Annotated in this window: 49 protein-coding genes and 1 tRNA gene (1 of these 50 running past the window's edge); 20 read left to right on the top strand and 30 right to left on the bottom strand. The window is 58.4% G+C overall.

What is annotated here, in order from left to right:
* The 4 genes from ACEE09_RS08065 to ACEE09_RS08080 form a co-directional block, all read right to left on the bottom strand.
* Positions 1-462 (bottom strand): hypothetical protein (locus tag ACEE09_RS08065; RefSeq protein WP_449083682.1); only part of this gene is annotated, 462 nt, incomplete at its 3' end.
* A gap of 39 nt (positions 463-501) precedes the next feature.
* Entirely contained in the window at positions 502-864 is a 363-nt protein-coding gene (locus ACEE09_RS08070) for a MarR family transcriptional regulator (RefSeq protein WP_449083684.1), read from the bottom strand.
* Positions 865-1,077: 213 nt separating this feature from the next.
* A complete protein-coding gene (locus ACEE09_RS08075) occupies positions 1,078-1,275 on the bottom strand; it encodes a hypothetical protein (RefSeq protein WP_449083686.1) in 198 nt (65 codons plus the stop codon).
* A 902-nt stretch (positions 1,276-2,177) separates the two neighbouring features.
* Positions 2,178-2,408, bottom strand: a complete 231-nt coding sequence (locus ACEE09_RS08080) for a helix-turn-helix domain-containing protein (protein WP_237223456.1) — start codon at positions 2,406-2,408, stop codon at positions 2,178-2,180.
* A 113-nt stretch (positions 2,409-2,521) separates the two neighbouring features.
* Between ACEE09_RS08080 and ACEE09_RS08085 the strand changes: the two genes are divergently transcribed.
* The gene (locus ACEE09_RS08085; RefSeq protein WP_449083770.1) at positions 2,522-2,887 is read left to right on the top strand and encodes a helix-turn-helix domain-containing protein; all 366 of its coding nucleotides are present in this window, start codon (positions 2,522-2,524) and stop codon (positions 2,885-2,887) included.
* Here the strand turns inward: ACEE09_RS08085 and ACEE09_RS08090 are convergent.
* The 3 genes from ACEE09_RS08090 to ACEE09_RS08100 form a co-directional block, all read right to left on the bottom strand.
* Positions 2,844-2,920 (bottom strand) — tRNA-Met (locus ACEE09_RS08090). The genes ACEE09_RS08085 and ACEE09_RS08090 overlap by 44 nt on opposite strands.
* 157 nt (positions 2,921-3,077) lie before the next feature.
* Positions 3,078-6,113, bottom strand: a complete 3,036-nt coding sequence (locus ACEE09_RS08095) for a UPF0182 family membrane protein (protein WP_449083688.1) — start codon at positions 6,111-6,113, stop codon at positions 3,078-3,080.
* Between the two features lie 167 nt (positions 6,114-6,280).
* Positions 6,281-7,366, bottom strand: a complete 1,086-nt coding sequence (locus ACEE09_RS08100; RefSeq protein ID WP_449083690.1) for a YlbL family protein — start codon at positions 7,364-7,366, stop codon at positions 6,281-6,283.
* 162 nt (positions 7,367-7,528) lie between these two features.
* Here ACEE09_RS08100 and ACEE09_RS08105 point away from each other — a divergent pair, with 162 nt between their 5' ends.
* Entirely contained in the window at positions 7,529-8,917 is a 1,389-nt protein-coding gene (locus tag ACEE09_RS08105; protein ID WP_449083692.1) for a zinc-dependent metalloprotease, read from the top strand.
* Between the two features lie 159 nt (positions 8,918-9,076).
* Here the strand turns inward: ACEE09_RS08105 and ACEE09_RS08110 are convergent, their stop codons facing one another.
* On the bottom strand, positions 9,077-10,903 hold the full coding sequence (locus tag ACEE09_RS08110; protein WP_449083694.1) for an ATP-dependent helicase: 1,827 nt from the start codon (positions 10,901-10,903) through the stop codon (positions 9,077-9,079).
* Between the two features lie 207 nt (positions 10,904-11,110).
* Here ACEE09_RS08110 and ACEE09_RS08115 point away from each other — a divergent pair, with 207 nt between their 5' ends.
* Positions 11,111-12,094 carry a phosphotransferase gene (locus ACEE09_RS08115; protein ID WP_449083696.1) on the top strand — a complete coding sequence of 328 codons (984 nt, stop codon included), beginning with the start codon at positions 11,111-11,113 and terminating at the stop codon, positions 12,092-12,094.
* An 89-nt stretch (positions 12,095-12,183) separates the two neighbouring features.
* Here the strand turns inward: ACEE09_RS08115 and ACEE09_RS08120 are convergent, their stop codons facing one another.
* Both ACEE09_RS08120 and ACEE09_RS08125 read right to left on the bottom strand, forming a co-directional pair.
* The gene (locus ACEE09_RS08120; RefSeq protein WP_449083698.1) at positions 12,184-15,873 is read right to left on the bottom strand and encodes a UvrD-helicase domain-containing protein; all 3,690 of its coding nucleotides are present in this window, start codon (positions 15,871-15,873) and stop codon (positions 12,184-12,186) included.
* A gap of 9 nt (positions 15,874-15,882) precedes the next feature.
* Positions 15,883-19,308, bottom strand: coding sequence for an ATP-dependent helicase (locus tag ACEE09_RS08125; protein ID WP_449083700.1), 3,426 nt, complete (start codon positions 19,306-19,308; stop codon positions 15,883-15,885).
* Between the two features lie 138 nt (positions 19,309-19,446).
* Between ACEE09_RS08125 and ACEE09_RS08130 the strand changes: the two genes are divergently transcribed.
* Both ACEE09_RS08130 and ACEE09_RS08135 read left to right on the top strand, forming a co-directional pair.
* The gene (locus ACEE09_RS08130) at positions 19,447-20,133 is read left to right on the top strand and encodes an exonuclease domain-containing protein (protein ID WP_449083702.1); all 687 of its coding nucleotides are present in this window, start codon (positions 19,447-19,449) and stop codon (positions 20,131-20,133) included.
* Between the two features lie 79 nt (positions 20,134-20,212).
* Entirely contained in the window at positions 20,213-21,553 is a 1,341-nt protein-coding gene (locus ACEE09_RS08135) for a threonine/serine ThrE exporter family protein (RefSeq protein ID WP_449083704.1), read from the top strand.
* A gap of 118 nt (positions 21,554-21,671) precedes the next feature.
* Here the strand turns inward: ACEE09_RS08135 and hemL are convergent, their stop codons facing one another.
* The 8 genes from hemL to hemE all read right to left on the bottom strand — a co-directional run bounded on the left by hemL (position 21,672) and on the right by hemE (position 30,821).
* Positions 21,672-22,997 carry a glutamate-1-semialdehyde 2,1-aminomutase gene (gene hemL / locus ACEE09_RS08140; RefSeq protein WP_449083706.1) on the bottom strand — a complete coding sequence of 442 codons (1,326 nt, stop codon included), beginning with the start codon at positions 22,995-22,997 and terminating at the stop codon, positions 21,672-21,674.
* 4 nt (positions 22,998-23,001) lie between these two features.
* Positions 23,002-24,009, bottom strand: coding sequence for a porphobilinogen synthase (gene hemB / locus ACEE09_RS08145; protein ID WP_449083707.1), 1,008 nt, complete (start codon positions 24,007-24,009; stop codon positions 23,002-23,004).
* Positions 24,010-24,043: 34 nt separating this feature from the next.
* Positions 24,044-24,901 carry a uroporphyrinogen-III synthase gene (locus ACEE09_RS08150; RefSeq protein ID WP_449083709.1) on the bottom strand — a complete coding sequence of 286 codons (858 nt, stop codon included), beginning with the start codon at positions 24,899-24,901 and terminating at the stop codon, positions 24,044-24,046.
* Between the two features lie 5 nt (positions 24,902-24,906).
* Positions 24,907-25,914, bottom strand: coding sequence for a hydroxymethylbilane synthase (hemC, locus tag ACEE09_RS08155; RefSeq protein WP_449083711.1), 1,008 nt, complete (start codon positions 25,912-25,914; stop codon positions 24,907-24,909).
* A gap of 13 nt (positions 25,915-25,927) precedes the next feature.
* Positions 25,928-27,223, bottom strand: a complete 1,296-nt coding sequence (locus tag ACEE09_RS08160; protein WP_449083713.1) for a ferrochelatase — start codon at positions 27,221-27,223, stop codon at positions 25,928-25,930.
* Positions 27,223-27,957, bottom strand: a complete 735-nt coding sequence (hemQ, locus tag ACEE09_RS08165; protein WP_449083772.1) for a hydrogen peroxide-dependent heme synthase — start codon at positions 27,955-27,957, stop codon at positions 27,223-27,225. The genes ACEE09_RS08160 and hemQ overlap by 1 nt, the downstream gene beginning before the upstream one ends.
* A 213-nt stretch (positions 27,958-28,170) precedes the next feature.
* Positions 28,171-29,679, bottom strand: coding sequence for a protoporphyrinogen oxidase (hemG, locus tag ACEE09_RS08170; protein WP_449083715.1), 1,509 nt, complete (start codon positions 29,677-29,679; stop codon positions 28,171-28,173).
* 14 nt (positions 29,680-29,693) lie between these two features.
* Complete coding sequence (gene hemE, locus ACEE09_RS08175; RefSeq protein ID WP_449083717.1) at positions 29,694-30,821, bottom strand: uroporphyrinogen decarboxylase; 1,128 nt, start codon at positions 30,819-30,821, stop codon at positions 29,694-29,696.
* Between the two features lie 87 nt (positions 30,822-30,908).
* Between hemE and ACEE09_RS08180 the strand changes: the two genes are divergently transcribed.
* The 4 genes from ACEE09_RS08180 to ACEE09_RS08195 all read left to right on the top strand — a co-directional run bounded on the left by ACEE09_RS08180 (position 30,909) and on the right by ACEE09_RS08195 (position 35,127).
* Entirely contained in the window at positions 30,909-32,201 is a 1,293-nt protein-coding gene (locus ACEE09_RS08180) for a glutamyl-tRNA reductase (RefSeq protein WP_449083719.1), read from the top strand.
* A 61-nt stretch (positions 32,202-32,262) separates the two neighbouring features.
* On the top strand, positions 32,263-32,922 hold the full coding sequence (locus ACEE09_RS08185) for a TetR/AcrR family transcriptional regulator (RefSeq protein ID WP_449083721.1): 660 nt from the start codon (positions 32,263-32,265) through the stop codon (positions 32,920-32,922).
* 142 nt (positions 32,923-33,064) lie between these two features.
* Positions 33,065-33,292: a DUF3107 domain-containing protein gene (locus tag ACEE09_RS08190; protein ID WP_449083722.1), complete on the top strand. Its 228-nt coding sequence runs from the start codon at positions 33,065-33,067 to the stop codon at positions 33,290-33,292.
* Positions 33,293-33,495: 203 nt separating this feature from the next.
* A complete protein-coding gene (locus ACEE09_RS08195; protein WP_449083724.1) occupies positions 33,496-35,127 on the top strand; it encodes a DEAD/DEAH box helicase in 1,632 nt (543 codons plus the stop codon).
* A 74-nt stretch (positions 35,128-35,201) separates the two neighbouring features.
* Here the strand turns inward: ACEE09_RS08195 and ACEE09_RS08200 are convergent, their stop codons facing one another.
* Positions 35,202-36,635, bottom strand: coding sequence for a GuaB1 family IMP dehydrogenase-related protein (locus ACEE09_RS08200; RefSeq protein WP_449083726.1), 1,434 nt, complete (start codon positions 36,633-36,635; stop codon positions 35,202-35,204).
* 56 nt (positions 36,636-36,691) lie between these two features.
* On the bottom strand, positions 36,692-37,537 hold the full coding sequence (locus ACEE09_RS08205) for a PHP domain-containing protein (protein WP_449083728.1): 846 nt from the start codon (positions 37,535-37,537) through the stop codon (positions 36,692-36,694).
* Positions 37,538-37,642: 105 nt separating this feature from the next.
* Between ACEE09_RS08205 and ACEE09_RS08210 the strand changes: the two genes are divergently transcribed.
* The gene (locus ACEE09_RS08210; RefSeq protein ID WP_449083729.1) at positions 37,643-39,223 is read left to right on the top strand and encodes an aminopeptidase P family protein; all 1,581 of its coding nucleotides are present in this window, start codon (positions 37,643-37,645) and stop codon (positions 39,221-39,223) included.
* 41 nt (positions 39,224-39,264) lie between these two features.
* Here ACEE09_RS08210 and ACEE09_RS08215 read toward each other — a convergent pair whose 3' ends face one another.
* Entirely contained in the window at positions 39,265-40,125 is an 861-nt protein-coding gene (locus tag ACEE09_RS08215) for a general stress protein (protein WP_449083731.1), read from the bottom strand.
* A 141-nt stretch (positions 40,126-40,266) separates the two neighbouring features.
* Here ACEE09_RS08215 and ACEE09_RS08220 point away from each other — a divergent pair, with 141 nt between their 5' ends.
* The 3 genes from ACEE09_RS08220 to ACEE09_RS08230 are packed head-to-tail and all read left to right on the top strand — an operon-like array spanning position 40,267 to position 43,411.
* On the top strand, positions 40,267-41,574 hold the full coding sequence (locus ACEE09_RS08220) for a magnesium transporter MgtE N-terminal domain-containing protein (protein ID WP_449083732.1): 1,308 nt from the start codon (positions 40,267-40,269) through the stop codon (positions 41,572-41,574).
* Positions 41,567-42,265: a DUF1003 domain-containing protein gene (locus tag ACEE09_RS08225; RefSeq protein ID WP_449083734.1), complete on the top strand. Its 699-nt coding sequence runs from the start codon at positions 41,567-41,569 to the stop codon at positions 42,263-42,265. The genes ACEE09_RS08220 and ACEE09_RS08225 overlap by 8 nt, the downstream gene beginning before the upstream one ends.
* A gap of 12 nt (positions 42,266-42,277) precedes the next feature.
* A complete protein-coding gene (locus tag ACEE09_RS08230) occupies positions 42,278-43,411 on the top strand; it encodes a P-loop NTPase (protein WP_449083735.1) in 1,134 nt (377 codons plus the stop codon).
* A 101-nt stretch (positions 43,412-43,512) separates the two neighbouring features.
* On the opposite strand, the gene ACEE09_RS08235 is transcribed toward ACEE09_RS08230, so the two are convergent.
* On the bottom strand, positions 43,513-43,878 hold the full coding sequence (locus tag ACEE09_RS08235; protein ID WP_449083737.1) for a Sec-independent protein translocase TatB: 366 nt from the start codon (positions 43,876-43,878) through the stop codon (positions 43,513-43,515).
* A gap of 110 nt (positions 43,879-43,988) precedes the next feature.
* Between ACEE09_RS08235 and ACEE09_RS08240 the strand changes: the two genes are divergently transcribed.
* Positions 43,989-44,630 carry an O-methyltransferase gene (locus ACEE09_RS08240; protein WP_449083739.1) on the top strand — a complete coding sequence of 214 codons (642 nt, stop codon included), beginning with the start codon at positions 43,989-43,991 and terminating at the stop codon, positions 44,628-44,630.
* A 92-nt stretch (positions 44,631-44,722) separates the two neighbouring features.
* Here the strand turns inward: ACEE09_RS08240 and ACEE09_RS08245 are convergent, their stop codons facing one another.
* The 3 genes from ACEE09_RS08245 to ACEE09_RS08255 form a co-directional block, all read right to left on the bottom strand.
* On the bottom strand, positions 44,723-44,884 hold the full coding sequence (locus ACEE09_RS08245) for a DUF3117 domain-containing protein (protein WP_449083741.1): 162 nt from the start codon (positions 44,882-44,884) through the stop codon (positions 44,723-44,725).
* 120 nt (positions 44,885-45,004) lie between these two features.
* Positions 45,005-46,441 (bottom strand): hypothetical protein, encoded by a 1,437-nt coding sequence (locus ACEE09_RS08250; protein WP_449083743.1) that lies wholly within the window; start codon positions 46,439-46,441, stop codon positions 45,005-45,007.
* Positions 46,442-46,445: 4 nt separating this feature from the next.
* Positions 46,446-46,841, bottom strand: coding sequence for a DivIVA domain-containing protein (locus tag ACEE09_RS08255; RefSeq protein ID WP_449083745.1), 396 nt, complete (start codon positions 46,839-46,841; stop codon positions 46,446-46,448).
* 215 nt (positions 46,842-47,056) lie between these two features.
* Here ACEE09_RS08255 and ACEE09_RS08260 point away from each other — a divergent pair, with 215 nt between their 5' ends.
* From ACEE09_RS08260 to ACEE09_RS08275, 4 genes are read left to right on the top strand one after another with little or no spacing between them, the layout of a single operon-like run.
* The gene (locus ACEE09_RS08260; RefSeq protein WP_449083773.1) at positions 47,057-47,785 is read left to right on the top strand and encodes an amino acid ABC transporter ATP-binding protein; all 729 of its coding nucleotides are present in this window, start codon (positions 47,057-47,059) and stop codon (positions 47,783-47,785) included.
* Positions 47,786-47,800: 15 nt separating this feature from the next.
* A complete protein-coding gene (locus ACEE09_RS08265; RefSeq protein ID WP_449083747.1) occupies positions 47,801-48,649 on the top strand; it encodes a glutamate ABC transporter substrate-binding protein in 849 nt (282 codons plus the stop codon).
* A 59-nt stretch (positions 48,650-48,708) separates the two neighbouring features.
* On the top strand, positions 48,709-49,392 hold the full coding sequence (locus ACEE09_RS08270; RefSeq protein WP_449083748.1) for an amino acid ABC transporter permease: 684 nt from the start codon (positions 48,709-48,711) through the stop codon (positions 49,390-49,392).
* Positions 49,389-50,306 carry an amino acid ABC transporter permease gene (locus tag ACEE09_RS08275; protein WP_449083750.1) on the top strand — a complete coding sequence of 306 codons (918 nt, stop codon included), beginning with the start codon at positions 49,389-49,391 and terminating at the stop codon, positions 50,304-50,306. The genes ACEE09_RS08270 and ACEE09_RS08275 overlap by 4 nt, the downstream gene beginning before the upstream one ends.
* 136 nt (positions 50,307-50,442) lie before the next feature.
* Here ACEE09_RS08275 and dapE read toward each other — a convergent pair whose 3' ends face one another.
* The gene (dapE, locus tag ACEE09_RS08280; protein WP_449083752.1) at positions 50,443-51,591 is read right to left on the bottom strand and encodes a succinyl-diaminopimelate desuccinylase; all 1,149 of its coding nucleotides are present in this window, start codon (positions 51,589-51,591) and stop codon (positions 50,443-50,445) included.
* A gap of 62 nt (positions 51,592-51,653) precedes the next feature.
* Here dapE and dapD point away from each other — a divergent pair, with 62 nt between their 5' ends.
* Together dapD and galE are read left to right on the top strand one after the other, a co-directional pair.
* Entirely contained in the window at positions 51,654-52,613 is a 960-nt protein-coding gene (dapD, locus tag ACEE09_RS08285) for a 2,3,4,5-tetrahydropyridine-2,6-dicarboxylate N-succinyltransferase (protein ID WP_449083754.1), read from the top strand.
* A 129-nt stretch (positions 52,614-52,742) separates the two neighbouring features.
* A complete protein-coding gene (gene galE / locus ACEE09_RS08290) occupies positions 52,743-53,756 on the top strand; it encodes a UDP-glucose 4-epimerase GalE (RefSeq protein WP_449083755.1) in 1,014 nt (337 codons plus the stop codon).
* Between the two features lie 115 nt (positions 53,757-53,871).
* Here galE and ACEE09_RS08295 read toward each other — a convergent pair whose 3' ends face one another.
* The 4 genes from ACEE09_RS08295 to ACEE09_RS08310 form a co-directional block, all read right to left on the bottom strand.
* On the bottom strand, positions 53,872-55,152 hold the full coding sequence (locus ACEE09_RS08295; protein WP_449083757.1) for a citrate synthase: 1,281 nt from the start codon (positions 55,150-55,152) through the stop codon (positions 53,872-53,874).
* Positions 55,153-55,367: 215 nt separating this feature from the next.
* A complete protein-coding gene (gene dapC, locus ACEE09_RS08300; RefSeq protein ID WP_449083759.1) occupies positions 55,368-56,498 on the bottom strand; it encodes a succinyldiaminopimelate transaminase in 1,131 nt (376 codons plus the stop codon).
* 31 nt (positions 56,499-56,529) lie between these two features.
* Positions 56,530-56,853 (bottom strand): ferredoxin, encoded by a 324-nt coding sequence (gene fdxA / locus ACEE09_RS08305; RefSeq protein WP_135013646.1) that lies wholly within the window; start codon positions 56,851-56,853, stop codon positions 56,530-56,532.
* A gap of 121 nt (positions 56,854-56,974) precedes the next feature.
* Positions 56,975-57,671, bottom strand: the 3' portion of a protein-coding gene (locus ACEE09_RS08310) for a PIG-L family deacetylase (protein WP_449083761.1). Its footprint extends 602 nt past the window's final position; only the last 697 of its 1,299 coding nucleotides appear in the window; its start codon lies off the right edge, out of view; it ends in the stop codon at positions 56,975-56,977.

Raw genomic sequence — 57,671 nt, forward strand, 5'->3', positions numbered from 1 at the left:
AGCCTGACTAGGTGAAACGTTATTTTGCTGAAAGTTATCCACAGACCGACCCTCTCTACCGGCATTTTTTGCCGGTAGAGTCTGGCTAGGGGAGACTTCCCACTCGCCAGTGGTCTCATTGAGCTCTCTTGAAAGCCGCAAGAGCTCGATTTCTTCGGGTGACTCGATGTAATCAGGCAGGGTATAGGTGTCTACCTGTGGGTGCAAGATGATCAGGTCAGCTCCCCTGCCTAGCCCGAATTCACTGCGTTGGCGCTCTGTGTGTAGCAGGTCAAGTTCACGGAGTTTTTTGACTGCTTCGCGTACAGCACGTTCTTTGTAGCCGGTGGTTGCAGCGAGGACTTCTTGACCAGCGTCGTAGATGCCGTGGTGATTGCAACGGTTAGCCAGCTGAAGCAATACTTTGTATTCTGCGCCTTTGATGTCTTGCTTCATGGCCCAGGTGATGTGTTCTAGTGTCATGGGTAGCTTGATTTCTACTTGTTGAATCTGGTGAAGGTCTTAGCGGCTGAGCCTCTGTGCCGGGGCTTTATTCTGCTGCTTGTGTTTCATGAGATAGGGCGGCTTGGTTCCGGTGTTCTCCAGATGCAAGACGATGGTGTTAGTAGGGTGAGGCCCAAATTCGCCGGAGTAACGGCGTTCACGGTGCAGCAGGTTCGCTTCTTCAAACTCGCGTAGGCTTCTCATGATGGTGGATTTGCTCTGACCGGTCACGTAGGTGATGAAGTCGATGCCTTTGATTCCTTCGCGGTCTGAGAAATAGCCCTCATCGTCTGCTGTGATGCCGAGAAAGTGCAGCAGCTGGTATTGAGCTGGGCTTTTCAGCTCGTGTGTGAGTGACCATTCGTAGGCCTTGTATGACATGAGTGTAGCTTTCTATCAGGCGGTGTGATTATGCATGTAGAATTGATGGGCGTGATACTTTGTGCCTCAGCACAGCGGGTTAGCTCTCTGAGGTACAGGGTTTTACGTGGCTGAGTCTGGTTTCTTCGATAGGTAAGATCATCTGAGGTTCTCCAGATTTCAGTGAGCAGGCCGCTTGTTCCCTTGAAGCAGGTGGCCTGCTTTTTTGTGCCCTCATGGTTTCGTCCCGTTGAGGCCTGCTAGTGCTATCCAGATTTCTGCGTGGGTGATGTTGTGGGCCATTGTCTTGACCGCTAGTTCTTTTTCATCGTGCAGGAGGTTGTAGCGGATAACGCGGGCTGTGTTGCGGTGTTTGCCAGGGCGTAGTGCCGGTAGTTTTTCGCGTTTTTCGTAGGCCTTGATTTGGGCCATGAGTTCCCTGCTGGCGGTGCCTGCTTTGTAGGTGGCCAGTGTTTGGATGGGCCGTGTTTTTGGGGTACGGAGAGGTAGCACCTCCGCAGGTCTCTGATGAGGTTTTACCTCTTTTTCGTGTCCAATCATCGTTCTCTTCTCTCAGGAGTAAGATAAAAAATATTCAGCATTTCCGATTGTTTTAAGGCTGGCTATGGCTCTATCACCACCGCATTTGCGAAAGCCGGAGCGTATCCGCAGGATGGCTTCTGCATACCAGTACGCTTCTGCACACAAGCTGGAAATTATTCAGGTTCGAAGGGCTTACCAAGTTGCTAGAACAGGTCAAAAATGTTTTGTCACAGTTCTGGGAGGTAAACGGAAACAGGACACCTGGTTTCATCACCAGTGGCCACCAGCGGGAACGAGCATCTTGGTAGATGCATCTATTGCTTATGGCCCCCATCATCAGAGAAAAACTATGTACGTTTCCAAAATCCTGGACTCCTTTCCCCCTGAACACTTCAGTGCCTATTGGCGATGGAGAAGGGGAATGTCCATTATTTTCTGGTTAGCTTGTCTGTGTTTCCTCTTTGAGTGGCTACTGTTTCTTACTGTTCTGCTTTGTCAGAAACTGTTTTCATGGCTGGGTATTCTCGGTGTCTGGTTAGGCAACCTCGTAGGATCCAAATTCCCCATACGAGCCTCCGACCATAAGGAAGAGATGACGGCCTCTGACTACGAAGAGCCAATGGAGTCTTCTCTCGCCCCCACTGACGATTGCCATTACGGGGATTCAAATTTTTCAGATGGTGGCGTCACCATACGACCCCTTAGCGCGGAGCAGCTAAGACAGCTTTATGAGGATGATGGTTTTCGCCAACCGAACCCGTAAATGTCGCTGTGAGCTGGTCGGTTCCTGACTAAGCTGGTTGCGCTTGGCGCGCTTGAACTTTATAGAAGATTTCAACGTCAATGCCCAGGTGATTGGCAAGTAGCATAAGCTCATCTGGGTCAAAGCGTGTGCGGTTGTTGAAGCGGTCGCTGGTTGATGCGGTTGAAAGACCGAGTAGACTAGCGACCGCTTTTTGCGTAAGGCCTGCGCGGGCTACTTCGGCGCGGACGTTGGCGGCAATCTGTTCAGAATAAGTCATGGCTTAAATCTATTCGGATTTTTCGTATCACGCAAGCAGTAAGATTCGGATTTTTCATATTTTTTCTGCATATCCTGTTGGAATCACGGGATTATCTGAGTATAGTTGGGGATATGACCAACATAATCACCAGCAATCAACTGATCTCCCGCGAAGTTAAGGCAGCCATCGGTCGACAGGATATGAACCAGCGAAAGCTAGCTTTCGCAATGGGCATTAGCCCTGCCGCCCTTTCAGACAAACTCAACGGCCGTAGCAACTTCTCTGTCGATGATTTACTAATAGTTGCCGGCACTCTTGGGCTATCACTTGACGAACTTCTAGGATCAGCCCTGGTTAATTCACGAGTGCCTTCGCCTTCTTACTTTGAAGACGAAAAGGGCAAGAAAAAAGTCGCCCCGATCGGATTCATACCGAACGGGACGACTTATCAAATGGTTGCGGGGGCAGGATTTGAACCTGCGGCCTCCGGGTTATGAGCCCGGCGAGCTACCGAACTGCTCCACCCCGCGGCGACTCATATAACTATACGCACTTATATTGCTACACGCAAGTCAATATAGGCTTTTGTGATTCACTCTACATTTACCTAGGCAAAAGGACGCCGTCTGCCCGCTCAGTGCGGGAGGCGGCGTCCTTACCATCACCAGGCCACTAAAGCCCTACCCCCTAGTTGGAAGGTGAAGGGGTGGGGCTAGCCTGGGTACTTGCGGTACCTTCAAGCCCCTCGGCCTCGATAGCGCGTTGCAAAGCCTCATTCAGGCGGGTCTGAGCCTCACCATAGGCGGCCCAGTCACCAGCCTTCATAGCGGCGTCCGCATCCTGCATAGCCTTGCGAGCCTCCTGCAAGGCACCGGTCAAGCTGGCACTATCAGTACCAGGAGCAGTACCATCGGCAGCCTGAGCGGCCTCAGCATCACTCACACCGGCATCAGCAGCAGTTTCAGCGCCAGAAGAACCGCTAAAGAGTTCATCCAGGGCCTCATCCAGGGTGGGGGCAAAGCCTACCTGCTCACCAAAGCCCACCAGCACGCGGCGCAGTGAGGGGTAAGCAGCATCGCCCGAAGACTGCACGTAGACCGGCTGCACGTAGAGAATACCGCCACCCACAGGCAGAGTCAGCAAGTTACCGTTGATAACGTCCGAAGCGCCCTGACGTAGCAGGTTCAACTCAGTTGATACAGCCGTATCTGAGTTAAAGACATTCTGCGCCTGACCGGGTCCAGGAACAACCGAAGAGCGAGGCAACTCAAGCAAGGTTAGCTTGCCATAGTCCTCAGCCTTCTGCCCGTCCTTACCAGTACCGGCATCACCATTGGCTGAAAGGAAACCGTACATGACGTTACGGGTGTTGCTATCTGCCTGCTGAGGGATAAAGCTGGTGGTCAAAGAGAAGTTAGCCTCTGATTCCCCAGGCATCTGCAAGGACATGTAATAAGGCGGCAAAGGCTGACCACTATTATTAGTCGGATCGTTAGGGATAGACCAGAGGTCATCACCAGTGTAGAGGCTGTGGGCGTTATCCACATGGTAGGCGTTCAAGATTTCACGCTGCACCTTGAAAAGATCCTGAGGGTAGCGCACATGCTCAATCAGCGAGGCGCTCATCTCACTGTAAGGGCGTACCGTATCAGGGTAGACCTTCTGCCAGGTCTTCAGAACTGGGTCCTGGTCATCCCAGGCATAAAGAGTCACTGAACCGTCATAGGCGTTGACAGTAGCCTTCACCGAGTTACGAATATAGTTGACCTGCTGGTTAGGCAGAGCCTGTGAAATACCGGTAGCAGTCTCAGAATCAGAAGTCGCATTATCAAGCTGAGCAGCCTGCGCGTAGGGGTACTGATTACTGGTGGTGTAGGCATCCACAATCCAGAGCACCTGGCCATCAATAATCGCCGGGTAAGGGTTACCATCAACAGTCAAGTAAGGGGCAACCTTCTTCACACGCTCAGAAGGGTCACGATCATACAAAATCTGCGATTCAGGGCGCACAGCATCCGAGAGCAGAATATCTGAAGACTGGAACTTAATAGCGTACGCCAAACGGTTAAAGGCATGACCAATGACCGGGCCGCCATTACCGCTAAAGGTGTACTTAGCGTCCGCACCGCTTTCATCATCAGCAGTCTGGGGGCGGTCAAGCTCTAGCGGCTCATCATCTGAGGTGCCACCAACAATAGAATATTCCGGTGAACTCTGGCCAAAGTAGATACGCGGCTCATAATCACTACTAATCGCGCCAGTTGCCTGAATACCTGACTGAATGAACTTAGGCTTACCATCAGCCTCAACCTGGTTACCATAGGCGGCGATAACACCATAGCCGTGGGTATACACTACGTGCTGGTTAACCCAGGAAGAACCGGCATTCTGGTCAGGGTTAAGCTCGCGGGCGGCGATAACAGTATCAGTCTCCGTGCCCTTGATGGAATAGCGGTCAACAGAAAGGTTCTGCCCAAACTGGTAGTAGGGGCGGAACTGCTGCAACTGAGCAAAAGCGCCAGATACTACATTAGGGTCCAGCAGGCGGATGTTAGAGATAGTCTCACTCTCACCGCGCAGGGCACCTGCGGCGGTAGAGGTAGTAGCGTCATAGTTCTGAACATCAAGCTGATCAAGACCGTAAGCGGTGCGGGTAGCGTCAATATTGCGCTGAATATAAGGGGCCTCAACAGCCTGCTCGTTAGGCACTACCTGGAAACGCTGCACAACCCAAGGGTAGATTCCCCCGGCGACCAGCGAAGCAATGACCAGCACAGCAGTACCAATCAGAGGTAAACGGAAATTACCGCGAACAGCTGCAAGCACAAAGAGCGCAGCCACCAGCAAGGAGGCTACCGCCAAGATAGCGTTAACCGGAATAATGGCATTGACATCCCGGTACATGGCACCAGCCCAAGAACCTGACTGGTCCTGGGTGGCAGTGTAGCGAGAAAGCCACAGGTTCACGGCACGCAAGAGAATAAAGAGGGCACCGAGCACAGCAAAATGACGGCGGAAATGCACGGTCGTTGTAATACCGCGCTCCCCCACCACAATGCCACCGTAGAAATAGTGCATGACCAGGGCTGCCATGGCAGAGAAAATAATGGCGGTACTCAGCAGGCCCGTGACCATATTCAGGAAGGGCAGGGTAAACATGAAGTAACTCACATCAAGACCGAACTCGGGGTCTACGCTGCCAAAGCTCTCACCCTGGAAGAAGAGCAGAACGGTCTCCCACTGGGTCATAGCCCCAGCGCCGACAAAAGCACCCAGCAAGGCTGGCACAGCAATCAGCAGCACCTTACGCATGCGCTCAATACCCTGACGGTAGCGCTCCATATTCTGGTTAAAGAGGTCCTGCACATCGCCATAGGGGTTAGGCAGAGGGTTGCCATCGGCATCACGTCGAGGGCCTGTAGCAGATCGGGGGCGGGGAGCCTGTAATTTCCCATGCTTATAGGCGTAGAAGAGGCTGGCCCAAACAGCGATACCTACAACGAGAGCTGCAACCAAAAAGACGGCACCGCGGGTCAGGTTTTGGGTAATGAAAACCTTCAGGTAGCCCAACTGGTCATACCAGAGGACGTCGGTGTACACCTGGGTTGCAAAAACGAAAGCTACGACCAAGGCGGCAATAATTGCCACGGTGGCGGTCAGCGGCCGGTTTCTACGTTGAGGAGCGCGTGATGGTGAACGGGGAGGAGTGCTTCCGGTACTCACGGGTATCCTTCAGTTGTGTTTTGTGTCTGCCGCACGAATGCGGCCTGTATAAGGGGTGCCACCGCACAGTGGGCGACACTACATATAAGACACTATTTTGCCAAAGAAAACCACGAGTTACGAGAGCAGGCTTAGTATTTCAGCTCTAGGGTAAGTTCCCCGCCGCACTAGGAGCAGGTGGGGAAGGCAGCAGGGTCCTCCCCCTGACCAATACGGGTCACAGCATCCACAGCCTCATCGAGTGTTGAGACCTTAACAACCTTAAGACCACGTGGCACCCTGCCAACCACATCATCACAGTTATCTGCCGGGGCCAAGAAAACTGTGGCACCAGCGTCCGCAGCACCCCGCATCTTCTGCTCAATGCCGCCGATACTACCGACTGTGCCGTCCGAATCAATGGTTCCGGTGCCAGCAAAATGCACGCCCCCGGTCATCTGCCCCTCAGTCAGCTCATCAATAATGCCCAAAGCAAACATCATGCCAGCAGAAGGGCCGCCAACCTCTTGCAGACCATAAGTGACAGTCATAGGGAACTCAAAAGAGCGGGCAATATACAAACCCAGCACATAACGCTGCCGCTGCTCATTATAAGAAGGAGTGAGAGTGACCTCCTGCTCCTGCCCATCACGCACCACAGTAACAGTAACCGGGTTCCCAGCGGACGCATTCACCCGCTGAGTCAATTCAGCGTAGCCCTCAAGCACCTGACCATCGAGGGCAGTCACAACGTCCCCCTCACGCAGGATCCCTTGGCTAGGGCCGCCCTCACTAGTACCCGAGACCGTCAAAATTTCGGTGTAATCAATACCCAACTGAGTCAGAGCAGCAGCCTGCGCCACCTCCTGAGAGTTGGTCATATCAGCGCTATTTTGCGCACTCACTTGCTCCCTCGTAACCGAAGGATCATAAATCAAATCACTGGGTAAGACAGCCGTAGAGTCCTCTAACCAAGTAGCAAGAGCCTCAACTGCAAAGAGAGAAGAATTAGGGCCACCAGCAACAGACACCGTGGTCATATCAAGATTGCCACCCACAGGGTAAGTCTGGGCACCCTCAATCTCAATCAGCGGCTTACTATTGAACTCACCAATGGTATTGAAGGTAGGGCCGGGCGATTCGGCCACAAAATTAACCGGAACCACCAAAGAAAACGTCGACAGGCCCAAAGCACCCAAGGCACTCACCGTCCGCAAATCAGCCTTACGCTTACCAGGCCGGACACCTGCATCTTTCCTCTGAGAAAAAACCATAGAACTAGCCTACTAGCAAAACCACCCCCTCAGGACCCTCCCCTCAGCAAATTCTCACTCGGCTCAGGGCTAAAAGAGCCCCAGGGCACACACCAGGGTAGGTAGGCTAGGGAGAAATAGTAGCGGCGGGCGCCGCAGCCCCCTATTGAAACGAGGCAGAACGTGACCAACAACCCCTACGACTCAGCTGGCCGTGACCCCCTTGAAGAATTCCTCAAAAAGCTACAAGAACAGGGCTTTGACCCCACAGCCATGAACGGGGCCGCAGGCTTCGATGCCGACGCCCTTAAAAATATGGGATTGGTCATCGACCCAGCCATGCTCTCAGGCATCTTCGCCCAAGTAAACTCCATGATGAGCGCCCAACCCAGCAACGGCCCCGTCAACTGGGACATGGCCAAGCAGCACGCCCGCCAAGTACTAGCCCTGGGCAAGGACCCCTCCGTCACCTCCACCCAAGCCGGTGCAGTACGAGATGCCGCCGCCCTCGCAGACCTCTGGCTAGACCCCGTCACCATCTTCGAACGTCCTGCCTTCACCGTTGAAGCCTGGGCAAAAGCAGAATGGGTGGAGAACTCCTTTGACACCTGGAAAGAAATCGCTAGCCCCGTTGCCGAAGAAGTCTCATCAGCTATGAACTCCTCCATCCAGCAACAAATGCCCCAAGACATGGCCGGCATGCTCGGCGGCGGCAACATCTTCGCTGGCCTAGGCGGAATGATGTTCGGCATGCAAATGGGCCAAGCTATCGGCAAACTCGCCGAAGAAGTCGTCTCCTCCACAGACATCGGAATCCCCCTGGCCCAAGGCCGCTCAGCCCTGATCCCCTCAGGCGTTGCTGCCTTCGGCCAAGGCCTAGAAATCCCTGCCCAGGAAGTCATGCTCTACCTAGCCGTGCGAGAAGCTGCCCTAGTGCGCCTGCACAAGACCAACCCCTGGCTACGCGAAGACATCATCGCCCTCATCACCCGTTTCTCCCGCGGAATCCACGTTGATATTGAGCGCATGCAAGAAGCAGCCCACACCATCGACTTCGACCCCTCAAACCCCGAAGCCATGATGGAAGCCTTCGCCGGGGACATGTTCAAACCCCAACTCACCGAAGACCAGCAACTCGCCCTAGACCGGCTCGAAACCCTCCTTGCCCTGATCGAAGGCTGGGTCAGCCTCATCACCGAACAAGCCAGCAAAAACCTGCCCACAGCCCCACAACTGGCTGAAACCATGGCCCGCCGCCGCGCCACCGGCGGACCAGCAGAACACGCCTTTGCCCAGCTCGTCGGCCTTGAACTGCGCCCCCGCAAGATGCGCGAAGCCCTAGCCTTCTGGCGCCACTACGAAGAAAACCACGGCTTTGAAGCCCGCGACCAGCTCTGGGAAGGCCCCGAAACTCTACCCACCAGCGAAGACCTGGACGACCCCACAGGCTTCACCTCCCGCCGCGCCCTGCTCAACGCCAGCGAAGACGAATTCGACGCTGCCCTCGAAAAGCTCCTAGCAGGCGGCTACGACCAGCCCACCGAAGAGACTGACAGCAAGGACAAAGAATAAGCGCTTCCCAGAAAAAGGAAGAAACCCCTAAGACCGCTCAGCCGGGATAGCCGCCCCGCTGCGGCACCAACTGCACAGTGCGAGTACGGCAGGTAGAGCGCACCACCTCAACCTCCGGGCGGGAGGCGGGAGCCGGCAAAATTTCACGGGAGCTAGCCACTAGAGACCCCGAGGAGCAATGTCATTAATAAAACGCGACCGCTTACGCCCAGCCCTCCCGCCAGGGGTACGCGACCGCGACCAGCTCAGGGTCAAATAAGAACGAGCGCGGGTGATACCCACATAGAAGAGGCGGCGTTCTTCATCTACTTCATCACTAGTTTGGGCGAAAGAAATCGGCATGAGCCCCTCATTGAGGCCGCAGAGAAAAACCGCCTCCCATTCAAGGCCCTTAGCTGCGTGCAAGGAGGCGAGAGTGACCCCATTGAGAGAGGGCGCATCCCGATGCTGGGAGCGCTGGATGAGCACAGCAACCAGCTCGTAGAGAGAGAACTCCGGCGGCAGGTCGGTAGCACCATTAGCGGACGCCTGCTCCCGCGCCTGGGCGCGTTCATCAGCAAGGCGATCAGCCAGGGAGACGAGGGTTTCTAGGGATTCCCAGCGGGCCCGCTCCTGGCCTGAGCGTTGGGGAGCCTTAGCAGACCAACCCAAGTTCTTAAGGTTATCTCGCACCAGCTGGGTGACGCTATCAGTGGGTTCAGCCCCCTTAGCTGCGCCCTGGAGCATGCTCAGGGCTGCGCGCACCTCAGGGCGGTCAAAGAACTGTTCTGCACCGCGTAGCTGATAGTTAATTCCGGCATCAGTCAGGGCTTGTTCTAGGGCAGCAGACTGGGAGTTGGTGCGGTAGAGCACAGCAATATCGGCTGCCGGTATGCCTTCTTTATCGATGAGGTCTTTGATATCTTCAGCGATACCCATCGCTTCTTGTTCATCATCTGCGTATTCAAACCATTCCGGCTTAGCCCCAGGCTCCCGCTGGGAGACCAGTTCTAGGGGCGGCGCCCAAGAATAGCGGGTGGAATCTGGCATCTGACGGCGGGCAGCTAGCAGGCGATTAGCCACATCAACTACCTGCGGGGTAGAACGGTAGTCACGCACCAGCTTCACCACGGTAGCGCCCTCAAAACGGGTGCGGAACTCAAGGAGATGACGGCTAGTTGCCCCAGCAAAAGAGTAGATGGTCTGGGAGGCATCGCCCACCACGCACAAATCATCGCGCCGCCCCAGCCAGGCCTCCAGTAGGCGCTGTTGCAGGGGCGAGACGTCCTGATATTCATCGACCACAAAGTGGCGGTACTGCTGGTGAATCTGGGCGGCAATATCGGGGTTTTCTTCAATAACTGCAACAGTCAGCAGCAAGATATCTTCAAAGTCAATGACGTTGCGCTCATCCTTAAGCTCCTCGTAGGTGCGGAGCAGGCGCACCATGTCAATGGGGCTAATATCTGCCGGTAGCTCCCGGTCAGCCAGATGAGGCATGAGAGAATCAGCCGTGAGCATAGAGACCTTAGCCCACTCAATTTCGCTGGCAAGATCACGCACAATAGCCCGGTCAGTAGCTAACCCCAGGCGGCGAGCCGACTCAATAATAAACTGGGACTTATTCTTAATAATCTCCGGCAGAGCACCACCAATAGCCTGAGGCCAAAAATAGCGTAACTGGGCCAGAGCAGCTGAGTGAAAGGTTCGAGCCACTACCCCAGCAGCCCCCAGCTGGCGCAGGCGCACCTTCATCTCTTCAGCCGCCCGGTTAGTGAAAGTAAGAGCCAGCACAGCCCGCGGGTTATAGCGGCCAATGGCAATACCGTAGGCGATACGGTGGGTGATAGCACGAGTTTTACCGGTACCAGCACCAGCCATCACACACATAGGCCCAGCAAGCTCAGTAGCAACACGGCGCTGCTCAGGGTCAAGACCCTCAAGGATAGCCTCAGCATTGGGGGCTGACAGAGTAATAGGCTGGGCCCTGAGCTTATCGTGATTCATGGTGCATCTCCCCTACCCTCGCAGTTATCACTGGCCATACGCGCTCACGCCAGCTTACTAGTCTACCGCCCACCAGCGCCCACCTGCTGGGGGTAGCGGAGCTGGGGGCTGCGTCCTGACCCTGTGCCGGACGTTCTTGGGGCCAATGAATCAATTTTTCTCCCCTTCATTTCGGGTTCAGTCCAACTTCTCTTGTACCCTTAAAATGTGACCTCAACACCTCTTCAACTTGCCGCCATCGTATCAGCGGGGGTGCCCGGGCTCTACCCGGTAGCCGCCCTGCCCTCAGCCGACGACGCCCTAGACTTCGACTCGGCCATTATCATCGACTCCACCAACAAACGCTGGAGGGTACGCGCCCCCAAGCACCCAGAAGCTAGCGTGCGCCTAGAAGCAGAGCACGTCATCCTGCAATCCTTCACTCCCGCCCTGCGCGCCCGCCTACCCTTCCTGGTGCCTACCATCGTTGGCACCGTCCCCTTAGACGGGCGGCAGGCTTTCATCTACACCCACATCCCCGGTACCCCCCACGATATCGATGACCTAGCCGCCATCTCGTGCGCCACCGGCAGCGGGCAGGCCAATATTGCCGATGACATCGCCAAAAATATTGCCTCCATCCATGTTTTTCCCACCACTATCGTGGAGGACGCTGACCTGCCGGTCTATACCGGCCAGCAGGTACGCGAGCGCCGCCTTGCAGAACTAGACCTGGCTGTAGCTACCGGCAAGGTACCGTCGGGGCTGCTGACCCGCTGGGAGCAGCAGCTCAACAATTCGGCTATGTGGGACTTCCGCCCCCGCACCATTCATGGGGATTTGAACGAAGATAACCTTGTGCTTGAGCAGAAGAAGATTGTTGAGATTACCGGCTGGTCTGAGGTGTGTGTGGGTGACCCTGCTGCTGATTTCGCCTGGCTCTATGCCTGTGAAGATCCTCTTTTTAGGGAGAGGGTTTTTGCGACCTACCGTCAAGAGATGCCTCAGGAGCCTGACCGTAATCTTGAGGCCCGGGCTAATCTCTACGCAGAGTTTGGTCTGGCCCAGTGGCTGGTGCGTGGAGTTGAGTTAGAAGATCGGGTCATGATTTCAGAGGCTGTCTCCATGCTTGACCATCTGGAGGCAGAGCTGCGGGCTGTTGGTGCCCTTGAGCCGACCTTTGATGAGGAGAAGCCCCAGCCTTTGGACTAGAACCAAGGGCTAGAACTAGGGCTAGGGGGCTAGAGTGCTAGGGGGCTAGGGCCTCTCACTGCTCTGGTGTCCGTAGCTACTGTGGTGTTTTAGCTTTTCTGGTGCCCTAACTGGCCTGCTCCTTGCAGGGCTTTCTCTAACTCCTCGCGCGTGGAGAAGTGAGTCACCTCGATGCTCTGGCCGGTAGAAGCATAGAAGAAATGAGCTTCTATATTTTCTTCGGCTACACCGTGCAGGCGGGCAAAACCCAGCCGGTAGAGAGACAGCTGCACTGACCGCTCTTTGAGCTCCTTTTTGGTGCGCGGTGGGCGGCCGGTCTTCCAGTCCACCAGCTCCCAGATAGTCGCACCGTCCCCGTCTGTACGGGTAAAGATAGCGTCAATTCGGCCACGGACCGTTACCCCCGCAAGCGGTGTTTCAAGGGGGTACTCTAGGGCCCAGGGGGTGCGATGAGCCCAGGGGCTTTCTAAGAAGTTCTCACGCAGGGCCGGGATATTCAGCTCTTCTTCGGTGCCCTCATCATCGAAGTCTTCGTCCATATCCAGCATGCCAGTGGTGCCAAAGTGCTCTTCTACCCAGCTGTGGAAGATAGTTCCCTGGCGGGCTGCAATCCCTGGTTTTTGGGGCATGGGCCGGCGCATATTGTCGATAACAGCTTGCCGGTCCTTGACCAGGTTGACCAGCAGTGAAGCTGAGATATGCCCCGGCAGTTCAAAGGTGCTGTTTTCTGCTGGGGCTGCCAGCAGGCTCAACAAGAGGTCAGTTTCTTCTTGCCAGTCCTCAATGGTGCCTTGGGTTTCGTGAACCTGGTCGGGGGTTAGCTCAGGTAGAGCCTCATAGGCTTGGGCTAGTTCAGCAGGGGCCAGCCCGCCCCGTAGCACGTTATGGGCTGCACGCTCAACCACCTGGCGAGGGCTAAGCCCGGTGAGCTCTCCCTGCCTGGGAGTGTTCGGGTGAGGTGTTGGCCCTGCCGCTTCAAGTTCCTCTAGCGATGCCCAGGTCATCTGGTGGGGCCCCTCCAAGGGGTCAAAGGGCCACAGGGCGGTAGTGATAGTAGCAGATTGGGGGTTGACCGCACCGACCTGGTCGGGGTCAAGCTCACTGATTATCTGTGCAAGGTCAGCAGCAGAGTCAAGCAGCTCATCAACAAAGGTAGACATCAGCCGGGGCTTAGCGGTGGTCCCCTTCCAGGCTGAGGTGGTTAGCACCAGCAAGGAGCGGGCGCGCGTGTAGCCCACATAGGCAAGGCGGCGCTCTTCCAGGGTGCGGTGTTCTACCGCCTGATCTGAGAGCTGGCCCATGAAGTCACCTAGGTCTTGCAGGTGTTCGAAGTCTGACCGCCAGCCGGGGAGGTAGGCGGCGTCCCCGCGTAAGGGCCAGGGCAGGGTGTCTGCCTTCTTGCTCCAGCGTTCGTCCTTAGAATCGGGGAATTCGCCCTCTGCCATGCCCGGTATGTAGACCTGGTCCCATTCCAGGCCCTTTGAGGCGTGCACGGTCAGAATCTGCACCGCATCATGGCGGGGGGCTTCTGCCGCCATTTCAAGCCCAGCTTCTTGTTGGGCGGCAGCATCAAGCCAGGCCAGAAACCCACTAATGCCCGATGCCGATGCGCCAGTGGCGCTCAGGGCAAAGCGGACGCCGCTCTCCCCCTCTTCTAGAGGCTGACCATTAGCAGCAGCCAGCAAGAGGGCGTTCACGCGCGGGGCGGTGGACTCGTAGCTGGCAGCCACATCGTAAAAGGCATCAAGATTTCTACGGGCTGAAGAAGAGTGGGCACCAGGGCGGGCCGCTAACTCTATATCCAACAGCAAGGTCCGCTCAATTTCGCTGATAAGGGTGGTCAGATCATCGGCGGTGAACTGACGCAGGTAGGTCAGCTCCCTTGACACAGCCTGTAGACGGCGTAGACCCTCGGCAGTTATTGACCGGCCGCTGCGCGCTGAGGCCCAGCCTTCCGGGGGCAGGTTTTCAAGTGCTTCTACCAGGGAGGCCCCGTCCGTCACATCAGGGGCAGCGGCCTCTAGCAGGCGCCGGTAGTCCTCAGCGGACGCCGGTAGCTGCTGGTCTGCGTCCTTAAGCTCTTGGGCGCTGGTGGCGCCACGTTCAGCAGCATCTGCCAGGGCATGGGCTTCATCAAGGATTTCTTGTTCGGCACGAAGGGCAGCGGCCTGGGCTGTGATACCGAACCTAATTTCAAGTTCGCGTTGGCGTTTGAGGGTTTCTGCCCATTCGCCAAAGGCCAGCAGGTCAGAGAGGCCCAGTCTCCAGCGGGCACCGGAGAGTATGCGCATGAGGGCATCGGAGCGGCCAGGGTCACTGAGCACCCGGAGCACCGCAACCAGATCCACAATTTCTGGGGTATCAAGTAGGCCACCGAGCCCTACCACCTGGTAGGGAACACCTAGCTCATCGAAGGCTTCTTGGAGCGGTTCCATCATGGCCCGTTTCTTACACAGCACAGCCATAGTGGGCATCTCGTGTAAGGGCCGGCCCGTAAAGGCCGAGCGCTGCTGGGCAATTATTTGCCCTAGCGAACGGGCCTCGTGCAGGTCTGTTAGATACTCCCCGACCAGCACACGCCCCTTGTCTGCCTGGGGGCGGGCCACCAGCGGCGGGACATCAATAGAATGGGTGCGCTGCACCCAGTCAGGGGTGGTGGACAGGGGCTCTGCTACCCGGTTAGCAGCAGCCAAAATAGCGGTGTCGTTCCTCCAGGCCACGGTCAGGTAGCTGGCGGTGCGGTCCTCTGCCGGGAAGTAATCATAGAAACTAAAAAGCTGACCGTCTGAAGCCCCACGGAAACCATAGATAGACTGCTTAGGGTCACCCACCGCCATAACAGGGTGGGCTGGGGCCTCAGCTCTTGCCCCGAAGAGGTCAGAGAAAAGCTGCATCTGGGCATGAGAGGTATCTTGGAACTCATCTAGCAGCACCACCTTGAAGCGTTCTCGCTCAGTATGGGCAGCCTGCGGCACTGACCGGGCAATCTGAGCCGCCTTGGCAATCAAATCACCGTAGTCCATCACCTGCATCTGCTCTTTAATAGCTGAATAGCGTTTGACCAGTTCAGCATAAAAAATCCGCAACTGTAGGCCCTGAACTAGGGCCCGCTGCTCAGTGGTCGCCCCCTTAACCGTGGGCTTCCCCAGATGCTCCACCTGCTGTAAGGTCTTGGCGCACCAGGTCATGACCTCATCAGGGCTCACCAGATGTTCGGCACATTCAGAAGAAAGTTTGATGATGGACTCCACCATCGTTGACTTGGCAACGTCCTTTTCAGGTAGCTTACCCTCATAATGCTCCACAATCTGGGCCACCAGCTGCCAGGTCTGGGCACCGCCTAGCATCTGGGCGTCATCTTCTACACCAATACGCAAACCGTACTGCTGTACCAGGGTATTAGCGTAAGAGTGGTAGGTAGAGATAGTAGGGTCGCTGGTGACCTCCTCAGCCCCCTGGCCGGGGGTTTCTTTCACCAGCCCCTGGCGGCGTAGCTCTTCGAGGCGGGAGCGCATGCGCTCGCGTAACTCCCCGGCAGCCTTGCGGGTGAAGGTCACACCGAGCACCTGGTCAGCCCGTACCAGCCCGTTAGCAACTAGCCAGACCACCCTATCGACCATGGTAGCTGTCTTACCGGACCCGGCTCCTGCCACAACCAGGCGGGGTAGCAGAGGGGAGCTAATAATAGCGGATTGTTCTGGGGTGGGTAGGGGGCGGCCCAGAGCCCGTGCAATATCTTCAGGGCTCAGCAGGGCATCTTGTGGCGTATTCTCAGTCATGGTTCTCCCTTACTGGGCGGGGCGGACGGTGATAGCTCGGCCTCGTGAGCAGATGGGGCAAATATCGGGCAGAGCACACCCGACCCCAAAGGCACCACCTGCCGTATGCCGAGCTTGCAGGTGCTCCCCCGCAATGAGTTCAGCAGCCCGGTTAATCAGCTCAACAGCCCAGGTGCTCTCAGCACTCAGGGGGGCCTGTTCCTGCTCTGAATAGCTCTTGGTGGATCCACCCACCTGTAGGAGCAGGGCACCACCGGAGAGTTCATGAAGCCCATCAAGTACCGGCACCTGGGGCGGGTGAGGCTTCTTCACTTCCCCTTGGCCCTCTTGGTGAAGGGCCTCATAGTCTAGGGCTTGTTTCATAAGGGCCCCGGCCCCAGCTTCCAGGGCAACCTGGTAGGCAGCGAGCTGGGGATGCTGTTCAAGGTCGGCTTGAGTGGGCTTACTCTTACCGGTTTTGAGGTCAATGATGATGAACCGCCCCACCTGGTCTACCTCAATTCGGTCTACTCGACCTGAGAGGAGGGCGTCCTTGGCTGGGCCTGGCACCAGCACACTAAAGGACCCTTCAACCCCGACCAAGGACCGCCCTTTACCTTTGAGGTCACGCACATAGTCGGCAAACTTTTGAATCATTTTCTCGGCCCGCTCGATAGTCTTCTGGGTCTCCCAGGTATCGGGTAGGCCAAGTTGCGGTAGGCGGCGGTGCAGTTCATCGCGCAGGTCGGTGCCCTTGCCTTCAGGCATATCTTCACAAATAGCGTGAATCAGTGTACCCAGTGACCGGGAGGCATCAGTTGCAGCTTCGGCGCGAGAAGCTGCAACGAACCAGTCCAAGGGTGAGCGGTGAATCTTTTCGATCTGAGAGGGCGAGACCGGGATAGGCCCTTGCCCCTCAAAGGCCGGAGCCTGAGACGAGAGCGGCAACAGACCCCACCAGGAGCTGGGGTGAGCACCAGGCAGGCTCAGATGTGAGGTTTGGCCCGGGTCGGCAAGGCGCCCCAGTAGGCGGGCGGCGGCGTCCGCCTTCTGCGGTGAAAGATGTTGAGCTTCTGCCCACTGTCGCAGCTCAGCGATCAGCGAGCGCAGGGTCATGGGGCGGCGTACTTCTGTGAGGGGGCGCTCCCCGCCGGGGGCAGGGGCGAAGATGTCAAGGAGTTCGCTGGGGGCCTGGTCGGTAGATGAAACAGCGGTGCAGACTACTCGGGTGCGGGCGCGGGAGGTGGCGGTGGCGAACATGCGGAACTCATCGAAGCGGTTAGCGCGTAGGCGTTCTAGCAGAGAGTAGCCGGTGGCGCTGCGAGTATTTTGGCTGTTGCTTGGTAGGCGCCCGGTGATAGCGTCCACCAAGTCTAGGGTGCCGAGCAGGGAGCCGCGGACGGTGGTGTTAGGCCAGGTGCCATCTTGTAGGCCGGCGATGTAGACGGTGTCCCATTCTCTGCCTGCGGCTAGGGCGGGGGTCATGATTTCTACGGCGTCCCGGTAGTTGGTGCGTTCTGCCAGGGTGTCCATGGGTAGGTCTTGGGCGTCGATGTAGGCCAAGAATTGTTCGGCGGTGGCTCCTGGCATTTGGTCGGTGTAGCGCTCTGCTGCTTCAAATAGGCCGATCATGGCGTCGATGTCTCGCCCGGCGCGGTCAGCTCCTGCACCCCCTGAGAGGGATTGGGATTTCCAGAGGGGGGCTAGTTCTGAGGCTTCCCAGAGGGCCCAGAGCACGGTTTCTGCGGTGGCTCCGGGCTGGTCGAGTGCTTTGTCTCCGGCGGTGAGTACTCGGCCTAGGCGGCGGGCGGCGGCGCTGCTTTCTCCGGTGGGCAGTAGTTGGGGGGTGATGAGGGCTTCAACGAGCAGGGCGTCGCTGTCTCGGGTTCCTCCGGCTCGGAGTTCTTCAGCGCGCAGGCGCTGGCGTAGGCGGCGTACATCCATGGTGGAGGCCCCGCCCAAGCGGGAGGTGAGTAGGGAAACTGCGGTCTCAGCGCCCAGCCCCCAGGTGCTTGTCTCCTGGTCGCTGGCTCGTAGGCGGCGGGTGTGCAGGATCAGCCCTAGGGCGTCGAGGAAGGGGCGCACGGCGGGCTCGTCACGGACAGGGGTGATAGAGGCTGCTGTTTGTACGGGTAGGCCCAGGTTGATGAGGGCTCGTTTGAGCCGGGTGACGTCTGAGCCGTTGCGCACGATAATGGCGTTGCGGCGGTAGGCCCTGCCCCGGTAGAGGTGGTCTTCCAGGATCATTTGAGCTAGTAGCTGGTTCTCCTGTTGGGGGGTTTCTACGAGCAGGCCCAGCACCTCTGCCTCTGCGCCTTCTGCTTTGTGGGGGTTGAGCAGGGCGCCGTCGTCTCCCAGGGGCAGTAGGGCTTCTTCGCTGGGTTCGTGCGGGGCGGGGGTCAGGAGGCGGTGGTGGGCTGCCCGGGGCACAGCGGGCAGGCGGGAGGCTAGTTCTGCCCAGCGGGCGGCGATAACCGGTGCCATGCGCCAACTGGTGGTTAGGTTCTTGGTGATGAGAGTGGGGAAGATATCGGGCAGGCTGGTAGCAAGGTGGGGGCTAGCGCCACGGAAGCCCTGCACGACGGTGTCTGTGCAGCAGGTGATAATGCTGGCTGGGCCTTGTGAGAGAAGGCCCTCTAGGTTTGAGGTTTCTTCTGCGCTCTGGAGGGTGAGGGAGTTGCTGGCTGTGGTTTTTAGGTATTCTGCTGACCTGCCGATGAGAACGGCCAGTAGCCGGTAGATGGAGGGGGTAAGTTCTTGGACGTCGTCGATGAGTACCAGATCGAAGCGGGCCCGTTCGGCTCTGAGTAAATCTGGGTGGGCTAGTAGGGTTTTGGTGGCCTCGTGGATGAGGGCGGCGGGGTCAAAGGCGTGGGGTGCGCGTAGGGCTCGCACTTGACGGTATTCGGTGTAGAGCCTAGCTAGGGCCTGCCATTCGGGGCGGTTATGGGCTTGGGCTAGGTCGGCAACTGCTGAGGCGGTGAGGTCGTATTCGGCTATGCGGTCGAAGAAGTCTCGCACTTCATGGCGAAAGCCGCGGGTTTCTATGGCTTGGTCTAGGTCGTTGGGCCAGAGGATGCTAGAGCCGTGGCCCTTGTGGTGCCCATCGAGTAGTTCTTTGATCAGGACGTCCTGCTCAGGGCCAGAGAGCAGTTTGGGGGTGAAATCTAGGTGGGGTAGGTAGCCTTCTAGGTGGGCTCGTCTGAGCAGGTCAAAGGCGTAGGCTTGCCAGGCGCGCACCGGGGCGGTTGAGACGGTTGCGGTGATGCGGGCTGAGAGTGCTTGGCGGAAACGGGTTGCGCTGATGCGAGATGGGGTCAGGACCAGGAGCCGGGCGGGGTCGCTACCCTGTTCGATAAAGTGGGTGGCTGCTGTGAGTAGGGCCTGGGTTTTACCGCTGCCGGGTGCGCCTAAGAGCAAGGTGTGGCTCTGGGTGTCTGTCTGCTCCTGTGCCATGGTGCACTCCCCATCGTGTGTGTTCAAGGTTCTGCCTGTGTTTCATAGTCCATCATAGGTGGCTGACATTTTAAGAGCCTGAGCGCCACTTGTCTCAAATATTATTGTGCCGCCGGTTCTATGGCTACTATCGAAGGTATGACTTCATGGACCGAGCTTCCCCGTGCTACTTTCGACCTCGAAACCACCGGCATAGACCCTAAAACTGCCCGCATCGTCACAGCCTCCTTGGTCTTGGTTTCTCCGGACGGTGAGGTCTTGCGTGCCGGTGAGTGGTTAGCTGACCCTGGGGTTGAGATCCCGGAGCAGGCCTCCGCTATTCACGGTATCACCACCGAGTACGCCCGGGAGCACGGTAAGCCTGCCCAGCAGGTAGCCTACGAACTTGCCATGGCTCTAGGTGGGCTCTTTGCTGATGGTGTGCCGGTGATTGCTTTTAACGCTGCCTACGATTTTTCGGTGCTGCATTTTGAGTTGGCTCGCCATGGTTTCCCGCCTCTGAGCTGCTACCCGGTGCTTGACCCCTTGGTCATTAATAAGCATGTGCATAAGTTTAAGAAGGGTAAGCGCACCCTTGAGGTGCTTTCTAGCGAATACGGTGTGGAGCTAGAGAACGCCCACACATCTAAGGACGATGCTCTGGCCGCTGAGCGTCTACTGACGGCTATGAGCTTGGAGTACGAAGAGATCGAGCAGCCTGCTACTGCCTTGCACCAGCAGCAGATAAGATGGGCGGCTGAGCAGGCCGCTGAGTTGCAGGACTACTTCAATCGCATTGGCAAGCAGGCAGATATCAGTGGGGAATGGCCGGTTCGCACCAGCTAGAGTAGCTGCTAGTTCCTTTTTCTGCCCCACCTCTATTAGATTAGAGAACGGCAGATACATTTCAAGCACAAGGACGATCGTGAACGAGCCCGCCCCGCCCACTAATAGCATCTATCTTGGCTCTACTCGTGCCCAGCACCAACAGCTGGTGGACCAGTCAGCAGTTGTGCTGAAGTTGGGGCTGCTTCTGATGAAATCTGGTGCTAGCGCCTACCGTGTGAAGGTTTCTATGGCCCGGTTGGCTAAGGCAGTGGGCCTTGATGAGCACCATGCTCAGGTGCATTTTACGGAAGTTTCGACTACTGCTTATACGCAGGGAAATTTTCGTACTGAGATCGCGGAGACCCGTATTAAGGGTATTTCTGCCTACAAGATTGATTTGCTCTCTGATTTTGTCTCGTCTTTGCCTGAGCGGATTGACCCAGCCCAGGCTTCTGCCGCTTTGACGCAGATTGAGAAAGCCAAGCCCCTCTACGCTCCGTGGCTTTTGGCTCTGGCTGCTGCCTGCGCTTGTGCGGCCTTTGCCTTTTTGAATCGTGGGGGCGTTATTGAATGTTCTGTGGTTTTGTTGGCTGCTTTTGCGGGCCAGTTCTTGCGTTCTACGCTGGCTCACCGGGGCCTGAACCACATGGTGGTGTGGATGCTGTGTGGCTTCTTATCAGCAGGTATCTATGTTGGTGTTATTAATTCTTTGGTAGCGGCTGAGCTTGTTGCTGATAACCACTTGGTGGGTTTCATTTCGTCGGTCTTGTACCTGGTGCCGGGGTTCCCGCTGGTGACGGGTATGTTAGAGATTTCCCGTATGGATTTCGGGTCGGGTATTGCCCGGCTGGCCTATGTGGCGGTGCTCTTAGCTAGTGCGTCTTTTGCTGTCTGGCTCACGTCTTTTGTTTTTTCTCTTCCTCTGGAACAGGCCCCGGTGCCGCAGATAGCCTCTGGCCTTTTGCTGGGTTTGTGGGTGCTGTCCTCTTTTACCGCCGCTTTTGGTTTTGCCATGCTCTTTTCGGCTACCCCTGCCTCTTGCATGTGGGCTGGTGCTATTGCGGCTGTGGTGAACCCTGGGCGTTTGCTGCTGGTGGAGCACGGTTGGGCCCCGCACCTGGCGATTGCTCTTGCTGCCTTGAGTGCCGGGGTGGGTGCGGAGCTGGTGGCCATGGCGTTGAAGCACCGTATCTCTCGGGTGTCTTTGGCGGTTCCTGCCACGGTGACGATGATTCCCGGTGTCATGTTTTATATGTCCATGGCGCATTTTTCGAATGGGAATGTTGCAGAGGCTTTGGCTATTTTTGTTCAGGTTCTGCTGATTTTTGCGGCCCTGGGCATGGGCTTGGCTCTTTCTCGTTTGCTGATGGATAAAGATTGGCTCTATGACCGTGATACTCAGGTTCTTTCCTCCCTCTCTCAGGGCCGGTTGAGGTAAGGACGCCGCCTAAAAGCTAGGTGCCCCACCCTCCTTCACGGGAGGGTGGGGCACCTTTTTGTTAGGGCCTTAGGCTTATCTGCTAGCTGGTGGACAACCGGGATAGGCTAGGTGGGCCTTAGGCTTCTGCCTGGGCTGCTGCGCTAGCGGCATCGGGTAGGGCTGAGATAATGCGGTCCATGGCTGCGTCATCGTGGGCTGCTGAGAGGAACCAGGCCTCAAAGGCGCTAGGGGGCAGGTAGATGCCGGAGTTCAGCATGGAGTGGAAGAAGGCATTGTAGCGGTAGGTTTCTGATGCCTTAATATCGTCATAGTTGTGCACGCCCTTCTCTGCGGTGCCAAAGGCCAGGGAGAAGAGGTTACCTGCTCTTTGGATGGAGTGGTTGACCCCGGCTGCGGTCAGGGCTTCGGTCAGGGCAGCCTGTAGCTGGTTTGAGCGGGCATCGATGCTCTGGTAGACGGTGGCATCTGCGGCCTTGAGGGTGGCTAGGCCAGCAGCCATAGCGATGGGGTTACCAGAGAGAGTTCCTGCCTGGTAGACCGGGCCCAGCGGAGCAAGGTACTCCATAATCTCGCGCTTACCGCCCAGGGCCGCCATGGGCATCCCCCCGCCAATGACCTTGCCGAAGGTGAAAATGTCCGGGGCCCAGTTGCCTTCTGCCGGGGCGCTGTAGCCCCAGTAGCCTGCCGGTGAGACGCGGAAGCCGGTCAGCACTTCATCAAAAATCATGAGGGCACCTTCTGCCCGGGTAATCTCGCGTAAGAAGGCGTTGAAGCCTTCTGCCGGGGTCACAACACCCATGTTGCAGGGGGCGGCTTCGGTGATGATGGCGGCAATGTCGCCGGGGTTGGCGGCAAAAGCTGCGCGGACGGCGTCCTCATCGTTATAGGGCAGCACGATAGTTTCAGCGGCAGTAGCTGCGGTGACGCCCGCAGAGCCGGGTAAGGCCAGGGTGGCAACACCGGAGCCAGCTTCTGAGAGCAGGGCATCAACGTGGCCGTGGTAGCAGCCAGCAAATTTAATGATTTTGTCGCGGCCAGTGTAGCCGCGGGCTAGACGGATGGCGGTCATGGTCGCCTCAGTGCCCGTAGAAACCATACGAATCTGGTCAATGGTTCCAGGGAAGACGGCATTGATACGGTCAACCACAAGTTCAGCTAGCTCAGTTTCCGCGGCAGTCGAAGCGCCAAAGGACAGGCCGTGCTCCACCGCCGCATGTACGGCTTCAATGACGCCGGTGTGCTTGTGCCCCAGCAGGGCAGGGCCCCAAGAGCAGACCAAATCGACGTAGTTGTGGCCATCGGCGTCCGTCAGGTAGGGGCCGGAGGCTTCTACCATGAAGGCAGGAGTGCCGCCAACGGAGTTGAAGGCACGCACCGGCGAGTTAACACCGCCAGGGATGACGCGGGTAGAGCGGGCAAAGAGGTCTTCTGAGACAGTCACAGGGTTACCTTTCGTTCAGCCAGGTGGCAGCTTCGGTAGCGTAGTAGGTCAAGATGATGGAGGCACCTGCCCGGCGGATACCCATGAGCGCTTCGAGGGCTACCGCCTTACGGTCAATCCAACCGGCGGCAGCAGCAGCCTCAATCATGGCGTACTCGCCTGAGACATGGTAGGCGGCCACGGGGACAGGCGAGAAATCGGCGACTTCACGCACAATATCAAGGTAGGCGGTGGCAGGCTTGACCATGACCATATCGGCGCCCTGCTCAATATCGAGCTGCACCTCGTAGAGGGATTCACGGCGGTTGGCCGGGTCCTGCTGGTAGGTTTTGCGGTCGCCGGTGAAGGTGGAACCAACCGCATCACGGAAGGGCCCGAAGAAGGCTGAGGCGTACTTGGCGGAGTAGGCCATGATAGAAACATCAGTGAAACCTGCCTGGTCAAGGGCCGCACGCAGGGCCCCGATTTGGCCATCCATCATACCGGAGGGGCTAATGGTGTGGGCACCGGCCCTAGCCTGGGAGAGAGCCATCTTGCAGTAGGACTCCACGGCGGCGTCATTATCGACGATGGTGGTGCCGAAGGCGTCCTCGGTCAGGGGGCCGCAGTGGCCGTGGTCGGTAAATTCATCCAGGCAGGTATCGGCCATGATAACCACCGAGTTACCAAAACGCTCTCGCACAGCCCGGATAGCCCGGTTGAGAATGCCCTTATCGTCCCAGGCTGCTGAGCCGGTAGCGTCCTTATCTTCATCGCATGGCACCCCGAAAAGGTCGATACAGCGCACGCCAGCGTCCACGGCTTTCTGCACTTGCTCAAGGACGGTCTCCAGGGTGTGCTGGTACTGGCCGGGCATGGATTCAATGGCCACAGGCTCATCAATCCCATCACGGACGAAGAGCACCTGCACCAGGTTAGCTGGAGTCAGGGAGGTTTCAGCGGTCAGGGCGCGCATGGGGCCGGTGGTGCGCAGCCGGCGGGGCCGCACAGGCAGGGCAGAAGGTTCAAACATGGTCTTCCTTGGGCAGGTAGGGGATCTTTACAGCTTAGAGGGCTAAGGCGGCAGCGGCTAGGTCTGCCGGGGCGGGGCTGGCAGCTAGGCTGATGGTGGCAGGGCGCTGCGCCTCAGGGAGGCTACGGGCGGCAGCTTCGGTACTGGCCCCAATGACAACCGTTGGGGGCAAAGGCCGTTCGGCGTCTTCTGCCAGGGTTCTGAGCAGCAGGGGCGAGGTGGCAATCAGGACGTCAGTGCTAGCCAGAGCGGTTACAGCCTCCCCCAGGGTGAGGGTAGAGGCGGTAGAGGTGTTCGCGGCGGTAGAGATTTTCGGGCCGGTTGAGGTTTTCGGATCAGCGGGTAGGTGGGTACTGAGAGGATTTTCTGCCGGGTAGGGCACCATGTCATAGACCGGCAAGGTAGCTACGGTATAACCGTAGTCGGTGAGCCCCTCTTCCAGGGTAGATGAGGCAGTGGTTCCCTGAACAGCCAGAATAGTTTCGCTCATGGGGTCATCCCATTCTTCATCAATGAGCCACTCTTCGACCATACCGGCTGCCGACTGGTTACTGGGCACAAAATCGACCATAAGGCCCCTTTCCATCAGAGCCGCTTCAGTAGCCTGGCCGACAGCAGCAATCTGGGCAGCCCCCAGCAACTCCACCAGGCTTTGCCCTAGCCCCTGAGCCAGGGCTTCAAGCCCTAACACCCCGTTCACCGAAGTGAACGTAACCCAAGAAAATTCTCCACGGATCAGAGCGAAGGCCACTTCCTCCCAGTCATCTGGTGCGCTACCCACAGCCTCAAGGACGGGGGCATAAAGGAAGCGGGCGGTGGCGTCCTTCTCTGCGATGGCGCAGGTGAGGGCAGCAGCCTTAGCCGGGGTGCGAGTTATCAGATAGGTGCTCATAGCTTTTAGGCACCGCCTTTCACATCGGCCAAGGCAGCAGCACCCATAGCCAGTAGGTCATCGGCGGCCTGGGTGCCCAAGAAGGCAGCAGACTCTACCGACAGGGTTTCAGTTTGCACAGTATGCCGCAAGAGCCCAGTACCATCAGGGTGCGCCACAGCAACAGTCAGAACCAGCTGACCGGCCTGCACCTGGGCGTAGGCACCAATGGGGGCGGCGCAGCCTGCTTCAAGACGACGCAGCAAGGCCCGTTCTGCGGTCACAGTAAGCAGGGTTTCGGTGTGGTTGATAGCAGCTACAGCCTGCCCCAGCTCTGAGTCTTCAGCGGCGTCCTCCGAACGGATTTCAAGAGCAAGAGCCCCCTGGCCAGGAGCCGGAACAACCCTCTCAACACTCACATACTCGGTAATGGTTTCGCCAAGCCCCAGGCGGTGTAACCCAGCAGCAGCTAGCACCACAGCATCACAGTCGCCGGTGATAGCACCCAGTTTCTTCTCCCCGTGCAGACCGTGTGCCCCCACCCCGTAGTGTTCGTTGCCGGCCACCCGGGCCAGGCGGGTACCCACGTTGCCGCGAATATCAACCAGGGTAAGATCTGGGCGCAGAGCCAACAGCTGAGCTGCCCGGCGCGGAGAGCCCGTCCCCACCCTAGCCCCAGTAGGCAGAGTATCGAGGGTCAGACCATCACGGGCGCAAAGGGCATCCCTCGGGTCCTCCCGCTGCGGGGTTGCAGCCACCGTCAGGCCAGGGCAGGGTGCGCTGGGTAAATCTTTGAGCGAGTGCACAGCCACATCCACTCCCCCATCTAGCAGGCGCGCCCGCAAGGTCGCAGCAAACACACCGGTGCCGCCCAACTGAGACAGGGGGCCAGCGAGCACATCCCCCTCAGTTTTGACGGTAAGAATCTCTAACCCAATCCCGGTGGCCTCACGTATACGCTGCACAGCCCAGTTCGTCTGGGTGGTTGCAAGGGCCGACCCGCGCGTACCTACGGTAAATGTTCGAGCTGCCAAGGGGCGTCCTTTCCTAGAATTCGGCAATCACTGGCTTATCAGTGCCAGGGCGGCGGGGCTTACAACAGTCAGGGTCGCAGGCATCGAACCACCCCGGCCCACCGCAGAGAGACTGGCGGGCTGCTTGCACGCCCTCAAGATCCTGGGCAGGAGCAGTGGAGACCACACGTTCAGCAATGAGCTGGCGCAAGCCCTCAACATAGGCAGGGTGCGTACCAGGGGTGGGAGTGCGTCGTGCGGCTAAGCCCAGGCGCTTGCAGGTATTTAGGGCTTCGGTATCTAAATCCCACACAACTTCCATGTGGTCTGAGACAAAACCCAGGGGCACAAGCACCACACCATCAACAGCGCCTTGAAGTGCTTCCAGGGCATCGTTAACATCTGGTTCCAGCCAGGGCATACTCGGCGGGCCAGAGCGGGACTGGTAGACCAGCTCCCAATCGACCCCATCCAGCACGGTAGGGTCTATAGCCTCTACCCCGGCCAGGACGGCACGGGCTGCCTCCAGGTGCTTTTCCACATAGGCAGAGCCCCCCTCATAGTCAACACCGCCGGGCCCTGCCTCATTGGCGGCACTGGTAGGTATCGAGTGGGTGCAGAACATGATGCGAATTTTTCCCTCCCCCGCAGCCTGCTGCTGAGAGGCGGCAAGCTGGGCGCGCACCTCCGCCAGGCCCTGCACCAGGCCCTCAACAAAGGGAGTGATAAAGCCAGGAGTATCCCAGTAGGGGCGGATCTTATCAATCTGCAGTTTGCCCTCTAACCCCAGCTCGGCCAGGGCCAGACCATAATCTTCACGGTACTGGCGGCAGGACGAATAGCCGGGGTAGGCGCTAGTAGCCAGCACCAGAATCTTCCGCTTGCCCTCATCGTAGGCCTGCTTGACTACATCATTAACGTAGGGCGCCCAGTTGCGATTAGCCCAGGTTATATCAACTGCCGGGCCTTTCTCGGCCATAGCCTGGCGCAAGGCAGTAAGCAGGGCACGGTTTTGGGCGTTGATGGGTGAAACACCACCATTGGCCCGGTAGTGGGTGGCAACTTCTTCCAGGCGCTCATCGGGTATGCCGCGCCCGGCAGTGACGTTGCGTAAGAAGGGGATAACGTCCTCCTGCCCTTCGGGCCCACCAAAGGAGGAGAGAATCACCAGGTCGTAGTCCTGCGGGGCGGAGGCCCGGGGGCGGGTGAGGGTGCGCTCGCTGGTGTAGGTGCCGATGGTGGTCTCATCGAGGGTGGCCGGGCCGTTGGTGGCGGTGTTGGCCGGGTCGGTTTGGTTGGGGATGATGTTCCGGGGCAGGGGTTCTGGCATTAGGCAATCACCTGGGCGACCTGTTCTGCGGGGATGCGGCGGCCGGTGTAGAAGGGAATTTCTTCGCGCACGAAGTGGCGGGCTTCGGTGTTGCGGAAGGAGCGCATGATATCTACTATCAGCACCAGTTCGGGGGCTTCGAGGGCAATGAGCCACTCATAGTCGTTGAGACCGAAGGCGGCAATGGTGTTGGGTAGCACCTGGGGGAAGTCAATGCCCTTGATGCCGTGGTTCTTCATGATTTCGCGGCGCTTTTCGGGGTTGATGGTGTACCAGTCGTAGGAGCGCACGAAGGGGTAGACGCAGACCCATTGTTCAGGGTCGATGCCCTTGGCGAAGCTGGGGGTGTGACCGGCGGAGAATTCGGCGTCGCGGTGTACGCCCATGGTAGACCAGACAATCTTGGTGCCGGAGAGGGCTGTGGTGCGGCGGAAGCTGCGGATAGCGGACTGGAGGTCTTCGGGGACGGCACCGTGGACCCAGACCATCACGTCTGCGTCGTTGCGCATGGCTGAGACGTCGTAGAAGCCGCGGGTGGTGACGCCCTTAGCCTTGAGGTCAGCAACCAGGGTTTCAAGTTCTGCGGTGGCTTCGGCGCTGGTGGCTGCGGGGTCGGCTGCCCCTTGGCGGGCGAAGACGGTGTAGAGGGCGTAGTGGAACTGGCTGTCGCCTTCGGCTACTTCGCCGGGGCGCTGGCCTTGGATACGGCCGGTGGCATCTTTGGCAGTGGGCATGGAGGGGCGGCCACCATGACCATGTGCACTGTGGCTAGCTGCACCGTGGGGGTAGGCGCCGGGGGCAGGCGCTGCGTGGTCAGCTGCGCCGTGGCCTGCGCTGCCGTGGGTGTTGAGGTTGTGGGCCTGTTCTTCGGGGTTACCGTGGTGTGACATGGGGGATACCTTTCGTGGAGGGTGGGGGCGGGTAGTGAATCTGCTGAGTGTGCCTGCTTAGTGAGCTGGAGAGGAGCTGGGCTCCCCGCTGTTTTCCTGTGCCTCACTGTTTTCCTGTGCCTCACTGTTTTTCTGCAGGAAGTCGCCGATGTGCTTCTGGGTATCTACGGTGACAGCGGCTAGGCCGGTCCCGGCGATCCAGGCGCCAACCGCAGTGGCTGCAGGCAGTTGGGTAAGAGCTGCCCGGAAGGCGGTGACGCGGCTCTTGTGCCCTGGGGTGGTGGAGGGCATGGCGCTTTGCCAGCGCACTACATCCGCTGCCACCAGGTGCTCTTCGCTAATGGGTACACCCAGCAGGTGGGCTGCATCATGCAGGGCCAGGGTGACTAGTTGATCATCGTGCAGGGCCAGCTCTGACAGGGGTGAGGTGTCGTGTTCCTTGCCGCGCCCGTAGGAGAGGCGCACCACGTGGCGTCCTTCTCCTGCTTCGTCGGCGACCCAGGCCCATTTGGCGGTGGCGTGGGTCAGGGCCTTGGCGCGGACGCCGGTGGCAGCTTCACTCACAAGCAGGCCGGTGCCGCGCGGGGCGGCATCGAGTGCCGGCTGGTCAAGCACCAGGGATACGAGGGCAACTTCGGGGCCGGGGGCGACAGCGGGCAGGGCGGAGGCCGGTAGGTGGGGGCCTAGCAGGCGGATGGAGGTCTGGGCGTCGGTGGCAATGACCAGCAGTTCGCCGCGGATAATGGCTGATTTTTCGCCGTATTCGGGCTGGCGTTGGATGGCGGTCCAGCCGCCTGAGACGGGGTCCCGGTCAACGGCGATGGTGTCGAATCCGCTGACGATGCGCACCCGCTGGCGCAGTAGGTCATCGACCAGGGCCTTGGAGAGCTGGTTCATGCCGCCTTCGATTCCGGCGACCTGGGAACCGGCCGGTGAGGCTGCCCGCATGCGGGCGCTCGCTGCGGTGAGGGAGCCGAGTTCTTGTAGGCCGGTGAGCAGGCCGGGGGCGATGGTAGCTACTTCTAGCTGGTCGGGGTGAACAGAGTGCACCCCGGAGACCACGGGAGCAACGAGCTGGTCTAGGACCTGCTGCCCTAGTCGGACCCGCACCAGTTCGCCGAGGGTGGTGGCGTTGGCCCCTACTGAGCGGGGTAGCATGGCGTCAAGCTTGGCCCGGTGGTAGCCTGCCCGGCCGAGGATTTGTTTGAGGGTTGGGTCTTCAAGATTACCGGGAATGCCCATCACACCGGTGGAGGGTGAGGGGAAGGGGCCGGTGGGTAGGTAGAGCCAGGAGCCTAGCGGTTGGGGGGTGACGATGCGTTCTGCTAGTCCTAGGTCGGTCAGGAGGTTGCGCACCGCATCGGTGCGGGTGGCGAAGGATTCAGCGCCGGAGTCCAGAACTAGCCCAGCTAGCTGGTGGGCGCCTACGGCACCTCCTAGGTGGTCTTCTCGCTCAACTAGGGTAACTTTTTTCCCGGCGCGGGCCAGTTCGCGGGCTGCGAGTAGGCCTGAGATACCGCCGCCAATGACCAGGGCGGTGTTTCGTAGGTGCTGGTTTGGTGCCATGGGCTTCTTTCTACCTAGCCTTTGCGGGTTGATGAGTGGATGTAGTCGACCAGGCGGGTCAGGACGGTGGGGTCGGTGGTGGGGGGCACCCCGTGCCCTAGGTTTACCACGTGAGCTGGGGCGCTGCGTCCTTCGTCGATGACGGCGTCGGTGTGGGCGGTGAGGGCTTCCCAGCCAGAGGCCAGGAGGGCCGGGTCGATATTGCCTTGGAGCACGATGCCGCCGCCTAGGCGTTCTTGGGCTTGGGAGAGAGGCAGGCGGTAGTCGACACCGATGACGTCGGCCCCGGCTTCTAGCATGGCAGGCAGTAGTTCGGCGGTGCCGGTACCAAAGTGGATGCGGGGCACACCGTAGTGTTCAACGGCTGCCAGGGTGGCTGCCGAGTGGGGCATGACAAAGCGGCGGTAGTCGGCCTCCCCTAGGGAGCCGGCCCAGGAGTCAAAAAGTTGCACGGCTGATGCCCCTGCCTCGATTTGGGCGGCAAGGAATTGGGCTGAGGTTCTTGCTGCCCAGGCACCTAGGGCTTCCCAGGCGTGGGGGTCTGCGTGCATCATGGTGCGCGGACGCAGGTGGTCGCGTGAGGGGCCGCCTTCTACCATGTAGGCCGCTACGGTGAAGGGGGCACCGGCAAAACCAATTAGCGGGGTGGAGCCCAGCTTTTCGACGGTCAAAGCTACGGCTTCTCGGATCGGGTCAAGGGCGCAGTCTTCAAGTTCGGGCAGGTTCTTGATGTCTTCTAGGGTGCGGACTGGAGCCTCCAGCACGGGGCCGCGACCGGGCACAATATCTACCCCTACCCCTGCTAGCTTCATGGGGATGACGATGTCTGAGAAGAAGATAGCGGCATCTACCTTGTGGCGGCGTACCGGTTGGAGGGTGATTTCTGCGGCCAGTTGGGGGTTCAGGCAGGAGTCCAGCATGGGGATACCTTCACGCACCTGGCGGTATTCGGGCAGGGAGCGCCCTGCCTGACGCATGAACCAGACCGGGGCGTGCTCGGCCTGGCGCCCGGTGAGGGTGCGGATCATGGCTGATTCACCGGTTCCGGCTGTTTTGAGGGGGTGGGATGCGGGCAGATGGGCAAGTTGCTCGTCGGTGAGCAAGGGGCGCTGACGTAGCGCTGATGGCACGGTCTGACTCATATACACCATTCTGCCAAGTTTAAGGCACAACTTTGGAGACACCTTGTCACTAGCTGCGGTGAGGGAGCTGTCTATAATAGTGTCGTCGTGACTATTTTTAGCCTTGTTGCATCGCATCGCTCTGTCGACCTCACCACTGTGGCCCATCTCAGCGAAGGCGTTGAGAAGATTCACCGGGACCTTGAGCGCACCGGTATCCGTGGTGAGGTGATTTTGTCTACCTGCAACCGGCTAGAACTTTACGCAGAAATTCCCAGCAGACCCGGAGCTACCGACCAGAATATCGCCAACGATGTTGCCACCGCCGCAGAACACATTTTTGACTCTATTTCTCTTGGCTCCGGGCTCTCCTACGACCTGGTAGAAAACAGCTTCGATGTGCTTGTTAATACCGACGCCGCCCACCATCTTTTTACCGTAGCTTCAGGCCTGGAGTCAGCCGTTGTGGGCGAGCGCGAAATTACCGGCCAGGTGCGCCGGGCTCTAGCTCTCTCCCAGCAGCGGGGGCGGGCTACTGGCAATCTGGTGCGCCTTTTTGAGTATGGGGCGCAAACGGCTCGCAGAGTTGGTCAGCGGACCATGCTTGGTTCGCGGGGTCGTTCTATTGTGTCTGTGGCCCTTGATATGGCTGATGATATTGCAGAGAAGAGCTGGGAGGAGCGCCGGGTTCTTGTCTTTGGTACTGGGGCCTATGCTGGTGCGGCTGTAGCTGCCTTGCATGGGCGCGGTACGACCGATATTTGGATTTATTCTCGTTCAAATCGTGCAGCCTTTTTTGCCGACAAACGCGGGGTGCAGGCCGTCCCCCATGGGGACCTTCATAAGTACATGGCCTCCGCGGACATTATTATCGGCTGTTCTGGCGGGGCCTCTCCCATGTTGCCTATCGAAATCCCTGAGGGGAAGCGCGTCATTCTTGATTTGGCACTCTCCCGTGACTTCGCTCCTGAGGTAGCAGACTTACCAGAGGTAGAACTGATCACCCTCGAATCGGTGCGTCTTGCGGCCCCTCAAGAGACTGTGGAATCTGTCCACACTGCCCGCACAATTGTGGACGAGGCCGCCGCAGAGTTCTCCATCAAGGAGAAAGCTCGGAGCGTGGACGCTGCTATTGTTGCTCTGAGACAACACACCATGAGCGTGCTCGATGCCGAGCTAGCTAAGGTGCATAACCAGTACGGGTGCACCGCAGCAACTGAACAGCTTGAACTGGCAATGCGCCGCATGGTCAAGTCCCTCTTGCACACCCCGACCGTCCGCGCCCGTGATATGGCGCGTCAAGGGCGGGTGGATGATTATGTAGCGGCCCTCAAGGCCCTCTATGGTATCGAGGTGCAAGAGACCTCCGAAGAGGCTGAACCCCAAACTGACGCCTCCTAGGTAAGCGGCACCCAAACTGCCGTGCCCCCGTCCGCTCACCGTCCCAAAGGTCCGGCCGTAAATGACTACTACGCTAGGTGCACCCCACCCCGCCAGTAATGATGACTCCATCGACCCCTCAGGTGCTAGCCGTCTACCCAAAGAGCTACGCCGCCAACAACTCATCGGAAACGCCGTGCGTGTTTTCGCAGCCCAGGGCTATCACGCCACCACCATGGACCATATTGCCGCAGCCTCGCAGGTGACTAAACCGGTGCTCTACCAGCACTTCACCGGCAAACGCGACCTCTACCTGGCTGTGCTTGATGAACAAATCAAGACCCTCATGAACCAGTTGTTGCACCCTCTCTATGCCACTGAGGTTAACCGTGAACGGGTGCAGGGGGTCATCGGTGCTTTCTTCAGTTTTGCCCGCAAGAATGTGGCTGGCTACCGGCTCATCTTTGAATCCGATATTCGTAACGATTATGCGGTACAAGAACGCACTGATGAGATGCTCAATACCCTGGCCCAGCGCATTGCTGAGGTGCTGGCACCTGAGGCGGGTATGCCCACAGAAGAGGCTCTAATGACGGCCCGCATGCTCACAGGAATGACGCAGTCTGCCGCCCGTATGGTCATTGGCACCGGAGCCTCAGCTCAGCAGCTCAAAACAGCTGAGCGTTCGGTCTTCCGTCTAGCGTGGGGCGGTATATCAGTGATTGACCAAGACTGGCGCTAGGGGCCCTGCTGCTGGTTGGGCTTTAGCCTTCTGTCTCTGTCAGCTCAGACCGAAACCCTGCCCCCTTTCTGGTCTCGCTCACGTAGACTGGTGGGCAGAGACCCCCTGCCGCCGGGTAAGGGACTGATAGGAAGGAATCCTCATGGAAATTAAGATTGGCGTGCTCAATGTACCCAGCCAGGTCGTCATCGACACCGATGAAACCGCCTCAGAGGTACGCGCTAAGGTTGCCGCAGCTCTTGAGCAGGGCGGCATCTTGGAACTGACCGATGCGAAGGGTTCCACTACTCTCGTGCCGGCAGCCAATATTGGTTATGTAGAGCTGGGTGCTGAAACCAAGCACCGCATTGGCTTTGGTATCGGCCAGTAGATGTAGGTTTGATGTAGAGGGTAGGCCCTGGGAGTTTGACACAAAACTCCCAGGGCCGCCTTACTTTTACGGCTCTTGCCGGTAGAATAGAGGAGTTATTTGGTTGCCCGGTCGTACCATCCGTATAGACTCACCTGCCTTTAGCTCTCCTGCCCAACGCCCTGTATGCGTCCTGATGGTGGTTGATAGAGCTTCTTTGTTGCATGAAAACCCACGATCGGCTTCCTCCTTTGCCCCGCGGTGGGGCCTCACTTGAAGGAACATGTTTCGTGACAGACTCTACTACCAGTAAAACTTTCGCCGACTACGGTGTACGCCAAGACATTGCCGATGCCCTAGCAGAAAAGGGCATTACCTCCCCCTTCCCCATCCAGGCGCTAACCCTGCCGGTGGCTCTTTCTGGCCAGGACATTATCGGCCAGGCTAAGACCGGTACCGGTAAGACCCTGGGCTTTGGTCTACCTGCCCTACAGAGCGTAGCGGTCCCGGGTACGCAGGCTTTTGAGCAGCTCCCTACCCCCGGTGCGCCCCAGGCTCTGATTATTGTTCCTACCCGCGAACTGGCGATCCAGGTGGGCGATGATTTGTCGGTTGCCGCCTCAAAATCTGGTGTGCGTGTGAGCACCCTCTACGGTGGCCGACCCTACGACAGCCAGGTTAAGGAACTAGAAAAGGGTGTTGAGCTGATTGTGGGCACCCCGGGCCGACTCATTGACCTGCACCGTCAGAAGTACCTCAACCTCGCCCAGATTAAGATTGTGGTTCTTGATGAGGCCGATGAGATGCTTGATTTAGGCTTCTTACCCGATGTGGAGCGTCTTCTTTCTGCTGTGCCTGAGGTCCGCCAGACCATGCTCTTCTCAGCAACCATGCCCGGGCCGGTGCTCACCATGGCCCGCCGTTATATGAGCCGCCCCATGCATATTCGCGCCGAATCTGGTGAAGAAGAGACCATGACTAAGGCCTCGATTCGCCAGGTTATTTACCGGGCCCACCCCCTGGATAAGGACGAACTCGTTGGCCGTATCCTGCGTGCTGAGGGCCGGGGCCGCACCGTCATTTTCACAAAGACTAAGCGCTCAGCCGCTAAGCTTTCTGATGAGCTGATGGCTCGCGGTTTTGCCGCTGGCGCTATCCACGGTGATTTGAACCAGGGTGCCCGTGAGCAGGCTCTGCGGGCTTTCCGCAACGGCAAGGTCGATATTTTGGTGGCGACCGATGTGGCTGCCCGTGGTATTGACGTTGAGGATGTCACCCACGTCATTAACTACCAGTGCCCTGAGGATGAGAAGACCTACTTGCACCGTGTGGGCCGCACCGGCCGCGCCGAAAAAGAAGGTACCGCTGTGACCTTGGTGGATTGGGAGGACGTCCCCCGCTGGAAGCTCATTAACAAGGCCCTGGAGCTGGGTGTTGATGAGCCTGTTGAGACCTATTCTTCGTCCCCCCACCTCTATTCTGATTTGGGGATTGCTAAGGGAACTAAGGGGCGTCTGCCTAAGGAAGAGCGCACCGCAGCCGGTTTGCAGGCTGAAGAGACTGAGGATTTTGGTGGTGCTCCTTCGCGTCAGAAGCGGCAGGACCGTGGCGGGCGCGGTGAGCGAGGCGAACGCGGTGAGCGCCGCGGACGTTCTGGCTCACGTTCTTCGCGCCGTGATGGTGCCCGTTCAGGCGGCGAGGCCCGTAAGGAGAAGCCTGCTGCCCATAAGGGTGAAGCCGGTGAGGGCGGGGCTCAGCCGCGCCGCCGCCGTACCCGCCAGGGTGAAGGCCAGGTTGCTGGGCAGAACCGTCCGCGCCGCCGCCGTACCCGCCGGGTAGAAGGCGGCGAGAGCTAGGCTCTTTCCCCCTCCCCTAGTAAGGGGCACAGGCCTGGGCCACCGTAACAGGTGGCCCAGGTTTCTTCTTTCTCTTAGCGGGTGGCGCGGGCCTGGCCTTCAGCGTAACCTGCACCTGACTGGATACCCACCACGGCCCGCTGGGCAAACTCTTCAAGACTGGCGGCACCAGCATAGGTGAAGGATGAGCGCACGCCAGAGATAATCGAGTCAATCTGATCTTCCACGCCTCCGCGCCCCTCAGGCAGGTAGATGCGGGCTGAAGAGATGCCCTCTTCAAACATTTCCCGGCGGGCCTTCTCAAAGGCCTCGGTCTTAGAGTTGCGGTTAATCACGGCACGGCGGGAGGCCATGCCGAAGGACTCCTTATAAAGGCGCCCGTCGACGTCCTGTATGACATCGCCAGGTGATTCGTAGGTGCCAGCGAACCAGGAGCCCACCATGACGTTAGAGGCCCCTGCGGCCAGGGCTAGGGCAACATCGCGGGGGTCCTTGATGCCGCCGTCCGCCCACACGTGCACGCCCAGTTTCTTCGCTTCAAGAGCACATTCTAGGACGGCAGAGAACTGGGGGCGCCCCACACCGGTCTGCATGCGGGTGGTGCACATGGCACCGGGGCCCACACCAACCTTGATGATATCTGCCCCAGCTTCTGCCAAATCGCGCACGCCCGCTGCGGTCACCACGTTACCGGCAGCAACCGGGACCGCCGGGTTAAGGGCCTTGACCTTTTTCAGGGCCTCAATCATGGTTTCTTGGTGGCCGTGGGCGGTATCAACTACCAGCACATCGGCACCGGCCTCTATCAGGGCAGCAGCGCGGCCAGCAACATCACCGTTAATGCCGATAGCCACACCAATACGGAGCCTGCCCTGGGCGTCTGTGGCCGGTGTGTAGAGGCTGGCGCGCAGGGCAGCTGCGCGGGTGAGCACACCCACCAGCTTGCCCTCGGCATCTACAACGGGGGCGACCTTGCGAGATTTTTCGTGCAGAATATCGAAGGCTTGGCGCGGGGTGACTGTATCAGGCAGGGTGAGCAGCTCGGTGCTCATCAAATCTTCAACCTGGTCAAAGTTATCTGCCCCGCGCAGATCCTTGGGGGTAATCACGCCAATAGGGCTCTGGCCATCAACAACGATAGCGGCCCCGTGGGCGCGTTTAGGTAGCAGGTGGCGCACATAGCCTGCGGTGTGGTGGGGCTTGACGGTAATAGGGGTGTCAAAGACCAGGTGGGAGTTCTTCACTTCCTGTATGGTGTGGGCGACGATCTCAGCGGGGACGTCCTGGGGGATGATTGCGATGCCACCGCGCCGGGCAACGGTTTCAGCCATGCGACGGCCAGATACGGCGGTCATATTGGCAATGACCAGGGGGATGGTGGTGCCGGTTCCGTCTGCGGTGGAGAGGTCTACGCTCATGCGGGAACCTACCGCAGATCGAGAGGGAACCATAAACACGTCGTTGTAGGTCAGATCGGTGGCCGGAGTCATACCGTTGAGAAACTTCATACCCTCAAGTCTAGGTGGTGCACTCCCCCACAAGCTGTTTGTTTGCTTTGAGCATGTTACTGGGCCGATTTCTGCCGCAGCTGCTGGGAGAGTTCTCTGATACGGTCCACCGTCTCTTGGGGGGTGGTGTTTTCACCCAGACGATTAGGCTTACCTGCCCCGTGATAGTCAGAGGAGCCAGTAACCAGCAGCTGGTGTTCGGCCGCGGTCTTCAAAAGCCAGGCGCGCCCTTCAGGGGGGTTATCCCGGTGGTAGACCTCAAAACCTGCCAGGCCGGCATCAATCATGGCATAGATGGTCTGGTCGCTCGCTATTTTTCCGCGGGAGGACGCCTTGGGGTGGGCCATAACCGGCACGCCCCCTGCCGCCCGCACCAGCTCCACAGCTCGCACCGGGTCAAGAGCGTAATGGGATACATAATACTTGGAGCGGGTCGTCAAAATAGTCTCGAAAGCCTCAGAGCGGTTACTCACAACCCCCAGCACCACCAGGGCATCGGCAATGTGCGGACGCCCCACGGTAGCACCCTCATGCACCTGCTCCTGCACTATCTCCCAGGTCACCGGGTAGTCCTCAGCTAGCCTCTCAACCATGCGCTGGGCCCGGCCCAACCGGGAGTCACGGGCACGACCAATCTCAGCTAAAAGAGCTTCATCGGTCGGGTCATGAAGGTAAGAGAGAAGATGAATACTCACCCCCTGAGCCGAACAGGAGATTTCCATGCCGGGCAGAAAATCTAGCCCCAGGCCACCGGCTGTTTCTGCGGCCTCAGCCCAGCCTGCGGTGGTGTCATGGTCGGTGAGGGCAAAACCGGTCAGCCCTGCGGCAGCAACATCAGCTACCAGTTCAGCTACCGGCTGGGTTCCATCAGAAATACGGGAGTGGGTGTGCAGGTCGTACATACCACCAGGTTACCTTCGCCAGGCCCCCAATAACAGGCACTAGCTAGCACCGCCGCCCCGCCTTGCGCTAGACGCACCGTTAACCGGCTCACTAGACTGGTAGGCATGACTACTAGCAATAAGACCCCCACCCCAGGAGATGACCAGCCTATTGAAGAGCGCGTCACCAACCGCTCTGCTGCTCCTACTTCCAGCGCTTTTACTGAATTTATGGCAGCTAACTGGGCGCCGGCGTCCGACCAGGTCCCTGCCCGGGCCCGCGTAGCTGACTTCGCAGCCCAGCGCCGCGCCAAAATCTCTGCGGCCTTCCCCGGCGAGCGCCTGGTGCTACCTGCTGGCCCTTTGAAGGTGCGTTCGAACGATACTGACTACCGTTTCCGCCCGCACTCAGCCTTTGCTCATCAGACTGGCCTGGGGCTAGACCATGAGCCCGATGCGGTACTGGTTTTTGAGCCGGTTGAAGAGGGTCAGGGGGATCAGGGTTCTAACCATGAGGTTACCCTCTATTTCCGCCCCTTGGCGGGCCGTGATACTGAGATGTTCTACCGCGACCCCCGCTATGGTGAGTTCTGGGTTGGCCCCCGCCCTACCCTCGAGTCGCTGGGTGCTGAGTATGGGCTACGCACCAGGGATCTTTCTGAACTGGAGGTAGCAATTACTAAGAATGCCGGGCATCAGGTCCTGGGTGGGGTTCGTATCCGTCTGGTTCGTGATGTGGATGTGAATGTTGATGCCCTGGTTGATACCTCTCGTTACAATACCGCTGTTGATTTAGAGGAGTCAGATAAGCTCGATGCTGCCCTAACTGAGGCTCTTTCTGAGGCGCGCCTGGTGAAGGATGAGATTGAGGTGGAGAATCTTCGCCGCTCGGTAGGTTTCACCATTGAGGGTTTTGCTGAGGTTGTCAAAGCTCTACCTGCGGCTCGTGCCCACCGTCGCGGTGAGCGTGTTGTTGAGGCCGCTTTTTTCGCTAAGGCCCGTGTTGAAGGCAATGACCTGGGCTATGACACTATTGCCGCTTGCGGTAACAACGCCACTATTTTGCATTGGATTCGTAATAACGGCACTGTTGATGAGGGTAAGTTGCTGCTACTGGATGCCGGTGTTGAAGATGACACCCTCTACACGGCCGATATTACCCGTACCTTGCCAGTGAGCGGTAAGTTCTCCCCGGTTCAGGCTAAGGCCTACAATATTGTGCTTGAGGCAGCTGATGCAGCGTTTAAGGCTGCGGTGCCGGGTAAGAAATTCCGTGAGGTTCATGAGGCTGCTATGCAGGTTCTGGCGGCCCGTTTGCATGAGTGGGGTCTGTTGCCTGTCTCTGCTGAGGTTTCCCTTTCAGCTGAGGGTGGCCAGCACCGCCGTTGGATGCCCCACGGCACCAGCCACCATTTGGGTCTTGATGTGCATGACTGCGCCCAGGCTAAGAAGGAGCTCTACATGGAGGGCACCATTGAGCCGGGTATGGTTTTCACCATTGAGCCGGGCCTTTATTTCAAGGAAGAGGATTTGGCGATTCCTGAGGAGTTGCGCGGTATGGGCATCCGCATTGAGGACGATGTGCTCATTACCGAGGAGGGTAACGAGAACCTCTCAGCTGCCCTGCCTCGCACCGTTGAGGGTATCGAGGCCTGGATGGCTGAGAACTCCCGCCCTGAGAGCGCTCACCGCACTGACCACAGTTAACCAGATAACCGCGAGGACAGTTAGGCCTTAGGGGCACCCTGCTACTGGGTTTTTTCGTTCTCTGCTCTGTGGGGTGCCTTGCGGATAGTTGCCTCAAATTCTTCGGGGGTTTCCACGCGTAGACCGTATTTACCAGCAGCCTTTGAACCGTCGCGGTTGGTTTCGGCTGGGGGCACAAAGGCGGGGGCGGAGGTGCCTTCTGGGGCGGCAGGGCCCTGAGAATTCTGAGACGACTGAGATTGCTGGGGTGCCTGAGACGGCCGGGGCGACTGGGGCTGCTGGGCCGCGTAGCCCTGGGGGTTAGCCTGGCTCATACCGGGGTGGATGTAGGGGCTTGAGGTCTGCCCCTTCTGGGGCCCCTGCTGGGCGAAGGGGTGAGCTGCTGGCCCGTGCACCCCGCTGTGGGTGTCAGTGGGCTGCACCGTGACGCGCAGTAGGTGGCGGGCAGCTTGAGCGGTGGCGGGGATGGCCATGAGGTCAAAACGCTGGGGGAGCATCTGGCTGCGGGTGCGGATGCCCCGGCCCTTGCTGCGGGAGGCTACGAAAATGGAGTAGATGATGCAGAAGGCAATAGCCAGGGGCACGATACTTAGAAGATTAGCCAGAATGGAGGTCTGGGTAATCACCGCGTTGAAGAGAGCAACGAGGGCACCAAGACCAAGACCCTGAATAACCCCGCCCAGGGCTGCCCTGGGGTAGGTGGCTTGGCCGGTGACGTAATCAATCTGCTGCACATCGTGGCCCACGATGAAGAGGGAATGCACCGGGAATTTCTGGCTAGCAAGGAATTCGATGGCCTTAGTCACCTCTTTACGGTCGGTGAAGGTTGCAACGAGTTCACCAGGGGGCAGGTGGGCGCCGTCGGCCATGGCCAGGGCAGGAGGTGCTTTGAGTTGATTCATGTCCCTATTTTTTCTTATTGGGCAGGGAGTTTGCTAGGAGCGCGCCGGTGTATCGCCACAGGTGAACTCTCAAGGCGGTTAGATGAAGGTTCGGTTTTTCTCAGTGGCAGGTGTGGGCTGAGGCAGGTACCCTTGATAACTGTGAGTAGCGTACCGAACAAGATTTTTATTGCCCGCCTTTTGGGCCTAGACGTTTTTGACCCCCACGGTGACCGCCTGGGCCGTCTGCGCGATGTTGTGGTGCTTAAAAGCGGGTTTACCCAGTTCAGTGCGGTGGGCCCTTTAGCTAAGCTCAAAGAGCCGGTCGTGGTGGGCATCGTCATTGAAATTTTGGGCAAGAAACGTATTTTTGTTCCCATGACGCGGGTGACCAGCATCGATTCTACCCAGATTATTTTGACCGGCCTGGTCAATCTGCGCCGCTTTGAGCAGCGCGGCTCTGAGGCGCTGGTGGTCGGTGAGCTCTTTGACCGTAAGGTGCAGTTGCGTGATGGGTCAGGCCTAGCCCAAATTGAGGACGTTGCCATGGAGCAGCGCCGCAACGGCGACTGGTTCATCTCAGAGCTCTTCATCTCCCGCGGCCACGCCAGTTTGATGCGCCGCCGCAAGGAAACCCTGATTGTGGACTGGGATGAGGTCATTCTCTCCACCGACTTTGAACCCCAGGCTGCTACCGCCTTCGTGGCAAGCCATGAGGACTCTAACCCCGCTGACCTGGCAGATGCTATTCACGAGATGCCAGATAAGCGCATGGTTGAGGTGGCCCAGGAGCTTCAAGATGAGCGTCTGGCAGATGTGCTGCAGGAGCTACCTGAGGACGACCAGGTGCAGATCCTCTCCCACCTTGAGGTGGAGCGCGCCGTCAACGTCCTTGAAGAGATGGAACCCGATGACGCAGCCGATCTGCTCGGTGAGCTAACAGATACTCAGCGTGAAGAGCTGCTGACCCTCATGGACCCGGAAGATTCGGACGATGTGCGCCGTCTTCTGGAGTATGAGGAAGGCACAGCCGGTTCGCTCATGAACCCGGTCCCTATTATTCTTTCTCCCGAAGCGACCGTGGCTGAGGCCCTGGCTCATATCCGTCAGGAAGAAATTTCCCCTGCCATGGCAGCGGCGGTGGTGGTCACGCGTCCGCCGCTTGAAACCCCTACCGGTAAGTACCTGGGCATTGTGCACATGCAGCGTTTGCTGCGCCACTCCCCCAGCGAGCAGGTGGGCAATATTATTGATACGTCCATTGAGCCGGTAACTGATGCTGCCAGCATTGAAGAAGTCGCCCGAGTGTTGGCGACCTACGACCTCACTATTATCCCGGTGGTCAACGATTTTGACCGTCTGGTTGGTGCGGTCACTGTGGATGACGTGCTCGATGAGATGTTGCCTGATGACTGGCGCACCTATGACGATGGAACCCCGATTCGAAAGGTAGGCCGCCGCTTTGAGTGAGGCACGCGAGCGCGATGAATCAGCGCAGACTCTAGGGACCCCCCAGCAGAAGAAGCGTCGGCCGCTTTTTCAGCTCAGCCCTAACCCTGATGCTTTCGGTCAGATGACCGAGAAGATTGCGCGTTTTATGGGTACCCCGCAGTTTTTGCTGTGGATGACCGTTTTTTGTGCCCTCTGGTTGGGGTGGAATACTCTGGCCCCGGAGGGTATGCAGTTTGATCCGCGGTCGCTGAACTTTACCCTGCTGACCTTGATGCTGTCTTTGCAGGCCTCTTATGCTGCTCCTCTTTTGCTGTTGGCGCAGAACCGGCAGGATGACCGTGACCGTGTGGTTGCCCGCCAGGACAGGCAGCGCGATCAGCGGAATCTGGAGGAGACAGAGTATCTGACCCGTGAGATCGCCTCTTTGCGTATTACTTTGCGTGAGGTTGCTACCCGTGACTTTGTGCGCGGGGAGATGCGCGACATTATGGAGGAGCTAGCTGAGGTGCAGCGCCGCCAGGAGGAGCTTTTTACTCGGGCTGAGTCTTTGGCGGCTAAGGCCAATGAGCTTGAGGTTTCTGAGAATGCCGCGGCCTTTGACCCTCATGCGGCTCAGCCGGTTACCAGTGCTTTTGATGTGCTCAGTGATGAGCACCCGAAGATGCGTAAGAAGAAGAAGGTTAAGGACATCGACCGCTCCTTCGAGTAGGCGGTTTACCCTATGCAGACATCACATGTGAATGAGGAGCTCCTAGCGGCCCTTGCAACTGTTATTGACCCTGAGCTGCGCCAGCCTATCACTGAGCTGGGTATGGTTGATCGGGCTGAGCTGGCTGGCTCTGTGGCTCATATCAGGGTGCTCCTGACGGTTGAGGGTTGCCCTTTGCGTTCGACCATTGAGGCGGACGTCCGCGCTGCTGTTTCTGCCCTGGGGCAGGTGAGCGAGGTTGAGCTTGAGATGGGGTTTATGAGCCCTGATCAGCGGGCTGCTTTGCGTCAGTGCCTGGGCCACACCAAGCAGAACCCTTTTACGACCCCTGGTTCGCTCACCCGTGTTTTTGCGGTGGCTTCTGGTAAGGGCGGGGTGGGTAAGTCTTCTGCCACTGCTAACCTGGCTGCGGCCTGTGCCTCTATGGGCTTGAGTGTGGGGATTGTTGATGCCGATGTGCACGGTTTTTCAATTCCGGGGCTGCTGGGCATCACCGCTGGCCCGACCCGCATGGACGATATGATCATTCCTCCGGTGCTGGAAGCTCCTACAGGTGGCGGGGTGATTAAGGTGATTTCTATTGGCATGTTTGTGAAGCCTGATCAGCCTGTTGCCTGGCGTGGGCCTATGTTGCACCGGGCTTTAGAGCAGTTCTTGACTGATGTGCATTTTGGGCATCTTGATGTGCTTTTCCTTGATTTGCCCCCGGGCACCGGTGATATTGCTATTTCCATGGCCCAGCTTTTGCCTCATGCTGAGATTCTTCTGGTTTCTACCCCCCAGTTGGCGGCTGTGGATGTGGCGCAGCGGGCTGGTACCTTGAGTGTGCAGACCGGGCAGAAGGTGATTGGGGTGCTAGAGAATATGGCGGCTTTGCAGTTGCCTGATGGTAGCAGTCTGCCGCTTTTTGGTGAAGGTGGTGGGGCTCTGCTGACGGAGTCTTTGGGTAAGGCCCTGGGCTATGAGGTGCCCTTGTTGGGGTCTGTGCCTTTAGAGGTTGCCTTGCGTGAGGGTGGGGACGCTGGCACCCCGGTTGTCTGGGGTGCCCCTGAGACAGCGGCGGCCCAGGAGCTGGTAAAAATCGCCCGGGCTTTGACTCACCGCCCGCGCGGGCTTGCCGGTGCTTCTTTGCCTTTTACTGTCTAGCCCAGCTCATAGGGAGTGCAAAAATCTCAAAAGGACCGCATCATGGATGCGGTCCTTTTGTAATAAGCCCCCCCCTTTAGCTTCTAGGGCTGGGTAAGTGTTTAGGTGGCTTCGGTATCGAAGGGGGCCCAGGCGCCCTGGGGTAGGCGGGAGCTGACCGATGCGGCCGGTGTAGCAGCGGCTTTAGCTTCAAGTTCCTTACGGCGTTCTTCTTCGTCTTCAGCGAAGGCCTCGCGCACAATGACGCGGGGGTCGTACTGGCGGGGGTCGTACTGGCGCCAGTTGATGTCGCCCAAATCTGGGCCCAGGGTTTCTTTCAGGTCATCTTTGGCGTCAAAAGCCATGCGACGCGCCCATTTGATAAATTCTTTGAGCTGCTGGGCATACTCGGGCATACGTTCTGGCCCGATGACGACAAACACCAGGATCGCTAGAACAATAAATTCGAGGCCGCTAATTCCAAACACACAAAGAGATTACCAGTTCAGCCCGGGTGTTCGCCCATAAAACGGGTGGGGTTGATTAAGATGTTTCCAGAATCATTACCGCGCGCGCTCATGTGAAGGTGAAGTATTAGGTGAATACTCAGGAACAAACTCGAAGCTGGGTTTATGCTGAAGAGTTCCCCCTGGAGGCTGAAGCTGTGGCTTCTGCCCGGGCTCAAGCCGAACGACTGGATGCTACCCCTGTGGCCCCGTCGGTAGCTTCACTGCTCACAGTGCTAGCTGCTGCGACCAAGGCCCAGCATGCGGTAGAGATTGGGTGCGGGGCCGGTGTCGCCACCGCAGCCCTGGTGATGGGTTTAGCCCCCGGCGCTGCGCTCACAGCTATTGATATTGATTCAACCCGCTGCCAGGCTACCCGGTCTTTGCTGGCAGCGAGTGGCCTTGATGCTAGCCACCGGGTGCGCGTCATTACCGGGGACGCTGCGGCGGTACTGCCCCGCCTGTCGGCGGCCTCGTATGATTTAGCTTTTATTGATGCAGGTAGCCAGCTAGCTGAACAGCTAGTTTATGACACGCTAGCCCTCTTAGAGCCCGGTGGGCTACTGATTTTGCATGACCCGCTGGTGGGTGGGGCTGTGGCTAACCCTACTGCCCGTGACGCTATCACTGTTTCGGTACGCACCGTCTTGCAGGAGGTAGCAGCCTGCACCGCTGATGTTTTTGTGTCTCTAATCCATGCAGGTGAGGGCCTTTACCTGGTCTATAAACGCTAAAAGCCCCCGCCGTCACCCGGTAGGGGTTATAGGCAGGGGCTGAGGCCTAGGGCGCAGGGCCTAGGAGGGCTAAGGTCTAAGAGTGTTAAGGTTTAGACGTTTTCGACGCAGGCGCGGATGGCTTCAACTTCTTCTTCGGTGATGTCAAGAACCAGTCGGCCGCCACCTTCAACGGGAATGCGCATGACGATGCTGCGCCCTTCGCGCACGATTTCGAGGGGGCCGTCGCCGGTGCGAGGTTTCTGAGCTGCCATCTTGGTTCTCCTTCAATGAGGTTGGTCTGCGGTGGCCCGGCATCTGCTGCCAGTTCTACCTTCTTATCATCATAGTGCTTAGTTGGCTTACTTCTAAGTTTTTCGTGAAAACTTGCAGGTTTAGGGCGGGTAGTCCCCACCACCGGGTAGTTGCTTCCAGTGCCAGAGCCAGCCAACCCAGCCAAATTGTAGGGTTGCCCCACTGATAATCAGCAGCCAACGGTAGGCCCGCGAAGCTGAGAGAGCCACCAGGGGCAAGAGGAGGGGGAAGAGAGGTAAGAGCAGGCGGAAGGTGGATGACTGGGGGTTGAAGAAGGCCAGCATGTAGAGTGCGTAGGCTGCACACCAGGTAATGAGAGCTGGGTGGAGCACCCGCCTGGTCACAGGGGCTGATAAGCACAGCAGGTAGAGTAAGAGCAGTAAGAGCAGGACGAGTGGCCCCAGCACCTGCCCCAAATACAGTTGGCTTTGGGTAAGCCAGGGCACAAAGGGTAGTACGTTTTCGCCGCCTGCCCGCCAGGCTGCTTCGGTGGCGGTGTAGGCGTCCATACGCCCGGTAGCGGCCCAGGCAAGAGCCGGGTGAATGAAGGCAAAAGCGCAGACAGCCAGGGCAGAGGCTAGCTGCAGACCGGTTGAGCGCAGAGCCCGCAGAAAACCTTGCTCCCTTGCTTGAGCACCCCAGCAGATGAGCCACCAGAGGCCCACAGCGGCGCCCAGGGGCACCCCCACGGGGCGAGAGAGGGCAGCACCTAGAGCCGGAATCAGCAGCAGGAGGTAGCGTTGCTGCACCAGCCAAAAGAGGGCCCAGGCCAGGAAGAAAAGGCCGGTGGCCTCGGCGTACCCTGTTTGTAAGATGGGGGCGATGGCGCAGAAGCTGACGGCGGCAGTTGCCCAGAGGGCTGTTGTTTCCACTTCGCTTGTGGGTGCCCTGTCTGTGTGCGCCTCGATTGTGTGTGCCCCGCCTGTGTGTGCCCCGCCTGTATGCCTACCGGCGCGCTGGCCCGTCACGGCCTGCCCGCCCCGGCACTGGTTGGTATCAAGGGTGAGTGCCAGTCTTCGAGTGCGCAGGCTGGCCTCAAAAAGCCGGTAGATCATCCAGGCTGCCCCGAACCCGAAAAGAAGCGAGATGGTAGGGGCAAGAACCTGGTAGTCCAGGCCGGTTAGCCTGCTGATAGTGCCGCTGATAAAAGGGTAGAGGGGGTAGAAGGCCCACTCGTTTTGAGCCACCTGGCCGCTAGCCCCCACCGGGAGCACACTGGGGTAACCGTGGTCAGCTATCTTGGCGTACCAGTCCGCATCCCAAATAGTGACGAACTCCAGGTAGCCCATGGAGGTGTTCTTCCAGGGGCTATAGGTCTGGTGCAAGCCCACCGTCGAAAAGATAAACCAGCCCCAGATTCTACTGGCAGCGTAGATGAGGGCCACCCGTAGGGCAAGAGGCAGGGAGGCAAAGAAGAAGGCAAACCGGCTGGCGTTCACGTTCAGGGCTACAGCGGCGTGCTCAAGCACCCGGCCTTTCACAGGGGCAGGCGGACGCTCCACTGACGGACGCTCCACTGGCCTAGCCTTGCCCATCTGAGCTAGGTGCGGCGTCCGTACCCTGAGAGCTCTGAGACTCCTGCGAGCCCTGAGAGCCTTGAGAGACCTGCCCCAGGGCCTCAAGTTGGGCCCGCAGGCGGCTGTTTTCAGCAATGACTTGAGCAAGCACCCCATCAACCTCATCACGGTTATACCCTAACGCTGATGTGGCAAAACGCACCCGACCCAGCTCAGCTGCGTCCGGACGTTCCGAAAGAATCACCGGCGGCTCAGCGGCAGGAACCAGCGCCAGACCGTCTTGGCTCAGCGCATCCAGCACCTTACGCGCCGGAACTAAGCGATCTGTGCCCAGCACTGCACAGGCAACAGTCACCACCGCCAGCACCATAAAAGTCACTGCAACTAGCAAATAATTCATACCGTCCTCCCACCTGGGCCAAAGCTCCCGCCCGGCACCAGCGAACACACCAAACAAAGATGACTGCAAAAACCACACCCCGCGTAACAAGTTATTTACCGTACAGGGAGTAAGGTAAGCACATATACCATTTGGTTTGTGCCACAGCACCTCAATGCTACCGGCGCACGCACTGAATCCACCATACGAGAGGAAGCCCAGTGACTACTAACGCACTGGTTCAACTCACCCATGTGAACAAGCACTACGGTGAGAACCACGTCCTCAAGGACATCAACCTTTCCATCGGCAAGGGCGAAGTTGTCGTCTTGCTCGGCCCCTCAGGCTCCGGCAAGTCCACCCTCTGCCGCACCATCAACCGCCTAGAATCCATCACCGACGGCACCATCACCATCGACGGCAAAAACCTGCCCGAAGAAGGTAAAGAGCTAGCCAACCTGCGCGCAGAAGTCGGCATGGTCTTCCAGTCCTTCAACCTCTTTGCCCACAAAACCATCCTGGAAAACGTCACCCTAGGCCCCCAGAAGGTCCGCGGCATGAACAAGACTGCCGCTGAAGAACTGGCCATGAGCCTGCTCAAAAAGGTCGGCGTTGATAACCAGGCCTCTAAGATGCCCGCCCAGCTCTCCGGCGGTCAGCAGCAGCGCGTAGCCATCGCCCGCGCCCTGGCCATGAAGCCCAAGGTCATGCTCTTTGACGAGCCCACCAGCGCCCTGGACCCCGAAATGGTCAACGAAGTACTCGACACCATGGTCTCCCTAGCCCGCGAAGGAATGACTATGATCGTAGTCACCCACGAGATGGGCTTTGCCCGCAAGGCAGCAGACCGCATCGTATTCCTGGCCGACGGTGAAATCGTCGAAGAAGCCACCCCCGATCAGTTCTTCACCAACCCCCAGTCAGACCGCGCCAAGGACTTCCTCGGCAAAATCCTGGGCCACTAAGGGGACGGTCATACCATGAACTTCTTACCTACCACAGCAAAGGTCGGCACCCTAGCGGCCCTGCTCGCCACCGGCGTCCTGGCCTTCTCCGGCTGCACCGCATCCGGTAGCGAAGACACCATCCGCATCGGTATCAAATACGACCAGCCTGGCCTGGGCTACCAAGACGGACGCGACTACACCGGCTTCGACACCGACGTAGCCCGCTACGTCGCCGCTGAATTAGGCTACTCAGAAGACCAGATCGAATGGGTAGAGGCCCCCAGCTCCAACCGCGAAAACATGCTCACCAATAACCAGGTAGACATGATTTTTGCGACCTACTCCATCACCGAAAAGCGACTCAAAACCGTCGACTTCGCCGGGCCCTACTTCGTCGCTGGCCAGGACCTTCTGGTACAGGCAGATAACACCGACATCACCGGCCCCGAATCTCTTGCCGGGAAGAACCTGTGCTCTGTCACCGGCTCAACCAGCGCCAAAAAGATTCAAGACAACTACTCATCAGAGGTTCAGCTCGTTCAGCAGAACTCCTACTCTGACTGCGTCGTTGCCCTCAACGCTGGCATGGTCGATGCTGTCACCACCGATGACATCATCCTGGCAGGTCTAGCCTCCACCAAGGCCAACCAGGGCGAACTCAAACTCGTCGGGCACACCTTCTCCACCGAAAACTACGGTGTCGGCCTGCCCAAGGGCTCCGACAAATGCGCCGCCGTCAATGCGGCCATCAACAAGATGGTCGAAACCGGCGCCTGGGAAGAAGCCATCCAAAAGAACGTAGGTGCCGCTGACTACACCTACAACGCCGAGCTGAACCCGCCCGTCCTCACCGAAGCCTGTGCCACTGTTGACCCCAAGTAAGGCCACAGGGCACAGTGCCCCCTCTCTACACCACCATCTTTCAACTACCGGAGGCTTTCATGTCGTTCTCTGAACAGCTCTCCACGCTCTTTGCCACCTACGACGTCATCGGCGCCTTCTGGACCAACGTCCAGCTGACCTTCTGGGCAGCTATCGGATCCTTCGTCCTTGGCTCCATCTTGGCACTCATGCGTATCTCGCCCGTGCCTTCCCTACGCTGGGCGGGCACCGCCTACGTACATCTGGTCCGCAACACCCCGCTGACCATCCTGATGACTCTGGCAATCTTGGGCGTGTGGACCCAGTTCCAGCTCTCACTAGCAACTAGCTTTGAGTGGAACTTCTTTATCTACGCCGTCATCGTCCTTGCCATCTACCACGCGGCCTTCGCCTGTGAAGCCATCCGCTCAGGCGTTAACACCGTACCTGTCGGCCAGGCTGAGGCAGCCCGCGCTATCGGTCTTAGCTTCCTGCCCACCGCCCGCTACGTGATCTTCCCGCAGGCTTTGCGCGGCTCCATCACTCCCCTGGGTAACACCCTGATCGCGCTGGCCAAGAACACTACCGTAGCCACCGTCGCCTCAGTCGCTGAGGCCTCAGGCATGATGAAATCCATGATTGAGTTCAACTCAGACCTGATCTTCATGATCTTCTTCGTCTTCGCCATGGGCTTTGTGATTATTGTTGTCCCCATCGGCCTACTAACCACCTGGGCCTCTCGTAAACTGGCGGTGAAGCGATGAGCAAGCGTATGACCTCAACCTCGGTCCTCTTTGACCTACCCGGCCCCAAGGCCCGCGCCCGCACCCGCATCTTCAACATCGTGGCAATTCTGCTCCTGGCAGTAGGTGCCGCTTACGTGATGATGGTGATGAACCGTCAGGGCCAGCTAGAAGCCGAGAAATGGACCTCCCTCTTCTCCGGTAACCTCTGGGTCAACTACATTCTGCCGGCCCTCTGGAAGACCCTCTCAGCCGCACTTATTTCTGTAGTGACCTCGGTAGCTTTCGGTCTTTTCTTTGGTCTAGCCCGTCTCTCCCCCAATAAGGCTGTGCGGGCCTTTGGCACCGTGGTCGTGGAATTCTTCCGCGCCGTTCCCGTGCTGATTATGATGATTTTCTTCTGGCTCTTCCTAGGCCAGCTCAACATCTTTGCCCCCTCACAGCTGCCCTTTATCGCTGTTGTTCTAGGTCTGACCCTCTACAATGGTTCGGTCATCGCTGAGCTTCTACGCTCAGGTGTGCAGCAGCTGCCCAAGGGCCAGGGCGAGGCCGGTCTAGCCATCGGCCTAACCCCCTGGAAGGTGCTGACCCTGATTCTGGTGCCCCAGGCGCTCACCGCCATGATGCCCTCCCTGCTCTCGCAGTTCGTGGTTATCCTTAAGGACACCGCCCTGGGTTACATCATCTCCTACCCCGAGCTGCTGGCTGCCGCCCGCCGCTTTGGCTCCGGTGAAGGCAACATTCTGCAGATGCTCCTGCTGGCTGCCCTGATCTTCGTGGTCATCAACTTCGCCCTGACTCTCTTTGCTGAGTGGTTGGCTAAGTACATGAGCTCCCACTCTGATGTGACTATCAAGCACGCCGACGGTGTGCCCGGTGAAGTGGACGAAGCCCGCCCCAAGACCGAGCTGATGTTCAAGATTCCCAAGCACTAGCGTCCGCGCATCTTACCTGGCGCATAGAGGAAGGGCCCCATCATCTGATGGGGCCCTTCCTCTATTTTCTTAGCCGGGGCTGGGCAGGTTTCTTAGGCTGTGCAGGTTTCTTGGGCTGTGTGCAGGCTACAAAGGATTAGGACGCAGTCAGCCAGTTCTCCAGGGCCGCATAGCAGGCGCTCACCTCAGTAGCTTTCACATGCTCATTATCGGTGTGGGCCAGCAGCGCATCACCGGGACCAAAGTTGACGGCAGGAATACCGATTTCGCTAAAGCGGGCAACGTCCGTCCACCCGTACTTGGGCTTAGGCTCCTGCCCTACCGACTCAATCAAGGAGCGAGAAAGTGGGGCATCTAGGCCGGGGCGGGCTGCTGATGAGAGGTCAACGAAGTCCAGCTCGTAGCCCTCAAAGACCTCCTTGAGGTGGGCTACAGCCTCGTCCAGGGTCTTGTTGGGGGCAAAACGGTAGTTGATGTGCACACCTGCCTCATCGGGGATCACGTTACCGGCCACTCCGCCTGAAATTTGCACGGCGCTAAGCCCCTCACGGTAGGCTAGGCCCTCCACCTCGTAGGTGGCTGGCTGGTAGGCGTCCAGGCGCCCGAGTACGTCCGCCATCTTGTGGATAGCGTTCACGCCCTTCCAAGAGCGCCCCGAGTGGGCGGCAACACCGGAGGTACGAATCCAGAAGCGGATGGTGCCGTTGCAGCCACCCTCAATGGTGCCGTCAGTAGGTTCAAGAAGGACCGCGAGCTCAGCATCGGTCAGCTTTTCGCGGTGGTTGCGCATCAGACGGGCCAGGCCGGAGAACTCAGAGGCAACCTCTTCATTGTCATAAAAGACGTAGGTGATGTCATAGCGGGGGTTTGTTAGGCGGGCAGCCAGGGCTAACTGCACGGCCACACCTCCCTTCATATCAACTGCGCCGCGGCCATACAGCACCCGCTGCCCTTCCTCTTCAACCCAGATAGCTGGGACGGTTCCCAAAGAACCGGGGGTACGAGGTAGAGGCACAGTATCCAGGTGCCCGGCCAGTACAATGCGGGTATCTCGGCCTAGGTTAGTTCGGGCGATGATGGAATCGCCGTCGCGGGTTATCTCCAGCCCGCCGATTGTTTCAAGGGCCGCCTGCACGGCGTCCGCTAAACGCACCTCTGCCCCAGAGACAGAATAGACGTTGAGCAGATCTGCGGTGAGGTCTTCAACCGGCTGAGTCAGGTTGAGGACGCTGGGGCCCACATGGGCGAATTCGGCGGCTTGGGTGAGGGTTGGGTTCTTGGTCATAGTTCCACCATACAAGCAGATAGCACAACAAGACACCCTTCTGATTCCGTAGACTAGTGTGTATGACTGAAAATAACACCCGCGTAGCATCCGGTCTGGGCCTGGCCACCGTCGTAGCCTCTGGCGACAACGAAGGCACCGTCCTAGATGTCTGGTACCCCGCCCCCACCCTCACCGACACCGCTGACGACTCTGTAGCAGGCGACCTTGAAGCCCTGGTTGAAGCAGATGAAGACCGCAACGTCGTGCGTGAACTGGTGAACGTCACCATCAACCTTGATGAAGCACCGGCCAACGCAGCGGACGCCTACCTGCGCCTGCACCTGCTCTCTCACACCCTCGTTGCCCCCAACACCATCAACCTTGATGGCCTGTTCGGCAAGCTAACTAACGTTGCCTGGACCAACTTTGGCCCCGTCCTCGCCAGCGAATTCAACACTGTATCTCTCAAGCTGCGTCGCCGCGGTGCCCTGGTGGTTACCCACGTCGATAAGTTCCCCCGCATGATTGATTATGTAGTACCTGCCGGTGTGCGCATCGGTGATGCTGACCGTGTGCGCCTGGGCGCCCACCTGGCTGAAGGTACCACTGTCATGCATGAGGGCTTCGTCAACTTTAACGCCGGTACTCTGGGTGAATCCATGATTGAAGGCCGCATCTCTCAGGGCGTTGTGATTGGCAACGGCACCGACATTGGTGGCGGCGCCTCCACCATGGGAACCCTCTCTGGTGGTGGTACCCAGCGGGTTTCCATCGGCGAGCGCTCCCTGCTCGGTGCTGAAGCTGGCATCGGTATTGCCCTGGGTGATGACTGCGTTGTAGAGGCTGGCCTCTACGTAACTGCCGGTTCCCGTGTGACCCTGCTGGCTAAGGGTAAGGAGCCTCAGATTGTTAAGGCTATGGAGCTTTCTGGCCAGGATAACCTGCTCTTCCGCCGTAATTCAGTAAGTGGTGCTATTGAGGTGCTCCCCCGCGCTAATAACACTGTTGAGCTGAATTCAGCTTTGCACGCTAACGACTAGTAGTTATCTGGCATCGTCGTATGCGGTGTCTTAGCTCTATTCTTTCCTGCCCACCTGGCTAAAACCGGGTGGGCAGGGCCTTTATGCGGGTAAGCTAGAAAGAGCATCAATTATCTACGAGGGGAAAACGTGAAGATTCTCGTTACCGGCGGCGCCGGCTACATCGGCTCACATACTGTACTCGAACTGCTCAAGGCAGGCCACGAGGTAACCGTTATGGATAATCTGGCGAACTCGTCCATGGAGTCCTTAGCCCGCGTTGAAGAGCTCACCGGCAAGACCGTAGAGTTCCATAAGGTTGACCTGCTGGATCTGCCCGCTATGAAGCAGCTTTTTAATCTGGTGAAGCCTGATGCGGTGATTCACTTTGCTGGTTTGAAGGCTGTGGGCGAGTCCGCTGAAAAGCCCCTGTGGTACTACCAGACCAACGTGGCCGGCACCCTCAACCTGCTCTATGCCATGGAAGATGCTGGCTGCCACTCCATTGTTTTCTCTTCATCAGCAACCGTCTACGGTGAGCCTGAGTCCATGCCGCTGGTTGAAAAGATTAACATGGACGCCCAGTCCTGCTACGGCCGCACCAAGGAGCATATTGAAGATATGCTGGTTGACCTTGCAGCCTCAGACTCCAAGTGGAACATTGCCCTGCTGCGCTACTTCAACCCGGTAGGTGCCCATGAGTCCGGCCGTATCGGTGAAGACCCTGCCGGTATTCCCAACAACCTGGTGCCCTTCATCGCCCAGGTTGCTGTGGGTCGCCGCGAGTACCTGAATGTCTTTGGTAACGACTACCCCACTGTTGATGGCACCGGTGTGCGCGACTATATTCACGTCGTTGACCTAGCTGATGGGCACCTCAAGGCCCTGGATTACATCACCACCCATGGGGGGCTGCGCACCTGGAACCTGGGCACTGGTAACGGTTACTCGGTGCTAGAAGTTCTCCACGCTTTTGAGAAGGCTGCCGGTAAAGAGCTGCCCTATAAGATTGTGGACCGCCGCCCCGGCGATGTGGCTGTCTCTTATGCTGACCCCGCTGCGGCTCTTGCCGATTTGGGCTGGTCTGCTACCCGCGACATTGACACCATGGTTCGTGATCACTGGAACTGGCAGAAGAACAACCCCAACGGCTACGAATCCTAGGAGGTAGCGGGGCCCTAGCCCCTGCCTCATACAGTTGAGCCCCGGCGTCCTTACCCTCTTTCAAGGGGGTAGGACGCCGGGGCTCAGTGTTTACCGTGCCAAGGCTAGGGCTCTTTTAGCGCTGGGGGTAGGGGCGCTCAGTTTCACCAATGTAGACCTGGCGGGGGCGGCCGATCTTGCGGTCAGGGTCCTGGATGGCTTCGGTCCACTGGGCGATCCAGCCAGGCAGACGCCCCAGGGCGAAGAGGACGGTGAACATCTGCTCAGGGAAGCCCATGGCCTTGTAAATCAGGCCGGTGTAGAAGTCTACGTTGGGGTAGAGCTTCCGTTCGATGAAGTAATCATCGTTGAGGGCTTTTTCTTCCAGGCGCTTAGCAATTTCAAACAGTTCGTTGTTGCCGCCAATGCTTTCAAGAATCTTATCGGCAGTCTTCTTGACGATGCGGGCGCGGGGGTCGTAGTTCTTGTAGACGCGGTGGCCAAAGCCCATCAGGCGCACGCCGTCTTCCTTGTTCTTGACCTTCTCCATGAAGTCTTCGGGGCTGATGCCCTCGTCCTTAATCTGGTTGAGCATAGCCAGCACAGCCTCGTTGGCGCCACCGTGAAGGGGCCCATAGAGGGCGTTGATACCGGCTGAAACTGAGGAGAACATGTTGGCGTTTGATGAACCAACTAGGCGGACGGTGGAGGTGGAGCAGTTCTGCTCGTGGTCTGCGTGCAACAGCAGCAGCAGGTCGAGGGCCTCAGCGTGGAGGGGGTTGACCTCGTAGTCTTCGGTGGGGAAGCCGAAGCACATGCGTAGGAAGTTCTCGGTGTAGTTGAGGTCGTTGTTGGGGTAGATGGAGGGCTCGCCCTTGGACTTCTTGTAGGCGTAGGCGGCCAGGGTGGGCACCTTGGAGAGCAGGCGGTAGGTGGAGATTTCTACCTGACGGGGGTCAAAGGGGTCAAGGGAGTCAGAGTAGAAGGTGGACATGGCTGAGACGCTAGAGGCGAGCACGGCCATGGGGTGGGCGTCGCGGGGGAAGCCGCGGAAGAAGAATTTGAAGTCTTCGTGCACCATGGTGTGGTGGCGGATCATCTGGTCGAAGTCTTCCAGCTCTTCAGGGCTGGGCAGTTCGCCGAAGATGAGAAGGTAGGCAGCTTCGAGGAAGCTGGACTTTTCTGCCAGTTCTTCGATGGGGTAGCCGCGGTAGCGCAGGATGCCGGCGTCACCGTCGATGTAGGTGATAGCTGACTTTGCATTAGCAGTGTTCATGAAACCGGGGTCGTAGGCTACTTTTCCGGTTTCTTGGAGCATGCCAGCGACGTTGAAAGCACCGTTACCTGCGGTTGCTTCTTCTGTGGGTAGAAGTAGCTCTTTGTCGTCGTAACGTAGCTGTGCTTGGTGGTCAGTCATTGTTGTTCCTCCTAATAAACGAGGCAGCGTACGTGCGAGGCGGGAATCGTAGAAAGGGTGCGGTTTTCCATGTCGGACGGGAAACCGCACCGTGCACGTATGCTTATCATCTATGGTTCACATTACAACAGACTGATGTGCAAGGTCACATTCTTGGCATACTTCAGGTCAGATTACGTTCTTTGGCGACACTCATTTGACATGAGCAATTTTAACTACTCTGAAAGACGAGCAGCAGCGCGGGCGATGTCGTCATCCGAGCCGGTCAGAGCAAGACGAACATAGCCCTCACCTGCGGTTCCATAGAACACGCCGGGGCCAATGAGAAGACCCTTTTCAGCAAAACGCTGCACAGTTGCCCAGGTATCTTCCCCTGCCGTAGCCCACAGGTACAGCCCGGCCTCAGAGTGTTCAACCCTCAAACCAAAACGCTCAACAGCAGGAAGCAGAACCTCGCGGCGGGCCCGGTAGAGGTCCTTCTGAGCCTCAACGTGGGCGTCATCTGTCAAGGCAGCGGTCATGGCCACCTGCACGGGGGCAGGCACAATCATGCCCGCATGCTTACGGGAGTTAACCAGGTTGGCCATGATAGCGGCATCACCAGCAATAAAGGCACCCCGGTAGCCAGCAAAATTAGACTGCTTAGAAAGAGAGTAGGCTGCCAGAACCAGCTCTTGGCTCTTCCCGCAGACGCGGGGGTCAAGAACAGAAGGCACAGACTTTCCACCACGCGAGGCGTCCCATTCTCCCCAGCCCAGCTCTGCGTAGCATTCATCGGAGGCTACCACAGCACCTAAGGCGCGGGCATCCTCCACAATCTTTTTGAGCTCGTCAACATCGCGCACAATACCGGTGGGGTTAGCCGGGGAGTTAATCCATACTAGGCGCACGCGGGCACGGGTGGCCTCATCGAGGTCCTCCAGAGAGTCAGCTGCGACAGGGGTGGCCCCAGCAAGCTGGGCACCGATGTCATAGGTAGGGTAAGCAACAGTGGGGCGGACGACGACATCCCCCTCCCCCAGGCCCAGCAGGAAGGGGAGCCAGGCAACGAGTTCTTTTGAACCAATCGTGGGCATGACCTGGTCGGTGGTCAGACCGGGTACACCGCGGCGGCGGTCAAACCAATCAACAATAGCCTGACGCAGGGTAAGACTACCGTGGGTTGTAGGGTAGCCGTGGGCGTCGGTAGCACCGGCGAGGGCATCACGAATGACAGCCGGGGTAGGGTCAACCGGGGTGCCGATGGAGAGGTTAATGAGCCCCTCTGGGTGGGCTTCAGCAGTGGCCCGGTAGGGGGCCATAGTGTCCCAGGGGTAGTCGGGCAGGTCAAGGCCAAATTCGCGCATAGTGTGCTTTCTATGGGGTTTTACCCCGTATTTAGTCCTGGTTCTGAGGGGGTAGGGCCGCAATCATGGGGGCATCCTTAGCGATGACGCCCAGGCGGGCAGCACCACCGGGTGAGCCAAGGTCGTCAAAGAAGTCAGCGTTAGCAGCGGTGTAGTCTTCCCACTCTTCAGGAACATCGTCCTCGTAGTAGATTGCTTCTACGGGGCAGACCGGTTCACATGCACCGCAGTCGACGCATTCGTCGGGGTGAATGTAGAGGGAACGTTCGCCTTCGTAGATGCAGTCAACGGGGCATTCTTCAACGCAGGCGCGGTCTTTAACGTCGACGCAGGGCTGGGCGATGATGTAGGTCATGAGTGCCTTTCTGGTGGTGACGCACCGGTGCGGGGAGTGTCAGGTAACTGTGCACTAGTGTATCTGCTCACCGGTCTAGGGGCAGATTTTTGTGATGGATGAGATAGCTTGGTGAAGCGGCTTAGCGTTTCTTACGGCGGTACCTGCTGGCACTGACCATGCCAAAGACGCAGGCAAGGAGAGAGCCTAGGGCCCAGATAGTTCCGGCGGTGCCTATGGGGTTACTGGGGTTGATATACACCAGCATTGAAGAGCCCTTGGTGAAAGCAAAAACACCAATGAGGGCAAAGGCGGTGGCCCCCACTAGGGCTGCCGTCCAGTTCTTTTCGGTATGGATAGCAGCCCAGGTTGCGGCAAAGTAGACGGTGAGCAGACCCAGGGCAGCACCCCACGGGATCCAGAGGGCGCTGGTGGGGTACCAGATATGGGCATGGTACATGGTGCCAGCAAAACCAGCGATAATGCCAAGGGCGATAGCAGTGATAGCTGAATTGATGGGGCCAGGGGCTTCCACGTTATCTTCGGGCAAGGCATCCGCTGGTGTTCCAGCCTGGGCAGTTCCCCACAGGAGCCGGTAGGTCTCAGTGGAGTTAATCGGCTGGGGCACCTTGTTGGAGTACTCGAAGGTGGTATCACTCGTAATGGTGATTTGGGTAGCGTGGGCGCGCATGGCTTCGCGCTTACGCTCAATATTGCCCATGATGACAGCCTGCTGGCGGGTATCTTGGGGGTTGGGGTCACCTTCAATACCCCACAGCGCGATAGGAGCGAAAGGGGTGCCCTCTAGGGAGCGGACGGCCGCGTAGGTGGCCTCATAG

It is taken from the genome of Rothia sp. 88186D007BW (assembly GCF_053544215.1).

What these genes read in the sequence shown, in the direction of transcription:
- ACEE09_RS08265 (WP_449083747.1), top strand. Translation starts at nt 47,801, where the DNA reads ATGAACTTCTTACCTACCACAGCAAAGGTCGGCACCCTAGCGGCCCTG.
- ACEE09_RS08100 (WP_449083690.1), bottom strand. Translation starts at nt 7,366, where the DNA reads ATGGTTTTTTCTCAGAGGAAAGATGCAGGTGTCCGGCCTGGTAAGCGT.
- ACEE09_RS08275 (WP_449083750.1), top strand. Translation starts at nt 49,389, where the DNA reads ATGAGCAAGCGTATGACCTCAACCTCGGTCCTCTTTGACCTACCCGGC.
- ACEE09_RS08270 (WP_449083748.1), top strand. Translation starts at nt 48,709, where the DNA reads ATGTCGTTCTCTGAACAGCTCTCCACGCTCTTTGCCACCTACGACGTC.
- ACEE09_RS08190 (WP_449083722.1), top strand. Translation starts at nt 33,065, where the DNA reads ATGGAAATTAAGATTGGCGTGCTCAATGTACCCAGCCAGGTCGTCATC.
- ACEE09_RS08205 (WP_449083728.1), bottom strand. Translation starts at nt 37,537, where the DNA reads ATGTACGACCTGCACACCCACTCCCGTATTTCTGATGGAACCCAGCCG.
- ACEE09_RS08160 (WP_449083713.1), bottom strand. Translation starts at nt 27,223, where the DNA reads ATGCCAGAACCCCTGCCCCGGAACATCATCCCCAACCAAACCGACCCG.
- ACEE09_RS08215 (WP_449083731.1), bottom strand. Translation starts at nt 40,125, where the DNA reads ATGAATCAACTCAAAGCACCTCCTGCCCTGGCCATGGCCGACGGCGCC.
- ACEE09_RS08075 (WP_449083686.1), bottom strand. Translation starts at nt 1,275, where the DNA reads ATGGCCCAAATCAAGGCCTACGAAAAACGCGAAAAACTACCGGCACTA.
- ACEE09_RS08150 (WP_449083709.1), bottom strand. Translation starts at nt 24,901, where the DNA reads ATGAGCACCTATCTGATAACTCGCACCCCGGCTAAGGCTGCTGCCCTC.
- ACEE09_RS08245 (WP_449083741.1), bottom strand. Translation starts at nt 44,884, where the DNA reads ATGGCAGCTCAGAAACCTCGCACCGGCGACGGCCCCCTCGAAATCGTG.
- ACEE09_RS08295 (WP_449083757.1), bottom strand. Translation starts at nt 55,152, where the DNA reads ATGACTGACCACCAAGCACAGCTACGTTACGACGACAAAGAGCTACTT.
- hemQ (WP_449083772.1), bottom strand. Translation starts at nt 27,957, where the DNA reads ATGCCCACTGCCAAAGATGCCACCGGCCGTATCCAAGGCCAGCGCCCC.
- ACEE09_RS08185 (WP_449083721.1), top strand. Translation starts at nt 32,263, where the DNA reads ATGACTACTACGCTAGGTGCACCCCACCCCGCCAGTAATGATGACTCC.
- ACEE09_RS08230 (WP_449083735.1), top strand. Translation starts at nt 42,278, where the DNA reads ATGCAGACATCACATGTGAATGAGGAGCTCCTAGCGGCCCTTGCAACT.
- ACEE09_RS08195 (WP_449083724.1), top strand. Translation starts at nt 33,496, where the DNA reads ATGAAAACCCACGATCGGCTTCCTCCTTTGCCCCGCGGTGGGGCCTCA.
- ACEE09_RS08125 (WP_449083700.1), bottom strand. Translation starts at nt 19,308, where the DNA reads ATGGCACAGGAGCAGACAGACACCCAGAGCCACACCTTGCTCTTAGGC.
- ACEE09_RS08080 (WP_237223456.1), bottom strand. Translation starts at nt 2,408, where the DNA reads ATGACTTATTCTGAACAGATTGCCGCCAACGTCCGCGCCGAAGTAGCC.
- ACEE09_RS08210 (WP_449083729.1), top strand. Translation starts at nt 37,643, where the DNA reads ATGACTACTAGCAATAAGACCCCCACCCCAGGAGATGACCAGCCTATT.
- fdxA (WP_135013646.1), bottom strand. Translation starts at nt 56,853, where the DNA reads ATGACCTACATCATCGCCCAGCCCTGCGTCGACGTTAAAGACCGCGCC.
- ACEE09_RS08110 (WP_449083694.1), bottom strand. Translation starts at nt 10,903, where the DNA reads ATGAATCACGATAAGCTCAGGGCCCAGCCTATTACTCTGTCAGCCCCC.
- ACEE09_RS08200 (WP_449083726.1), bottom strand. Translation starts at nt 36,635, where the DNA reads ATGAAGTTTCTCAACGGTATGACTCCGGCCACCGATCTGACCTACAAC.
- ACEE09_RS08120 (WP_449083698.1), bottom strand. Translation starts at nt 15,873, where the DNA reads ATGACTGAGAATACGCCACAAGATGCCCTGCTGAGCCCTGAAGATATT.
- ACEE09_RS08070 (WP_449083684.1), bottom strand. Translation starts at nt 864, where the DNA reads ATGTCATACAAGGCCTACGAATGGTCACTCACACACGAGCTGAAAAGC.
- hemB (WP_449083707.1), bottom strand. Translation starts at nt 24,009, where the DNA reads ATGTTTGAACCTTCTGCCCTGCCTGTGCGGCCCCGCCGGCTGCGCACC.
- dapD (WP_449083754.1), top strand. Translation starts at nt 51,654, where the DNA reads ATGACTGAAAATAACACCCGCGTAGCATCCGGTCTGGGCCTGGCCACC.
- ACEE09_RS08085 (WP_449083770.1), top strand. Translation starts at nt 2,522, where the DNA reads ATGACCAACATAATCACCAGCAATCAACTGATCTCCCGCGAAGTTAAG.
- dapE (WP_449083752.1), bottom strand. Translation starts at nt 51,591, where the DNA reads ATGACCAAGAACCCAACCCTCACCCAAGCCGCCGAATTCGCCCATGTG.
- hemE (WP_449083717.1), bottom strand. Translation starts at nt 30,821, where the DNA reads ATGAGTCAGACCGTGCCATCAGCGCTACGTCAGCGCCCCTTGCTCACC.
- ACEE09_RS08255 (WP_449083745.1), bottom strand. Translation starts at nt 46,841, where the DNA reads ATGAATTATTTGCTAGTTGCAGTGACTTTTATGGTGCTGGCGGTGGTG.
- ACEE09_RS08130 (WP_449083702.1), top strand. Translation starts at nt 19,447, where the DNA reads ATGACTTCATGGACCGAGCTTCCCCGTGCTACTTTCGACCTCGAAACC.
- dapC (WP_449083759.1), bottom strand. Translation starts at nt 56,498, where the DNA reads ATGCGCGAATTTGGCCTTGACCTGCCCGACTACCCCTGGGACACTATG.
- hemG (WP_449083715.1), bottom strand. Translation starts at nt 29,679, where the DNA reads ATGGCACCAAACCAGCACCTACGAAACACCGCCCTGGTCATTGGCGGC.